The organism is Acinetobacter sp. YH16051 (assembly GCF_013417135.1).
GTDB lineage: Bacteria > Pseudomonadota > Gammaproteobacteria > Pseudomonadales > Moraxellaceae > Acinetobacter > Acinetobacter towneri.
Genome location: NZ_VPEN01000013.1, coordinates 1 through 53,695, shown reverse-complemented (window position 1 = coordinate 53,695; position 53,695 = coordinate 1). Strand labels below are relative to the sequence as shown.

58 protein-coding genes, 4 tRNA genes and 2 pseudogenes are annotated in these 53,695 nt (G+C 40.2%); 39 read left to right on the top strand and 25 right to left on the bottom strand.

The genetic code is table 11. From position 1 onward, the window contains the following. The 4 genes and pseudogenes from FTV41_RS10990 to FTV41_RS10975 all read left to right on the top strand — a co-directional run. Positions 1 to 254 (top strand): annotated as a pseudogene (locus FTV41_RS10990) (biotin synthase); the annotation flags it as partial. Between the two features lie 60 nt (positions 255 to 314). Then, on the top strand, positions 315 to 1,001 hold the full coding sequence (locus FTV41_RS10985; protein ID WP_004971520.1) for a class I SAM-dependent methyltransferase: 687 nt from the start codon (positions 315 to 317) through the stop codon (positions 999 to 1,001). An 82-nt stretch (positions 1,002 to 1,083) separates the two neighbouring features. After that, complete coding sequence (locus FTV41_RS10980) at positions 1,084 to 1,881, top strand: thioesterase family protein (RefSeq protein ID WP_104851802.1); 798 nt, start codon at positions 1,084 to 1,086, stop codon at positions 1,879 to 1,881. A gap of 104 nt (positions 1,882 to 1,985) precedes the next feature. Then, positions 1,986 to 2,762 (top strand): Rossmann-like and DUF2520 domain-containing protein, encoded by a 777-nt coding sequence (locus FTV41_RS10975; protein WP_179996552.1) that lies wholly within the window; start codon positions 1,986 to 1,988, stop codon positions 2,760 to 2,762. Between the two features lie 70 nt (positions 2,763 to 2,832). Here the strand turns inward: FTV41_RS10975 and trmB are convergent, their stop codons facing one another. Both trmB and FTV41_RS10965 read right to left on the bottom strand, forming a co-directional pair. Next, complete coding sequence (gene trmB, locus FTV41_RS10970; protein ID WP_004971514.1) at positions 2,833 to 3,549, bottom strand: tRNA (guanosine(46)-N7)-methyltransferase TrmB; 717 nt, start codon at positions 3,547 to 3,549, stop codon at positions 2,833 to 2,835. 185 nt (positions 3,550 to 3,734) lie between these two features. Continuing rightward, a complete protein-coding gene (locus FTV41_RS10965) occupies positions 3,735 to 5,186 on the bottom strand; it encodes a SulP family inorganic anion transporter (protein WP_179996551.1) in 1,452 nt (483 codons plus the stop codon). 218 nt (positions 5,187 to 5,404) lie between these two features. Here FTV41_RS10965 and FTV41_RS10960 point away from each other — a divergent pair, with 218 nt between their 5' ends. Then, a complete protein-coding gene (locus tag FTV41_RS10960; protein ID WP_131261343.1) occupies positions 5,405 to 6,016 on the top strand; it encodes a glutathione binding-like protein in 612 nt (203 codons plus the stop codon). 99 nt (positions 6,017 to 6,115) lie between these two features. On the opposite strand, the gene FTV41_RS10955 is transcribed toward FTV41_RS10960, so the two are convergent. The 5 genes from FTV41_RS10955 to FTV41_RS10935 all read right to left on the bottom strand — a co-directional run bounded on the left by FTV41_RS10955 (position 6,116) and on the right by FTV41_RS10935 (position 8,978). Then, a complete protein-coding gene (locus tag FTV41_RS10955; protein ID WP_004971502.1) occupies positions 6,116 to 6,898 on the bottom strand; it encodes a thiazole synthase in 783 nt (260 codons plus the stop codon). 13 nt (positions 6,899 to 6,911) lie between these two features. Then, positions 6,912 to 7,109 (bottom strand): sulfur carrier protein ThiS, encoded by a 198-nt coding sequence (gene thiS, locus FTV41_RS10950; protein ID WP_104851805.1) that lies wholly within the window; start codon positions 7,107 to 7,109, stop codon positions 6,912 to 6,914. Positions 7,110 to 7,151: 42 nt separating this feature from the next. Next, positions 7,152 to 7,517 carry a DUF423 domain-containing protein gene (locus tag FTV41_RS10945; RefSeq protein WP_179996550.1) on the bottom strand — a complete coding sequence of 122 codons (366 nt, stop codon included), beginning with the start codon at positions 7,515 to 7,517 and terminating at the stop codon, positions 7,152 to 7,154. Positions 7,518 to 7,688: 171 nt separating this feature from the next. Further along, positions 7,689 to 8,558 (bottom strand): RNA polymerase sigma factor RpoH, encoded by an 870-nt coding sequence (gene rpoH, locus FTV41_RS10940; RefSeq protein WP_004971496.1) that lies wholly within the window; start codon positions 8,556 to 8,558, stop codon positions 7,689 to 7,691. 162 nt (positions 8,559 to 8,720) lie between these two features. Further along, complete coding sequence (locus tag FTV41_RS10935) at positions 8,721 to 8,978, bottom strand: sulfurtransferase TusA family protein (RefSeq protein WP_179996549.1); 258 nt, start codon at positions 8,976 to 8,978, stop codon at positions 8,721 to 8,723. A 477-nt stretch (positions 8,979 to 9,455) separates the two neighbouring features. On the opposite strand from FTV41_RS10935, the gene FTV41_RS10930 reads away from it, so the two are divergent. Together FTV41_RS10930 and rhlB are read left to right on the top strand one after the other, a co-directional pair. Continuing rightward, positions 9,456 to 9,668 carry a cold-shock protein gene (locus FTV41_RS10930; protein ID WP_004648643.1) on the top strand — a complete coding sequence of 71 codons (213 nt, stop codon included), beginning with the start codon at positions 9,456 to 9,458 and terminating at the stop codon, positions 9,666 to 9,668. A 110-nt stretch (positions 9,669 to 9,778) separates the two neighbouring features. Continuing rightward, positions 9,779 to 10,930, top strand: coding sequence for an ATP-dependent RNA helicase RhlB (gene rhlB, locus FTV41_RS10925; RefSeq protein WP_004971493.1), 1,152 nt, complete (start codon positions 9,779 to 9,781; stop codon positions 10,928 to 10,930). Between the two features lie 108 nt (positions 10,931 to 11,038). Here rhlB and FTV41_RS10920 read toward each other — a convergent pair whose 3' ends face one another. Next, entirely contained in the window at positions 11,039 to 11,416 is a 378-nt protein-coding gene (locus FTV41_RS10920) for a hypothetical protein (protein ID WP_004971490.1), read from the bottom strand. Between the two features lie 380 nt (positions 11,417 to 11,796). Here FTV41_RS10920 and FTV41_RS10915 point away from each other — a divergent pair, with 380 nt between their 5' ends. The 14 genes from FTV41_RS10915 to FTV41_RS10850 all read left to right on the top strand — a co-directional run bounded on the left by FTV41_RS10915 (position 11,797) and on the right by FTV41_RS10850 (position 25,241). Beyond that, a complete protein-coding gene (locus FTV41_RS10915) occupies positions 11,797 to 12,372 on the top strand; it encodes a nitroreductase (protein ID WP_131261340.1) in 576 nt (191 codons plus the stop codon). A 26-nt stretch (positions 12,373 to 12,398) separates the two neighbouring features. Then, positions 12,399 to 13,472 carry an NAD(P)H-dependent glycerol-3-phosphate dehydrogenase gene (locus FTV41_RS10910; protein ID WP_004971486.1) on the top strand — a complete coding sequence of 358 codons (1,074 nt, stop codon included), beginning with the start codon at positions 12,399 to 12,401 and terminating at the stop codon, positions 13,470 to 13,472. A 154-nt stretch (positions 13,473 to 13,626) separates the two neighbouring features. Then, the gene (locus tag FTV41_RS10905; RefSeq protein WP_179989753.1) at positions 13,627 to 14,082 is read left to right on the top strand and encodes a histidine phosphatase family protein; all 456 of its coding nucleotides are present in this window, start codon (positions 13,627 to 13,629) and stop codon (positions 14,080 to 14,082) included. A 46-nt stretch (positions 14,083 to 14,128) separates the two neighbouring features. Next, positions 14,129 to 15,268, top strand: coding sequence for a type II secretion system protein GspL (gene gspL, locus FTV41_RS10900; RefSeq protein WP_179989334.1), 1,140 nt, complete (start codon positions 14,129 to 14,131; stop codon positions 15,266 to 15,268). Next, positions 15,268 to 15,747: a type II secretion system protein GspM gene (gspM, locus tag FTV41_RS10895; protein WP_096902527.1), complete on the top strand. Its 480-nt coding sequence runs from the start codon at positions 15,268 to 15,270 to the stop codon at positions 15,745 to 15,747. The genes gspL and gspM overlap by 1 nt, the downstream gene beginning before the upstream one ends. 111 nt (positions 15,748 to 15,858) lie before the next feature. After that, positions 15,859 to 16,860: a quinone-dependent dihydroorotate dehydrogenase gene (locus tag FTV41_RS10890; RefSeq protein ID WP_179989335.1), complete on the top strand. Its 1,002-nt coding sequence runs from the start codon at positions 15,859 to 15,861 to the stop codon at positions 16,858 to 16,860. A gap of 3 nt (positions 16,861 to 16,863) precedes the next feature. Continuing rightward, complete coding sequence (locus FTV41_RS10885) at positions 16,864 to 17,445, top strand: CvpA family protein (protein ID WP_004971476.1); 582 nt, start codon at positions 16,864 to 16,866, stop codon at positions 17,443 to 17,445. Between the two features lie 25 nt (positions 17,446 to 17,470). Then, entirely contained in the window at positions 17,471 to 19,009 is a 1,539-nt protein-coding gene (gene purF, locus FTV41_RS10880; protein WP_096902526.1) for an amidophosphoribosyltransferase, read from the top strand. A 95-nt stretch (positions 19,010 to 19,104) separates the two neighbouring features. Continuing rightward, positions 19,105 to 20,994: a M48 family metalloprotease gene (locus FTV41_RS10875; RefSeq protein WP_004971472.1), complete on the top strand. Its 1,890-nt coding sequence runs from the start codon at positions 19,105 to 19,107 to the stop codon at positions 20,992 to 20,994. 170 nt (positions 20,995 to 21,164) lie between these two features. Beyond that, positions 21,165 to 21,815 (top strand): hypothetical protein, encoded by a 651-nt coding sequence (locus FTV41_RS10870; protein ID WP_004971470.1) that lies wholly within the window; start codon positions 21,165 to 21,167, stop codon positions 21,813 to 21,815. Positions 21,816 to 21,878: 63 nt separating this feature from the next. Next, positions 21,879 to 22,853: a D-glycerate dehydrogenase gene (locus FTV41_RS10865; RefSeq protein WP_179989749.1), complete on the top strand. Its 975-nt coding sequence runs from the start codon at positions 21,879 to 21,881 to the stop codon at positions 22,851 to 22,853. A gap of 105 nt (positions 22,854 to 22,958) precedes the next feature. Then, on the top strand, positions 22,959 to 24,395 hold the full coding sequence (locus FTV41_RS10860; protein ID WP_179989747.1) for a M48 family metalloprotease: 1,437 nt from the start codon (positions 22,959 to 22,961) through the stop codon (positions 24,393 to 24,395). 48 nt (positions 24,396 to 24,443) lie between these two features. Continuing rightward, entirely contained in the window at positions 24,444 to 24,818 is a 375-nt protein-coding gene (locus FTV41_RS10855; RefSeq protein WP_096902524.1) for a GFA family protein, read from the top strand. Between the two features lie 60 nt (positions 24,819 to 24,878). Then, positions 24,879 to 25,241, top strand: coding sequence for a hypothetical protein (locus FTV41_RS10850; protein ID WP_004971462.1), 363 nt, complete (start codon positions 24,879 to 24,881; stop codon positions 25,239 to 25,241). Between the two features lie 153 nt (positions 25,242 to 25,394). On the opposite strand, the gene FTV41_RS10845 is transcribed toward FTV41_RS10850, so the two are convergent. Together FTV41_RS10845 and rpsU are read right to left on the bottom strand one after the other, a co-directional pair. Then, complete coding sequence (locus FTV41_RS10845) at positions 25,395 to 25,841, bottom strand: GatB/YqeY domain-containing protein (protein WP_154321276.1); 447 nt, start codon at positions 25,839 to 25,841, stop codon at positions 25,395 to 25,397. A 31-nt stretch (positions 25,842 to 25,872) separates the two neighbouring features. Beyond that, the gene (gene rpsU, locus FTV41_RS10840) at positions 25,873 to 26,088 is read right to left on the bottom strand and encodes a 30S ribosomal protein S21 (RefSeq protein ID WP_001136722.1); all 216 of its coding nucleotides are present in this window, start codon (positions 26,086 to 26,088) and stop codon (positions 25,873 to 25,875) included. 146 nt (positions 26,089 to 26,234) lie between these two features. Between rpsU and tsaD the strand changes: the two genes are divergently transcribed. Beyond that, positions 26,235 to 27,251 carry a tRNA (adenosine(37)-N6)-threonylcarbamoyltransferase complex transferase subunit TsaD gene (gene tsaD, locus FTV41_RS10835; protein ID WP_004971458.1) on the top strand — a complete coding sequence of 339 codons (1,017 nt, stop codon included), beginning with the start codon at positions 26,235 to 26,237 and terminating at the stop codon, positions 27,249 to 27,251. Positions 27,252 to 27,346: 95 nt separating this feature from the next. Here tsaD and FTV41_RS10830 read toward each other — a convergent pair whose 3' ends face one another. Further along, entirely contained in the window at positions 27,347 to 27,604 is a 258-nt protein-coding gene (locus FTV41_RS10830; RefSeq protein WP_131261333.1) for an EexN family lipoprotein, read from the bottom strand. 358 nt (positions 27,605 to 27,962) lie between these two features. Between FTV41_RS10830 and FTV41_RS10825 the strand changes: the two genes are divergently transcribed. Next, entirely contained in the window at positions 27,963 to 28,274 is a 312-nt protein-coding gene (locus FTV41_RS10825) for a hypothetical protein (RefSeq protein WP_104851815.1), read from the top strand. 76 nt (positions 28,275 to 28,350) lie between these two features. Here FTV41_RS10825 and FTV41_RS10820 read toward each other — a convergent pair whose 3' ends face one another. Continuing rightward, positions 28,351 to 29,223 carry an ATP-binding protein gene (locus FTV41_RS10820; protein ID WP_179996548.1) on the bottom strand — a complete coding sequence of 291 codons (873 nt, stop codon included), beginning with the start codon at positions 29,221 to 29,223 and terminating at the stop codon, positions 28,351 to 28,353. Positions 29,224 to 29,408: 185 nt separating this feature from the next. On the opposite strand from FTV41_RS10820, the gene FTV41_RS10815 reads away from it, so the two are divergent. The 5 genes from FTV41_RS10815 (at position 29,409) to FTV41_RS10795 (ending at position 32,209) form a co-directional block, all read left to right on the top strand. Further along, entirely contained in the window at positions 29,409 to 30,938 is a 1,530-nt protein-coding gene (locus FTV41_RS10815; protein WP_096902519.1) for a DUF3336 domain-containing protein, read from the top strand. Continuing rightward, entirely contained in the window at positions 30,928 to 31,779 is an 852-nt protein-coding gene (locus FTV41_RS10810) for a protein kinase (protein WP_179996547.1), read from the top strand. Before FTV41_RS10815 ends, FTV41_RS10810 begins: the two co-directional genes overlap by 11 nt. Before the next feature lie 117 nt (positions 31,780 to 31,896). Continuing rightward, positions 31,897 to 31,981, top strand: a tRNA-Leu gene (locus tag FTV41_RS10805). A 33-nt stretch (positions 31,982 to 32,014) separates the two neighbouring features. Beyond that, a tRNA-Trp gene (locus tag FTV41_RS10800) sits at positions 32,015 to 32,088 on the top strand. A 36-nt stretch (positions 32,089 to 32,124) separates the two neighbouring features. Then, positions 32,125 to 32,209 (top strand) — tRNA-Leu (locus FTV41_RS10795). Between the two features lie 244 nt (positions 32,210 to 32,453). Here the strand turns inward: FTV41_RS10795 and FTV41_RS10790 are convergent. Next, on the bottom strand, positions 32,454 to 32,657 hold the full coding sequence (locus FTV41_RS10790) for a hypothetical protein (protein ID WP_004971452.1): 204 nt from the start codon (positions 32,655 to 32,657) through the stop codon (positions 32,454 to 32,456). A gap of 418 nt (positions 32,658 to 33,075) precedes the next feature. Between FTV41_RS10790 and FTV41_RS10785 the strand changes: the two genes are divergently transcribed. Beyond that, on the top strand, positions 33,076 to 33,348 hold the full coding sequence (locus tag FTV41_RS10785) for a hypothetical protein (RefSeq protein ID WP_096902295.1): 273 nt from the start codon (positions 33,076 to 33,078) through the stop codon (positions 33,346 to 33,348). A gap of 41 nt (positions 33,349 to 33,389) precedes the next feature. On the opposite strand, the gene gloB is transcribed toward FTV41_RS10785, so the two are convergent. Together gloB and FTV41_RS10775 are read right to left on the bottom strand one after the other, a co-directional pair. Beyond that, complete coding sequence (gloB, locus tag FTV41_RS10780) at positions 33,390 to 34,121, bottom strand: hydroxyacylglutathione hydrolase (protein WP_179996546.1); 732 nt, start codon at positions 34,119 to 34,121, stop codon at positions 33,390 to 33,392. A gap of 192 nt (positions 34,122 to 34,313) precedes the next feature. Further along, complete coding sequence (locus FTV41_RS10775) at positions 34,314 to 35,549, bottom strand: pyridoxal phosphate-dependent aminotransferase (RefSeq protein WP_168419418.1); 1,236 nt, start codon at positions 35,547 to 35,549, stop codon at positions 34,314 to 34,316. Positions 35,550 to 35,702: 153 nt separating this feature from the next. On the opposite strand from FTV41_RS10775, the gene msrB reads away from it, so the two are divergent. Together msrB and FTV41_RS10765 are read left to right on the top strand one after the other, a co-directional pair. Beyond that, on the top strand, positions 35,703 to 36,122 hold the full coding sequence (gene msrB, locus FTV41_RS10770) for a peptide-methionine (R)-S-oxide reductase MsrB (protein ID WP_168419425.1): 420 nt from the start codon (positions 35,703 to 35,705) through the stop codon (positions 36,120 to 36,122). Next, the gene (locus FTV41_RS10765) at positions 36,119 to 36,598 is read left to right on the top strand and encodes a glutathione peroxidase (protein WP_179996545.1); all 480 of its coding nucleotides are present in this window, start codon (positions 36,119 to 36,121) and stop codon (positions 36,596 to 36,598) included. Before msrB ends, FTV41_RS10765 begins: the two co-directional genes overlap by 4 nt. 373 nt (positions 36,599 to 36,971) lie before the next feature. Here the strand turns inward: FTV41_RS10765 and dapC are convergent, their stop codons facing one another. The 5 genes from dapC to FTV41_RS10740 all read right to left on the bottom strand — a co-directional run bounded on the left by dapC (position 36,972) and on the right by FTV41_RS10740 (position 43,336). After that, entirely contained in the window at positions 36,972 to 38,141 is a 1,170-nt protein-coding gene (gene dapC / locus FTV41_RS10760) for a succinyldiaminopimelate transaminase (RefSeq protein WP_179996544.1), read from the bottom strand. Positions 38,142 to 38,161: 20 nt separating this feature from the next. Next, positions 38,162 to 40,828 (bottom strand): [protein-PII] uridylyltransferase, encoded by a 2,667-nt coding sequence (gene glnD, locus FTV41_RS10755; protein WP_004971443.1) that lies wholly within the window; start codon positions 40,826 to 40,828, stop codon positions 38,162 to 38,164. 27 nt (positions 40,829 to 40,855) lie between these two features. Then, positions 40,856 to 42,073: a formate-dependent phosphoribosylglycinamide formyltransferase gene (gene purT, locus FTV41_RS10750; RefSeq protein ID WP_179988445.1), complete on the bottom strand. Its 1,218-nt coding sequence runs from the start codon at positions 42,071 to 42,073 to the stop codon at positions 40,856 to 40,858. A 181-nt stretch (positions 42,074 to 42,254) separates the two neighbouring features. Further along, on the bottom strand, positions 42,255 to 42,602 hold the full coding sequence (gene ygaH / locus FTV41_RS10745) for an L-valine transporter subunit YgaH (RefSeq protein WP_179989735.1): 348 nt from the start codon (positions 42,600 to 42,602) through the stop codon (positions 42,255 to 42,257). Further along, on the bottom strand, positions 42,599 to 43,336 hold the full coding sequence (locus tag FTV41_RS10740) for an AzlC family ABC transporter permease (protein WP_171062558.1): 738 nt from the start codon (positions 43,334 to 43,336) through the stop codon (positions 42,599 to 42,601). Before FTV41_RS10740 ends, ygaH begins: the two co-directional genes overlap by 4 nt. Positions 43,337 to 43,455: 119 nt before the next feature. Between FTV41_RS10740 and FTV41_RS10735 the strand changes: the two genes are divergently transcribed. Next, the gene (locus tag FTV41_RS10735; RefSeq protein ID WP_026438320.1) at positions 43,456 to 43,947 is read left to right on the top strand and encodes a hypothetical protein; all 492 of its coding nucleotides are present in this window, start codon (positions 43,456 to 43,458) and stop codon (positions 43,945 to 43,947) included. A 127-nt stretch (positions 43,948 to 44,074) separates the two neighbouring features. Here FTV41_RS10735 and ychF read toward each other — a convergent pair whose 3' ends face one another. Further along, positions 44,075 to 45,166, bottom strand: a complete 1,092-nt coding sequence (gene ychF / locus FTV41_RS10730) for a redox-regulated ATPase YchF (protein ID WP_179996543.1) — start codon at positions 45,164 to 45,166, stop codon at positions 44,075 to 44,077. A gap of 268 nt (positions 45,167 to 45,434) precedes the next feature. Here ychF and FTV41_RS10725 point away from each other — a divergent pair, with 268 nt between their 5' ends. Then, positions 45,435 to 46,199: a glutathione S-transferase family protein gene (locus FTV41_RS10725; protein ID WP_096902290.1), complete on the top strand. Its 765-nt coding sequence runs from the start codon at positions 45,435 to 45,437 to the stop codon at positions 46,197 to 46,199. A 79-nt stretch (positions 46,200 to 46,278) separates the two neighbouring features. Here FTV41_RS10725 and FTV41_RS10720 read toward each other — a convergent pair whose 3' ends face one another. Next, complete coding sequence (locus FTV41_RS10720; RefSeq protein WP_218945175.1) at positions 46,279 to 47,337, bottom strand: hypothetical protein; 1,059 nt, start codon at positions 47,335 to 47,337, stop codon at positions 46,279 to 46,281. Between the two features lie 488 nt (positions 47,338 to 47,825). Between FTV41_RS10720 and FTV41_RS10715 the strand changes: the two genes are divergently transcribed. Next, a complete protein-coding gene (locus tag FTV41_RS10715; protein ID WP_168418614.1) occupies positions 47,826 to 48,296 on the top strand; it encodes an Lrp/AsnC family transcriptional regulator in 471 nt (156 codons plus the stop codon). A gap of 78 nt (positions 48,297 to 48,374) precedes the next feature. Here the strand turns inward: FTV41_RS10715 and FTV41_RS10710 are convergent, their stop codons facing one another. Further along, positions 48,375 to 49,124, bottom strand: a complete 750-nt coding sequence (locus FTV41_RS10710; protein ID WP_168418613.1) for a YebC/PmpR family DNA-binding transcriptional regulator — start codon at positions 49,122 to 49,124, stop codon at positions 48,375 to 48,377. A gap of 98 nt (positions 49,125 to 49,222) precedes the next feature. Beyond that, a pseudogene (locus FTV41_RS10705) lies at positions 49,223 to 49,802 on the bottom strand (1-acyl-sn-glycerol-3-phosphate acyltransferase). 306 nt (positions 49,803 to 50,108) lie between these two features. Between FTV41_RS10705 and FTV41_RS10700 the strand changes: the two are divergent. The 4 genes from FTV41_RS10700 to FTV41_RS10685 all read left to right on the top strand — a co-directional run bounded on the left by FTV41_RS10700 (position 50,109) and on the right by FTV41_RS10685 (position 52,585). Then, a complete protein-coding gene (locus tag FTV41_RS10700) occupies positions 50,109 to 50,252 on the top strand; it encodes a hypothetical protein (protein ID WP_154320842.1) in 144 nt (47 codons plus the stop codon). Between the two features lie 138 nt (positions 50,253 to 50,390). After that, positions 50,391 to 50,467: transfer RNA gene (locus tag FTV41_RS10695), tRNA-Ile, on the top strand. 193 nt (positions 50,468 to 50,660) lie between these two features. Next, entirely contained in the window at positions 50,661 to 51,860 is a 1,200-nt protein-coding gene (locus tag FTV41_RS10690) for a tyrosine-type recombinase/integrase (protein WP_179996542.1), read from the top strand. 476 nt (positions 51,861 to 52,336) lie between these two features. Continuing rightward, a complete protein-coding gene (locus tag FTV41_RS10685) occupies positions 52,337 to 52,585 on the top strand; it encodes an AlpA family transcriptional regulator (protein WP_179996541.1) in 249 nt (82 codons plus the stop codon). 197 nt (positions 52,586 to 52,782) lie between these two features. On the opposite strand, the gene FTV41_RS10680 is transcribed toward FTV41_RS10685, so the two are convergent. Continuing rightward, positions 52,783 to 53,109 (bottom strand): helix-turn-helix domain-containing protein, encoded by a 327-nt coding sequence (locus FTV41_RS10680; RefSeq protein WP_179996540.1) that lies wholly within the window; start codon positions 53,107 to 53,109, stop codon positions 52,783 to 52,785. A gap of 147 nt (positions 53,110 to 53,256) precedes the next feature. On the opposite strand from FTV41_RS10680, the gene FTV41_RS10675 reads away from it, so the two are divergent. Then, a complete protein-coding gene (locus FTV41_RS10675) occupies positions 53,257 to 53,613 on the top strand; it encodes a hypothetical protein (protein WP_179996539.1) in 357 nt (118 codons plus the stop codon). The last annotated feature ends 82 nt before the right edge of the window (positions 53,614 to 53,695 follow it).

Below are 53,695 nucleotides of genomic sequence, written 5' to 3'. Positions count from 1 at the left end.
TTGCAGTTGCACGTATTATCATGCCAAACAGCTATATTCGTTTATCTGCAGGGCGTGAATCATTATCTGATTCAGATCAGGCGTTGGCATTTATGGCAGGTGCGAACTCGTTATTCTCAGGTGAAAAGCTTTTGACCACACCAAACGCAGGCGAAGGCAAAGACAAACAATTGTTCCAAAAATTAGGCTTAGTGCCTGAACGTGCCAAGCCAACCGTTTCGGAATTGTCGGTAGATGCAATGGCTGTGGCTTAAGCAGATCTTGAAAAAGACTCAGATATTTAATGTCAGTAAATTAAAGAAGAATCATGTGATATGGCAAAAGATTTTCACAGTGCAACTGTGGTTGCAGGCTATGACAGTCATATTCGGAAACTCATTCCCGGATATGAATTGGTACATCAACACATCAATGCAATTTTAAGTAGTCATTTGCCCGAAACAGCACAAGTTTTAGTGGTGGGGTGTGGCACAGGCTATGAGTTGCAGTATTTACTGCAGCAACATCCACAGTGGCAATTTACGGCCATCGACCCATCTTTAAGCATGTTACAGCAGGCAGAAAAAAACATTCAGTCTGTGGCAGGGCATGAGCGAGTACGTTTTATACAGGCAGATACCCACCAATTTGCCCAACAAGCGCAGGTTGAAAATTTGCAGTTTGATGCGGCATTGGCGATTTTGGTGGCGCATTTTGTGCCAGTCGCAGAAAAAACATTATTTTTTCAAGATATTTACCAAACATTAAAACCTACAGCGATTTTATTAAGCTATGATCTGATGCAGCAGACTGAAAATATAGAACTGCGCTGGATGCAGAATTTGGCTTTGGATTGTGGTTTAACTACGACTCAAGCGGAAAAAATGCTTGCACGACTGGCCGATGATTTTCATTTAATTATGGCAGATGCGCAGGCAGCATTGCTTACTCAAGTGGGTTTTCGTCAGTGTAAAACATATTGTCAACTTATGAATTATTATGGTTTTTTTGCAGAGAAATAGTTGATAAATAACATTATTTAGTCAGTAATCTTTGTAGTAAAAGTATCCGCACAAGAAAAGTTAGATCAGGGAAAGAGAAAAAATGTCAGCATATTACACTTTACTCAAACGTGAACAACATGCCGATGGTGGCTGTACTGCGCACTATCGTTGCAACATTCATGCACAAGGCGCGTGGAATCCGCATGAACAACACATGGCACCTGCAACGGGTATTTTGTGTGCAGAACTTGAGCAATTTATGCCGCGTGATGATATGCGAATTGGTCGGGTCGGTTTAGATATTTTTGGCTTAATTGCCTTTGGTGAATTTAGTATCACCACCCGTATGATTCGACCGGGTAAAACCATTGAGCTGATTGAAGCGGAAATGTGTGCTGAAGGAAAAACCTGTATTGTGGCGCGTGCATGGAAAATGAAAACCTCAGATACACGCGCAATTGCAGGATTGGAAGATTTACCGATAGAAAACCCTGAATATTTGCCCGATTGGGATGGCATGCGTTGTTGGCCGGGCGGCTATATTCAAAGCATTGAAACCCGTGCGCATTTAGATCGTCGTGCAGGTAAGGGCATCGTTTGGTTAAGAAACCAATTGGATATGGTTGAAAATCAAAGCACATCTAGTTTTGTGCGTTTATTGGGGATGGTGGATACCGCCAATGGCGTAGTGCCACGTTTAGACCCGAATGCGGGTTGGGGTTTTCCAAATTTAGATTTGCAAATGCATTTACACCGTTTACCGCAAGGCGAATGGCTAGGCTTGGAAGTAACACAACAATATGGTGAAGATGGTATTGGCTTAACGAGTGCAGTTTTGCATGATACTCAAGGGCCATTTGGACGTAGTGAGCAGATTTTAACTTTGCGTCAATTCTAAATCTATTCAATATCAAACAAAAAACATCAGGACGAATTGCTTCGTCCTTTTTTTATTGGCATGCTGTGTGCAGATTATTTCATCTTATTTTATCTGAAAATATTATGCGTATTAGTTTGATTGGTGCAGGCCGTGTTGCACACCATTTGGCCTATGTTTTAAAAGCACAGCATCAAATTGTGCAAATTTATAGTCGCAGTTTGGACAAGGCACAGCACTTGGCTACGCAAGTTGGTGCAGCAGCAATTGCGCAAGTTTCTGAATTAAAGCCAGAAGTTGATTTGGTGATTATTGCTGTAAGTGATCAGGCCATTGCACAGGTGATTCAGGATATTCATCCTTATTTAAGCCATGCTTTGGTTGTGCACACTTCAGGCAGTACCAAGTTAGATGTTTTGCAACAACATCATGCGCGTTCTGGGGTATTTTATCCATTACAAACTTTTAGTTTGGAACGTGAAATTGATTGGTCACAAACGCCATTATTTATAGAAGCTGCATTTTCTGAAGATCAACAGGTTTTATTCAATTTGGCAAATAGCCTAAGCAGTTGTGTTTACGCTTATACTTCAGAACAGCGTTTGAGTTTACATTTAGCCGCCGTATTCGCCTGTAATTTTAGTAATTATTGTTATGACATGGCCAAACAGGTGGTTGATGCAAAACAAGTGGATTTCAGCTTGCTGTACCCCTTAATTTTGGAAACTGCGCACAAAGCTACACAAAATGAGCCTCGTCACATGCAAACAGGGCCTGCTATGCGTGGCGATCAAAATATTTTAAAGATGCATCAGGACTTGTTGGCAGCAGGGCAGCAACATGCACTTGCCGAAGTTTATGCGCTTATGAGCCACCAGATTTTAGAGCGGCATCAATCTTAGCCATTTGATGAGATAAAACGAGTTCACATAAAAAATGCTTCCCAGTGGAAGCATTCTTTTCTAGCAGAAATTAGTTAATTTTCTTGAAGATAAAATCATTAATCTTATGACCTGCTTCAATTCCGCGACGTTCAAACTTAGTTTGTGGACGCCATTCAGGACGAGGGTAGCTATTGCCTTTGCCCGCCAAGTTTTCTAAACGTGGACGGTTGTCTAATACATCTAGCATCCATTCTGCATATGGTTCCCAGTCGGTTGCTGCATGGAACGTACCGCCTAACACTAATTTTTGCTCTACCAACTCCATGCGTTCATGAGCAACAAAACGGCGTTTGAAGTGACGTTTTTTCTGCCATGGGTCTGGGAAATATAACTGTACCGTATCAATGCTATTGTCTGGCATTTCACGTAGCACTTGAATTGCATCGGCATCTAAGACACGTAAGTTGCTTAAACCTGCTGTACCTGCTTCATAAACGCACTGTGCAATCCCTGGAATATGGACTTCAATCCCGACAAAGTTACGTTCAGGATTGGCCTGCGCCATAAGTACCAAAGAACGCCCCATCCCAAAACCAATTTCTACTGTAAGCGGGCGTTCAGGGTGTTCAAAATGTTGACGTAAATCGCCAACAGGATATTCCAAAATTAAGTCGCCGTATTGTTCCAAGGCGCTACGTTGTGACGTATTCAATGGTGAAGAACGGCGCATGAACGTTACAATTTCACGATGCTCGTTGAGGTTGTCCAGCTCGACAACGTGCTGGTCTAATTGATCGTTCGACATAATTTTGGCAAATCTAATAAATTCGAATGCGGTATTTTAAGTCCTGAGCCATTGAAGTCAAATTTTTTCGCTGTTTTTCGCAGCGCCGTGCAAGATTGCGATACATCTGCATCTTTTGAGCATAAAAAATGCCGAATCATTAAGATTCAGCATTTAACATCATCAACGGTATTTTAATACAATAATTACGAATGGGTACTGTATTGATCAATTAAGGTATGACTGGCCTCATTCAATCCAATAATATGCACTTTAATTTGTTGGGCTTTAAATTTGTTCACCACGCTATTCAGCATATTTACAGAGGTAATATCCCAAATATGTGCATGCGTTAAGTCGATGGTGACATTGCTAATATCTTCTGAAAAATCAAAAAACTGATAAAACTTTTCTGAACTGCTAAAGAAAATTTGCCCTGAAATCACATATTGGCGGGTATGTTCGCCTAATAAAAATGAGCTGACTTTAACTTCACTTTCCAGTTTATTCACCAAAAATAAAGCAGAAAGCAGTACGCCAACAAAAACACCCAAAGCAAGGTTATGGGTAGCTAACACCACAATCACCACAGCTAACATGACTATATTGCTTTGTTTCGGATGCTTTTTAAAATTACGGATGGAATCCCAGTTAAAAGTCGTGAATGACACCATAATCATAATCGCAACCAAGGCTGCTATAGGAATATATGCCAACCAATCTTTGAGAAAAACCACCAAGCACAGCAAAAATACGCCTGCTGTAAGTGTAGATAGCCGTGTACGCGCCCCAGAACTGACGTTGATAATAGATTGCCCAATCATGGCACAGCCTGCCATACCGCCCATAAAGCCACTAACAATATTGGCATAACCCTGACCACGACATTCCTGATGCCGATCTGCTTCTGTGCCTGTGGCTTCATTGACAATCGTAGTGGTCATCATGGTTTCGAGTAAACCGACTGTGGCTAAGGTCATGGCATAAGGAAAAATAATAAATAAAGTTTCAAAATTCAGTGGAATGTCAGGCACTAGAAAAATAGGCAGCGTGTCGGGAAATTGTCCCAAATCGCTTACGGTACGCATATCTGCACCAAGTAATAAAGCAACCACACTCAGCACAATAATGCAGACCAAAGGCGAGGGAATGCTTTTACCAATTTTAGGAATGTATGGAAACAGATAGACTACCGCTAAACCTAATCCTACAAATAAATAGCCTAAGCTATCCATTTTCGATAATTCAGGCAGTTGCGCCACAAAAATTAAAATCGCCAAAGCATTTACAAAGCCATAAACCACCGATTGCGAAACAAAACGCATCAGTTTGGCAACTTTAAAATAACCTGCCACAACCTGAATCAGCCCTGTGAGTACTGTTGCAGCCAATAAATATTGCAAACCATGTTCTTTGACGAGGGTAATCATCAGTAATGCCATAGCGCCTGTCGCGGCAGAAATCATGGCAGTACGCCCACCAAAAAAAGCAATCGTGACCGCAATACAGAACGATGCATATAAGCCGACTTGCGGATCGACGCCTGCTATAGCCGAAAAGGCAATTGATTCAGGAATTAATGCCAAACCCACCACTAAACCTGCCAAAACATCGGTGCGGATATTGGAAAACCATTCTTCTTTTTTCAGGCTAATCACAATCTCAATTTCATGAAACTTTAAAGGGCTGTATGTTAAAACATCTAGAGATAAAAAAGCAGGCAAAACAGACTTGAAAAAGCCTGTCTTTTGCAGGATAGTCAAAGCGTAAGGGCTTTTTAAGACATTTACGCTTTTTTGCAATTTATAGGTTCAATCACTTGCAAGTTTGTGACAAGCGATTTACAACAGAGATAGTTATATAACAAGGATCAAATATGAAGCTTTATTATTCACCTGGCGCATGCTCTTTGGCAGCACATATTATTTTAAATGAAGTGAATGTCGATTTTGATATTGAGCGTGTAGATTTAAAAACCCATAAAACAGAAAAGGGTGCCGATTATTATGAAATTAACCCTAAAGGTTATGTACCTGCTTTAGAAATTAACCCAGGTTTAATTTTGACGGAAAACGTAGCGCTATTGCCATTTTTAGCGCAGCAAGACCCTAAACAGGATTTAATTCCGCCATCTGGTTTAGGTCGTGCTAAAGTATTGGAATGGTTGGGTTATTTAAACTCTGAATTACATGACGCTTACTCAGTATTTTTTGGCGCGCCTTTAGATGCAGAAGCCAAAGAAAAAGCCTATGCAGAAATTGATCGCTTGTTGACTTATATTGATCAAGCGATTGCATCATCAGACCATGAATATTTGGTGGATGATAACTTTGGTCCAGCCGATGCGTATTTGTTTGTTATCACTAATTGGTCAAACTATATTGAGCATGATTTAACTCCGTATAGCCATGTGGTTGAAATCCGTAATAAAGTTGCTGCGCGTCAGTCGGTACAAATTGCTATGCGTGATGAAGGCTTGATTCCTTAATCGGCTTTTACTTGCCAGAATCAGATAATAAAAAAGACGTTGAGTTAACACTTAACGTCTTTTTATTTGAGTTGTCGGACTTGGAAAAGACCCTAATGATTATTTAAAGAAATAACCCGTTTCAGGTGAGCTGGCATTCGCCATACGCTTACGTGGCATACGTCCTGCCAAATAAGCTTCACGTCCTGCTTCTACTGCTTTACGCATCGCAGATGCCATTAGCACTGGGTTTTGTGCTGCTGCAATTGCAGTATTCATCAGCACACCATCGCAACCTAATTCCATTGCAATCGCAGCATCACTGGCAGTACCCACACCTGCATCTACCAATACAGGTACTTTGGCATTTTCTTTAATAATCGAAATGGTATGCGGGTTAAGAATACCTAAGCCTGAACCAATTAAACTACCTAATGGCATAATTGCCACGCAGCCCATACTTTCCAATTCTTGCGCCACAATCGGGTCATCGGAAGTGTAGACCATGATCTCAAAACCATCGTCAATTAGCGTGCGCGCAGCTTTTAAAGTTTCGGTGATATTTGGGTAGAGGGTTTTTTCATCGCCCAAAACTTCTAGTTTGACGAGGTTGTGACCATCTAGCAATTCACGCGCCAACATGCAGGTGCGCACGGCACTGTTGGCATCAAAACAGCCTGCTGTATTTGGCAAAATGGTGTATTTTTCTGGTGGAATTACGGAAAGTAAGTTTGGCTGATCTGGATGTTGCCCAATGTTTACACGACGAATGGCAACCGTAACAATTTCTGCGCCACTGGCTTGAATCGCCAAATCTGTTTCGGTTAAATCTTTGTATTTGCCCGTACCCACCAATAAACGTGAATTAAAGGTACGTGAACCGATTTTAAAGGTATCTTGCATGGGTGCTCCGAGTTTAGCCGCCACCAACGGCATGAATAATTTCAATGCGGTCTTGATCGCAAATAGGGGTTTCGGCAAGTTTGCTTTTGGCAATAATTTTTTCGTTTTGCTCCACAGCAAAACGTTTGCCTTCTAAATCTAATGCCTGAATCAGTTGTAACAGGGTCGTGTGAGAGGTCTGTTGTGTTTCGCCATTCAGATAAATTTGCATGACCGTGAATCCATCTTCAAAATTACAAAATACAATTGAGCTTTATTTAGCATATTTCATGGCTTGCCACGCTAAGCTTAGCCAGCCCGCAATCATGAGCACACCACCAATTGGGGTAATCATGCCCAAGCCGCGTACAATGTCCAATGCCATGATATAAAGTGAACCGCAGAAAAATAAAATACCCAGTTGGATTAGAATAAAACTGGCTTTAATGGGAAGTTGTGGAATCACTTTAGCTAAGATGCCTAATGCCAAAAGTCCAAGAGCATGATAGAAAAAATAATCTGTTGCAGTTTGCCACCAACCCAATTGAACCTCAGTTGCACGGGCTTTTAAACCATGTGCACCAAATGCACCAAGTAATACCGCAACCGCTAAATTCAAGGCAGAAATTGCAATCCACATACGCAAATTGACCTATTTAATTTTGCGCTTAACCTTAGCACATTTTTAAGCTTGGGAAAATCTGAGAATTGCCTGCCCGTATGTGGGTTGTACAAATCCAAGACAATAAAAAAGGGCAGTTTGCCCAATTTTATTTTTCGATGTGTTTGTATTCATCTTGAGAGTGTCAGTTTAGTTTGATGACATTGCCACTTTAATTTTTTCCATGGCATTTTTTTCGAGCTGACGAATACGTTCTGCTGAAACATTATATTCTGCTGCCAATTCATGCAGGGTCGATTTATCATCATCTAACCAGCGACGCTGCAAAATGTTACGTGAACGATCATCCAACTGCTCCATGGCTTCATGTAGGGCAGAAGTGCTTTGTTCTTCGTAGTCTTCGTTTTCGACCAAACGTGCAGGGTCGTAACGGTTATCTTCCAAATACAATGCAGGTGCAACATAAGTTGAACCTTCATCGTCATCATCGCCCTGTGCTTCAAAAGCTGCGTCATAAGCGGTTAAACGACCTTCCATTTCCAAGACTTGTTCTGCAGTTACATTTAAGTCATTGGCAATAGATTGTGCTTCTTCAAGCGTCAGTTTTTTGCTAGATTTTTTGAGGCTACGCAAATTAAAGAACAATTTACGCTGTGCTTTGGTGGTGGCAATTTTAACAATACGCCAGTTACGAATAACATATTCGTGAATTTCAGCTTTAATCCAATGCACGGCAAATGACACCAAACGCACGCCCATATTCGGGTCAAAGCGTTTCACGGCTTTCATTAAGCCCAAGTTGCCTTCCTGAATTAAATCGCCCTGCGGTAAACCATAGCCCGCATAACTTCGTGCAATATGCACCACAAAACGTAAATGCGACATGACCAACATTTTGGCCGCGTCTAAATCTTGATCGTAATAATAACGCTCGGCTAACTCTTTTTCTTGTTCAGCCGTTAAAATAGGAATTTGGTTAACAGTACTAATATAAGCCCCGAGGTTTACCCCTGGTGCAGATAATGACAGGGGCATCAACTGATTGCTGCTGTCACTCATGAGATCTCCTTATAGGATTGGGTAGGTAAAATAACCGATGTCTTTATCTTAATGCCAATATTCTACTTAAATAAGTAAAATTGGTGTAGATATGTAAATCTTTATAGCAATAAGCGGCGAATATTAAGTCATTAAAACAAATGAACAATCAAATAGATGCACTTATTGCGATGATTTTGGCTTGGCAACATCAATCACATAATGAAACTCTGTTGCCGAAATCTGGCTTGCTTCACAGCTGTATTGATGTAACTGACAATAACGCGCCACATCTTGCTGGCTGTGCGGATCAGATGACTTCAATAAAAACCGTGCAGAATCTGAATGTTTAAGGGCACGTTTCAGCATCAATAAAGGCATAGGACAAGGTTGTCCCATGGCATCAATCACTATGATAGGTTGTTCAGCATCACACAGCATTGAAGTAAAAATTCGCCTTAAAAAACAGAATGATCATACTAGCAAATTCGCTCACAAATCCCAAATAAATTTCATCTGAAGCATCGGGGCTATTCATTGCGCGGCTTACTGCGCATAAGGGCAAGAGAATTGGCTTATTTTGCGAGATATTTGCAATAAAATTTATAGATCAAAATTGTGCTAAGTCACTTAACAGAAATAAAAATTTTCTATTTGTTCAACTCGTTTCAAACTGAACAAGATAAATCAAAAAAAATCTATTAATTGTCATAAAGCCGTGTTAAGCTCGATGCGTATTTAGGATTTTAGATAGACAATCGTTGTTTGTCGCCCTATTACAAATGGATGTAACCGGGATTTTGTTAATAGTTATACAGAATGATTACAAGCTTAGAAATAAAAATATTTTTAAACTTTGTTTGCTCTGCTGTTTGCAACACCGGGTGGTCCTTCTTTTTAATCAATGAGGATTAACTTATGACAGCTCGTGAACAAGGCGTAGTTAAATGGTTCAACGACACTAAAGGCTTTGGCTTTATCCAACGCAATGGCGGCGACGATGTATTCGTTCACTTCCGTGCGATCCAAGGTGACGGCCACCGTTCACTTCGTGACGGCCAACGTGTTGAATTCAGCGTAGTAAAAGGCCAAAAAGGCTTCCAAGCTGAAGAAGTACAGCCATTAGACTAATCACTCGATTATTCTAAAAAAACGCTCCAATCCTGATTGGGGCGTTTTTTATTTGTATTTCTGTTTATAATAGGTCAGTTTTTTGTCTGTATAAGTTCGAGCACATATTTATGTCATCTGGTTTTGAAACCTTAAATTTACATCCGCAATTGAAACAGGCTATTGATGCTTTGGGTTTCAAGGAAATGACGCCAATTCAGCAAAAGGTTTTAAAATTTACTTTGGCTGGACATGATGCCATTGGTCGTGCGCAAACAGGTACAGGAAAAACTGCTGCCTTTTTAATTAGTGTGATCAACGATTTATTGAATAACCCAATTCAAGGACAGCGTTATCGTGGTGAACCACGTGCATTGGTTTTAGCGCCTACGCGTGAATTGGCTTTGCAAATCGAAAGTGATGCAAAAGACTTAACCAAATTTACCGACTTAAATGTGGTGACTTTGTTGGGTGGTGTAGACTTTGATAAGCAAAAGTCACAACTCAATAAAAACTTTGTCGATATTATTGTTGCGACACCAGGGCGCTTGATTGATTTTGTAGAACAAAAAGAAGTTTGGCTAGATCAGATTGAGTTTTTAGTGATTGATGAAGCAGACCGCTTGCTGGATATGGGCTTTATTCCATCGGTAAAACGTATTGTGCGTTATTCACCGCGTAAGGAACAGCGTCAGACGTTAATGTTCTCGGCAACTTTTAGTTATGATGTGTTGAACTTGGCTCAACAGTGGTTATTTGAACCTGTTACAGTCGAAATTGAACCTGAAAAGAAAACCAATGCCGATGTTGAGCAACGGGTATATATGGTTGCCAAAACCGATAAATACAAATTGCTTGAAGAAATTTTACGTGATGAGCCGATTGAAAAAGTCATGATTTTTGCCAATCGGCGTGATCAGGTGCGTAAGCTTTATGATCATTTAAAGCGTGATGGCTATAAAGTGGTGATGTTGTCAGGTGAAATTGCCCAAGACAAACGCTTAAAAATGCTGGATCAGTTTAAAAATGGCAAACATAACATCATGATTGCAACAGACGTTGCAGGGCGTGGTATTCATGTCGATGGTGTTTCGCATGTGGTGAATTTCACTTTGCCTGAACAGTCAGATGATTATGTGCACCGTATTGGTCGTACAGGTCGTGCAGGTACACGTGGTGTGAGTATTAGCTTCTTGTCGGAAGATGATGCGTTCTATTTACCAGAAATTGAAAAAGCCATTGGTCAAAAATTGCCATTAACACGTTTAGATGGTTATTGCTAATTACTCATTTAAGCTATTTTTTAGTTTAAATCCTGCTGTTCTTAGTTTAAAAGTCGCTCTCAGTGGAGCGACTTTTTTTATTTGCTTCTTATGTCGTGCTGTAATAATTTACTTTGCCTGACATCTAAAGGTCAGCACAGTTTGATAATCATCATCACGGGCAATATCAGTATTACGTCCCGCAATTGTACCTAAAACAGTTGCTGCCGCCTGAATCATTTGTCCCGTTTGCTCATCGACTACACCTTTGAGTGCGCCGTTATAAGATGTTTTTTCATCAACCAAGACTGGAGCGGCACGAGTACCACAGGTTTTATTGGCAGCTGTAATTGCATTATTTTTGGCAATAATATTACTTTTACCTAAACCTGTGACTTCATATAGGTTGTTTTCTTTTTGAATGGCAAGAGAATTATTTGGCGTGGTGGCACATGCGGTTAAAAGTGCAAAAACGGCAAGGCTAGAAAAGGCGACTATTTTTTTCATATCTACCTCGGGGCTAAAACGCTGTAGCGCGTATTGTTTGTTGATGATATTTCAATTCAAATGTGTAGAGATTGAAAATAACAATTTGATCTAGTTGAACATAATCTGGATGGTTTTAGATGTAGACACTGTATAGGCTGTGTTGATAATTCGTCATTCATTTATACACATCAAACCCAATCCATAATGTATTTTCATGCTCTTAAACTATAGATGAATGCGTCAAAGCATCATTGTTTAGATGTGCTGAGCAGGTTCATCTTAAAAGTGCAGACATATAGACCCTAATCAGAATCTTGCAAATAAGCATACGGAAATAGCGCAATTTTTTGAGTTTATGCTAATCTTAACCGAGCTTTTTGAAATAGTTATATAAGTCAATGACGGATACAGCGGTAGAAATCGTTCATCAAAATATTCATCAACGTCAGTCTACGGGGCAGTTAGTTGAACCTGCACCAAATACTGAGCAGCTAGAAATGGCTTTTCAGGCAGCTTTAACCGCACCAGATCATCATCGTTTAAAACCTACGCGCTTTGTGGTGATTACTGCCGAGCAACGTGCAGCATTTGGTGAGTTACTTTCTCAAGCCTTGGCAGACATGGGCGAAACCGATGCGGTTCAGTTGGAGCGAGTGAAACAGCATCCATTTCGTGCGCCACTTTTAGTGTTGGCGTTAACGCAATTTCAGGATCATCCAAAAGTGCCACGTTTTGAGCAGACTTTAAGTACAGGCGCTGCGGTACAGAACTTTTTACTGTCTTTGCAGGCGCAGGGCTTTGCCAGTATGTGGCGTAGTGGGGCAGTCGTTGAGTCGAACTTGCTGAAACAAGCTTTAAACTTAAATGCAGATGATTTAATTTCAGGCATTATTTATGTGGGAACAGCGGCTAAAGCCATTCCTGCACGCGCTGAGTTGAATACGCAAGCTTATGTTCGTTATTGGAACGCATAAGTCTTTATTTTTAGGATATAACAATAATGTCAGAGTTAAATTTTGCCGATTTGGTTGAACCTGTTGCAATAGATCGAAAAACTGCGTTACGCATTACAGTGCTAGGTGGTGGCAGTTTTGGTACAGCAATGGCCAATACAGCAGTGCGTAATGGCTGCGACACGATGATTTGGATTCGTGATGAAGCGACTGCCAAAGAAATTAATGAAACGCATATTAATCGACGTTATTTGCCAGATTTTCAGTTGGAGCAGGGTTTAAGAGCCGTTTCAGATTTGGAAACTGCAGTTCGTGACCGTGACATTATTTTAGTGGCTATTCCAAGTCATTCTTTCCGTGATGTGTTGCGCCAAATTAAACCTTTTATTAGCGCACAAGCAGTGGTGTCTTTAACCAAGGGTATTGAAGCCAAAACCTTTAGTTTTATGAGCGATATTATCCGTGAAGAATTGCCAGAAGTGCCGTATGGTGTATTGTCTGGCCCGAACCTTGCCAAAGAAATTGTGGCGGGGCAGCCTGCAGGTACGGTTATTGCCAGTCATTCTGAATTGGTGCGTTATGCAGTGCAGCAAGCTTTACACAGTGCATTATTCCGTGTTTTTGCCAGCGATGATGTGAATGGTGTGGAATTAGGCGGTGCGCTAAAAAATATTTATGCTGTGGCAATGGGCATGGCAGCCGCTTATAACGTGGGTGAAAATACTAAGAGTATGATTTTAACCCGCGCTTTGGCAGAAATGAGTCGTTTTGCGGTTAAGCTTGGTGCAAATCCATTGACCTTCTTAGGGTTGTCTGGTGTCGGTGACTTATTTGCAACGTGTAGCAGTCCATTGAGTCGTAACTATCAAGTGGGTTATGCATTGGGCAAAGGCAAAACTTTGGAACAAGCCACAGAAGAATTGGGGCAAACAGCCGAAGGGATTAATACCATCGTGCAAGTGCGGGCGCGCTCGAATGAATTAGATGTGTATATGCCAATCACTTGTGCGCTTTATGAAGTGATTTTTGAAGGTGCGCCGCCTATGAATATTGCACTGTCTTTAATGAAAAATGGACATCGCAGTGATGTGGAATTTGTCTTGCCGCATCATCAAGTTTAGTTTTACATCCATAAAACTGCGCCACAGTAGGTAAAAACTTGCGTGGAATATGACAGTTTGGTGAACTGAATTGTCATATTCTCAGGTTATACTGAGCGCATAATTTGAGTTAAATTGACACAACTTAATGTGTATCATCCTATAAGGAAATTCTATGCAACTGACTCTTGTTCGTCATGGTGAAGCCGCTCCTGCGATTATGGGCAATGATCATCAGCGTCCATTGACTGAGCGTGGTCATATACAAGCACAAGAAACGGCAGATTATGTAAAAAATATCATTCAGCCCGATGTGTTTGTAGTCAGTCCTTTACTGCGTGCACAAGAAACTTTGGCACATTTGCAGCAATATTTTAAAGATGTGCCTGTGGTGGTCTGCAATACCATTAAACCTGAAGATGATGCAAAAGTTGCTGTGGAATGGTTGTCACAATTGCCGTATGAGTCAATTGCAGTGGTGTGTCACATGAATGTAGTGGCGCACATGGCAGAGATTTTGACTTCAGAATCATTCCATCCCTATCATTTGGCAGAAGCACGGATTTATGAGCAGGCAGTAATTGCTGCGGGGCTTTCAACCCAAATCAAAAGTTTTATTCCAAACGCATAAAATAAATGTATAAAGTTAAATATAATTCAACGGTAGAACGATAATAATGCTGTATTTATGGATGCCAGAAGCCAATGGGGTTTGGCAATGGTCAAATGGGGAATACTGGACAGAGGCAGATAGTCTTGATGCCTTGATTCAGGCATTGCAGGCTTTTCAAGGAAAAGATGCTGTGGTGTTTTTCCCAAGCCGTGATGTGCAAATCATGCAACAAACTTTGCCTAAAGCTCAATATAAACAATTGGGTACCGATGGCGTGAAGTATTTATTAGAAGAATATACCGTATTGCCAATTGATGCGATGCAGGTGGTTCATCATTTTCAGCCACCTGAGCAAATAACCGTGCTGGGAGTTGCCAAGCATAGTATTGAAACCTATTTGCATGTATTAAGTTTGTTGCCAGTTAAAATCAGTGCATTGTTACCTGATTTTTTAATTTTGCCGCAACCTGAACCAGGGCAAACGGTGATTGGAAATATTTGCGGACGCTTGTTGGTACGTGAAAGTGAATTTTTAGGTTATTCAGTTGATGATCTGGCACTTTATCTAGATTATCAAACTGCAGAACGAAACTATAAAATCACCAACTTTAGTGCAGAACAAATGCAAAGTATTGAAGCATTTGCAACACAAGAACAATTAGAAAGCTTTCATTATGTAGTACCTGCATTAGTGAAAGCCAAACAGCATCCATTCAATATGCTGCCAAAATCCAAGCAAGACACGGGTGTTTCAGGTTATTGGAAAGCCTGTGCAGCAGTATTTCTTGGGATTTTAATTGTACAGTTTAGCTATGATGCACTGCGTTGGAGCAAACTTAAAAAAGTAGCAGATCAAACAGCGGTTCAAGCCATAGAACAATATCAATATTGGTTTGGTGCAAATAGTCGTATTACCGAACAAAATATTCAAAGCCAGTTTGAAAGTCAGGTACGCATGAGTAAAAATGCAGATACTCAAGCGCTGCAATTGCTCAGTCGTGTTGGCCCTGTGTTGATGCAAAATCAAATTGTGGCCAATCGTGTGAGTTTTGATGCCAATATGTTGAACATGGAATTGAATGCCAACTCGGCAGCGACCTTACAAGCGCTCACTCAGCAATTGAATCAGCAGGGTTTTAAGGTCGAGCTGGGTAATATTCAGCCGAGCGCGTCAGGTGCAGTAGGATTGGTGAAAATACAATAATGAAAGCCATGGAAAAAATGTCAACTTGGTTCGATCAACGTATTGAACTGATACAAGATTATCTAGATCGTTTAAATACACGTGAACGTGTTTTGGTGGTATTTACCACAATCTTTGTGATCGTTGCTGCTGTGGGTTCTGCGTTGTGGTATATGCATGCCGCAGCCGAAAAACAGCAAAAACGGGTAAATGACCTTAAAGATTTGGTGGTGGTGATGCAAAGTCATGCAGTCACCATGAAACCTGCCAATGATGCACAACTCAGTGCAGCCGATAAAATTCAGCGTGTGGCTCAGCAACAGGGTTTATCGGTTGCTTCGCAGCAAAGTGGTGACAAGATGCTACTGGTGGCGAGTCATGCCAATTATGCTGTGTTGGCAAATTTTTTAACCCAATTGGCGCAAATGGGTTTAAGTATCGAAAAAATGGAATTAATTTCTGAAGCAGGGCAGATTAAATTAACAGCGACAGTCCAGTAAAGGTTAAAAATAAAGTCCGAAACTCGGAAAATAAACCCATGTCAAGCATAGCGTTTTGACTGGGCTAAGCCTATAATATGGCGACTTAGAAAGCAGTAGACTTTTGCAGATATGTTGTATTCTCTAGCCCGCCCGTTGTTATTTTCTTTAGCACCAGAGCGTGCACATGAGCTGACACTATCACTATTGAAATCGAGCCATAAAATGGGCTTGATGCGTCAAAAGACTGTAGCGAAACCTGTGACGTGTATGGGAATTGAATTCCCTAATCCAGTAGGTTTGGCAGCAGGTCTAGACAAAAATGGTGCGTATATTGATGCCTTGGCTGGTTTAGGCTTTGGGTTTATTGAAATTGGTACCATTACGCCACGTCCTCAAGTGGGCAATCCGCATCCACGTTTATTCCGCATTCCGCAGGCCAAAGCCATTATTAACCGTATGGGTTTTAATAATGATGGGGTCGATCAGCTGATTGAAAACGTCAAAGCGGCAAAATTTAAAGGCATTTTGGGGATTAATATTGGTAAAAATGCCGATACGCCAGTTGAAAATGCAGTAGATGATTATCTGATTTGTTTAGAAAAAGTCTATAACTATGCCTCTTATATCACCGTAAACATTTCATCACCGAATACCAAAAACTTGCGCAGTTTGCAAAGTGGTGATGCGCTGACTGAGTTATTGCAAACCCTCAAACAGCGTCAGTTGGAGTTAGCCGAAGAACATCAACATTATGTGCCGTTGGTATTAAAAGTTGCTCCAGATCTAGACCCTGAAGATATTCAGTTTATTGCCAAACAATTATTGCAATTCAAAATTGATGGCCTGATTGTGACCAATACCACTTTGTCGCGTGAAGGCGTAGAAAACTTGCCGCATGGCGATGAAGCTGGTGGTTTATCGGGCGCGCCTGTGTTTGAAAAAAGTACTGCATGTTTGGCAGCATTTTCAGCAGCACTGAAAGGTGAAATTCCTTTAATTGGTGTCGGTGGCATTTTGTCGGGCGAACAAGCGGTTGCCAAAAAAAATGCAGGTGCAAGCTTGGTTCAGGTGTATAGTGGTTTAATCTATGCAGGTCCTGAGTTGGTTCAAGATTGTGTGAACGCCTTATAACTTATGAATACCATTGATATCGTTATTCTGATTCTCTTGCTTATTGGAGGGTTGAACGGTTTGCGACAAGGATTTATTAAAGCCTTTGCGAACTTGGTAGGATGGATTTTTGCCCTAATTGTTGCGGCAAAATATGCAGTTGTCCTAGCACCTTCGATGACAGCACTCAGTAGCGATCCTGTGGTACAAAAAATTGCAGCCTTTGCATTTATTGTCTTGGTAATTGTGGTACTGACCTGGATTGTAACCGCTGTTCTAAATGGTGTTTTAAAGAGCTTGAAGCTTGGCCCATTAAATCGTTTGGCAGGCGGTGCATTTGGTACCTTGAAAGGCTTACTCATTGTCCTTATTACCATTCAAGGCATTGGTCCTTGGGTCGAAAGCTCGCCTTATTGGAAACAGTCTAAATTTGTACAAACTTTATTGCCGTATGCACCGTGGGCAACAGAACTGTCCAAAGACGCTGCCAATGAGGCTTTACAGCACATCAAGTCGAAAGATGCCGCGCCATCTTCCGACATCGCATCTGACGCAAAAGAAAATCGCTCTGGCGCAGATGGCTCAACGAATAATCCTTTTTATTAATCCCTAGCTGGTCTGCGAGGTTGCTATGTGTGGAGTTGTTGGTATAGCTGGTAAATCACCTGTTAACCAAATGTTGTTTGATGCATTAACGATGTTACAACATCGTGGACAGGATGCAGCTGGGATCGTAACTTGCCACAATGGGCGTTTGTTCTTGCGTAAAGATAACGGTATGGTGCGTGATGTATTCCATACGCGTCACATGCGTGCGTTGCAAGGTAATTATGGTATTGGGCATGTGCGTTATCCAACTGCAGGTTCATCAAGCAGTGCTGAAGCGCAGCCATTTTATGTGAACTCGCCGTACGGGATTACTTTGGCACACAATGGTAATTTGACCAATGCCGAAGAAATTCACGAAGATCTGTTTAAAACAGATTTACGTCACATGAACACCGATTCTGACTCAGAAGTGTTATTGAACGTATTTGCACATGAATTGCAAAAACGTGGCAAATTAAACCCAACTTCAGAAGATATTTTTCATGTGATCAGCCGTGTGCATGAGCGTTGTAAGGGTGCTTATGGCGTTGTTGCTATGATTACAGGTCAAGGATTGGTTGGCTTCCGTGATCCAAATGGTATCCGTCCATTGATTTACGGTTCACGTGAAACTGAACAGGGCATGGAATATATTATTGCATCAGAATCAGTTGCAATTACCGCACTTGGCTTTAAAGTTGAGCGTGATATTGCGCCAGGCGAAGCGATTTTTATTAATGATGCAGGTGAATTGTTTACCCAGCAATGTGCAGCTAAACCTGAATATCGCCCATGTATTTTTGAATATGTATATTTTGCTCGTCCAGATGCGACCATTGATGGTATTTCAGTGTACAAAGCGCGTTTGAAAATGGGCGAAAAACTGGCGCATAAAATTACCCAAGAGTGGGGCGAGCAGCACGATATTGATGTCGTTATTCCAATTCCAGATACATCGCGTACTTCAGCTTTAGAATTGGCAAATACTTTAGGGGTTAAATTCCGTGAAGGTTTTATGAAAAACCGTTATATCGGACGTACCTTTATTATGCCAGGTCAGCAATTGCGTAAAAAATCAGTACGCCAAAAACTGAACCCTGTAGAGCTTGAGTTTAAAGGCAAAAATGTACTGTTGGTGGATGACTCGATTGTCCGTGGTACGACCTGTAACGAAATTATTCAAATGGCACGTGATGCTGGGGCGAAAAAAGTATTCTTTGCTTCTGCAGCGCCAATGGTGAAATATCCAAACGTGTATGGTATTGATATGCCAGCCAAAGATGAATTAATCGCGTCTAACCGTAATGTCGAAGAAATTCGTGAAATTATTGGTGCAGACCGTTTAATTTTCCAAGATTTAGAAGATTTAAAACAAGCCGTTCGTACCCATAAAGTACCGCATTTAACTGAATTCGATTGTTCAGTATTTGATGGTGTGTATGTGGCTGGCGGAATTGACGAAGCTTATCTGAATGATCTTGAGCAAAAGCGTAACGACTTGGCTAAAAAAGGCAAAGATGGTTATATTGATGTCAATATTGATGCCGCGTCAGTAGACTTAACTGGTGTAAAAGAGAGTTAATTTTTTTCTGATCAGCTCAGTGAGAAAAGCGGGAAATTCCCGCTTTTTTCATTTATGATGGTGGCTCAAATACAATGTAATTCAGGATGTTTACATTGAGGTCTGTGAGTAGTTACTTGATTAAAAACAAAAATATGATTTGGTCTGCAATTTTATGTTTGGTTGCAGTCGCTTTGACCCTGTTTATCTTAAACACAGTTTTGGGTCTGTTGGTCTATTATGTCGATTCAAGCCAATCCATCTATTGGCACAGTCTAAGCCCATACTGGATTACGGTCTTGGTGCTGATTATGACAGTATCCGTCATTTTGGAATTTTACGTTTTTCGCTCAGGTGGTCATTCTTTGGCAAAACAATTGGGTGCGCGTCGTTTAACCCAGTTCGAAAGTACCCCAGAAGAAAGTACCGCACTTAAACTGACCGAACAATTGGCCGATACCTTTCAAATCCCAGCGCCTACTGTATATGTATTGCCCGATGAAATTGGGGTAAATGCCCTCACTGCAGGCTTTAGTCATAAAGATATTGTGATTATTTTGACTTGGGGTGCTTTGCAAAACTTGGATGAGCAAGAGCTTTATGGACTACTCAGCCATGAGTTTAACCATATTTTAAGTGGTGAAACCATTGATAATACCAAGCTTAAAATCCTCTACAGTAGCCTAACCACGTTTAGTAAGTGGGGCAGTAGCATCGCCAAACTTGGCTTTGGACAACATCGTGATGCACCGCCACATAAGTTAGCGACTTTTTTTGTTGCTGTAGGTGGTGGTATCTGGTTGTTTGGTAGCTTGGGCGTGTTGATTACCCGCTTAATTAAATATATTAGTCTAAGCGGACGTACCTTTAAAAATGATTTAAAAACCAAACGTTTGATTCAAAATAATGCCAATATTCAAACTTTGCTGCGAATTTATGTGCATCATGCAGGGTCGCAAATTCATAGTGAATATTCAGAATCTATTTCCCACATGTGCTTTGCTAACTCGCTCAGTCCGCAAAGCTGGATGAATATTCATCCAAGTATTGAAGCCCGTATTTTTGAGCTTGATCCAACCTTGGTGCAAGACTTACAACTCGAAAATTTGAAGCGTTTACGCAATCAGCCTTTGTTTAGCCTATTTCGCTCGTTAGAAGAAATGAATGCTGAATATTATGCGCCGTGGAGCTCGCCGCAACCTTTGCCTTTGCTGCGCTTGTCGCCGATTAGCTTTGCAATTAATGATGCAATTAAGCCACTCAAGCCTGAAATTCGCAATAACATGCCGCGTCCAGAGCTAATTCAGCGTGCCTTACAAACGGCAACGGGTTCGCGTGAGGTGATTGTCGCTATTTTGATGATTCGCCAATATCGTGAATTTATTCCTGCTGAAGCAGAAGTGAGTCGTGCAATTGTAGATGCTTTATTACATTTGGATGGGCGAGTACATATCTCGATTTTCCATGAAGCGTGTAAAAATATTGGTGGTATGCCGCTGAGTATCGCACGGCAGTTTCTAACCAAATTGGCAAAAATCATTCAGGAAGATGGCGAGATTGGTTTGTTGGATGCCTTGCTGCTTGAACGTATTAAGTTTGAATTGAACTTGCTGCCTTTACATACACCTGCAGCGTTACACGAAGTTAAACCGCAAATTGTACGTTTAATCGATGCTTTATTGCATGTGCAGCAAATTAATAGTGTTAATCAGTTAGATGTACGTGAACGTATTTTAGAACGTGTTTTAACTGCAGATGAATTGATTGATTATGAAGAAATTTCAGATGAACCGATTGATTTATCAGAAATTTTAAATGATATGGCAGGTTTGCTGCTGCGTGATCGACTGATGGTGTTAGGCATTGCTGAAATTTGTTTGTGGAATGACCGTATTATCACCCAAGATGAATTGGATGTTTTGGAGTTGCTCTATTGGCGTTTAGGTTTTAAAACCGAAGAAATTGTCGAGCAAATGCAAAAACAAAACAGTTTGATGATTGTGTGACACTGATTGACTAGGTGTGTTTAAAGCAGATTTTGAAAAAATACGAATAGGTCAGATTGGGTGAAAGAAAGCACAGCATTGTGCAGCCTTTCTAGGTAGAATAGGTGCTATCTTGCATGTTGTTCTGTGATAAATACGTGCAGCGAAAAATTAGATGGGTGATGATAAACATGATGGGGCATCAGCGTGACATTTTAGCCAGTTTGGGAATCGATATTTGGGTTTCCAGAATGGCTGTGTCTCAAACTTTGCCACAATCATCGGTTTGGCGCGACCAAGCTGCACCTGAAATACACAGCGAAATTATTGTTCCTGCTGCAGTACCTCAACAATTAAAACAACAACAGCCGATTATTCACGAAAAGCCTAAGCAAGAACCATCTCCGCAACATACGACAGTTGAAGCGGCCGCGCCAGAAGTTGTTCCTGAAGCGCGTGTCATGCTGCAAATTGAAGCATTTAGTATTGAAGCTTTGCAGTTGCCACATTGTGTCATTTTGGTAGAAAGCACTACCTTGAGTCAGGAACAGCAACAATTGTGGCGTAATATTCAACATGCGCTACAGGCCGAATATCACGTATTGCAATGGCCTTTTGCTTTAGAAGTATTACAAGACGGCATCGGGGTAGAAAATTATGTGCAAGGTTTTGTTGATGTCTTGAGCACAGATAAAAACATGCTGATTTTAGGTCAATTACCACATTTTAAATCTGAACAATGTTTGCATTTAGCCAGCTTGCAAGAGATGTTAGATCAACCGCTGTTGAAAAAAAGTCTGTGGGATGCGATACAAATCACATCGTTACAGCCTAAAGCCTAAGTCAATTCAGATATTTAAAACTCTACATATACAAGCAATTGTAGACACGAAACAGGGATAATCATGCGTAAAAAAGTGGTAGTGTTTAGTCAAATTGATGCAGAAATTTTAAGTAAGCTAGAGCAAGATTATCAGGTGGTGCAGGTCAGCCCGAAGTTGGGTGACGTGAATCAACAGTTGCTTGAGCATGTGCAAGATGCGGATGGCATGATTGGTGCAGGGCGCTTGCTTAATCAAAGCAACTTGCATACTGCGACTAAACTCAAAGTGATTTCGAGTGTAAGTGTCGGTTACGACAACTATGATGTAGATTATTTAACCCAACAAAAGATTAGTCTTTGCCATACACCGCATGTCTTGACTGAAACCACAGCAGATTTAGCCTTTACTTTATTGATGAGTGCAGCACGACAAGTGCCATATTTAGATCGGTGGACTAAACAAGGGCAATGGAAACGTACCGTGGGTGCAGCACAGTTTGGACAGGATATTTATGGTAAAACCATTGGTATTGTAGGTTTGGGGCATATTGGTGCGGCTATCGCACGGCGTGCATTTCATGGTTTTAATATGAATGTGGTGTACCACAATCGTCGTGAAAAAATGGAAGTGGCGAAGGCATTTAATGCAGAATATTTAAGTCTGGATGAATTGCTGCAACAGTCTGATTTTGTGGTACTGGCAGTCGATTTAAATGCAGACTCTAAAGCCTTAATTGGTCAGCGTGAACTTGATTTAATGCCGTCTCATGCAATTTTGGTCAATATTTCGCGTGGTTCGGTCATTGATGAGCAGGCACTTATTCAGACCTTACAAGCAGGCAAAATTTTTGCCGCAGCTTTGGATGTCTATGACAAAGAACCACTGCAAGAATCACCATTATTTGAGTTAGATAATGTCGTGACTTTGCCACATATTGGTTCGGCAACCGCAGCAACTCGAAAAAAAATGGCAAATTTGGCCTATAAAAATTTGGTTGATGCGTTGGAAGGGCGTTGTCCGCAATATGTGGTCAATCCTGCATGCTATACGCTTTAAAGTTAAAGATGATTTGGTAAAAATTGATAACACATCATTGCAAATGCGTTCATTTTTCAATGTTATAGTGAATCATTATGCAAGATATGTATTTGAGATCATCCATTGAAACGTCTATTACTGATTTGCGGTTTGAGTTTTGCCAGTATTGCGACAACCCAAAGTGCCAATTTAACCACCACACCACAATTTAATGTGCCTGAAATAGGTAGTGGTGTGGGATTAATTGATCAGCAAAAAGAACGCAGTATTGGTGAAAAAGTCTATCGGGAAGTGCAGCGTAAAATGCCTGTCACGCAAAACCCGTGGTTGGAAGATCAATTAATCAATACATTTTCGCATCTACTCAGCCAAACTCAGTTGGGGCAACCCATTGGGCTACTCATTATCAATGATCCACAAATTAATGCTTTTGCTGTGCCAGGCGGTTTATTTGCGCTAAACACAGGTCTCATTAATTCTGCCCGCAATATGGATGAAGTTGCGGGTGTGATGGCGCATGAAATTGCCCATGTGTCGCAACGTCATTACAGCCGATCCCAAGAGGCATTTAAAGGACAGGGTTTGTTGGCACTGGCTGGGGTTGTGGTTGGTGCATTGGTTGCCTCACAAGCCGATGGTGATGCAGGCGCAGCGGTGATGATGGGTTCTCAAGCCGCTTTAATGGATCAGCAATTGACTTATAGCCGTAATCAGGAACGTGAAGCAGACCGTATTGGCATGCAATATATGTATAGCGCAGGCTATAACCCACAAAGCATGGCAGACTTTTTTGAGGTGATGCACCGTACTACGAGTCGAGTGAGCTTCTTACCTGACTTTTGGTTTACCCATCCCTTAACCACAGAGCGGATGAGTGAGGCGCGTTTACGTGCCAATCAATTGCCACCAGTGCCAACCTCGCTGCGTGATGAAGACTTTGAGATTTTAAAGTTATATAGTTTGGTGGTTTCGCAGCAGGCGACAGAACAGCAGCTTAAAGCATTTGCAACCCGTAACCATTTTGCGGCGAATTTGGCTTTGGCTTATTTTTATAGCCAGCAAGGCGATTTTGTTTTGGCGCAACAAAGTATAGATCAGGCCAAAAGTCACAATCGTTTACATAATTTATTGACACTTATTCAAACTGACATTTATTTAGGGCAAAATAAAATTGATTTAGCGCTCAAAACAATTGGTTCACCTGCGCGAATTATGCCTGAAAATCGTGCGCTGAATTATAAATGGGCCGAGGTTTTGATTCGTCAAAATCAAACTACGCAAGCAGAAAGTATTTTGAAGGATTTCTTGCAAAAAAATCCACGTGATTTATCGGCATGGAATTTAATGCAGCAAGCGGCAAATGTAGACCGAAGCTCTGCATTACGCACGGTAAATGTGTTACGGTATCGTGCAGAAGTACAGTATTGGTCAGGTTGGGAAGAAGAGGCAATTAAATCATTACTGCACGCGCAGCGTTTAGCCAAAGACAATCAGGCGATGTCGGCAAATATAAAAAACCGTGTGACTGAAATGCAAAGAGAACGACAGTTAAAAATATAAGTCGGGCGTACATACGGTGGCATAACAATAAAGAAAGGGAGTTTAAGAATGATTGAGGGACAATGTTTATGTGGTGCGGTGTATTACCGTTACCATGCCGAAATTGAAAAAACAATATTATGTTTTTGCCAGCATTGCCGTCGTGCGCAAGGCGGTATTATGGGATGGAATAGTCCAGTGGCACGCGAACATTTTGAAGTGGTGCGTGGCTTAAAATATCTAAAAGAATATTTTCATAGTCCCAATAAAGCACGGGTATTTTGTCAGGAGTGTGGCAGCCCGATTTATTCTTATCGGCTAGATTTACCCGATATTATTCGCTTACGCTTAGGGACAGTGACTCAAGGCAAAGTTCCCGAACCATGTGAGCAAGCATTTGCGCAATACAAACCCAACTTTTTGGCAATTGAGTCGTGTGAATAGTTATTCACCGAATATACAATGCTAAAATAGAACTTGAGTTGAAACGACCCTGACTTGAAAATGAAAAAATATATTTATTTATGCCTTACTTTGGGGATGACCTTGCAAAATGTCTATGCTGCGAGTGCAGAGCAGTATGTGTTGGCTGTTGAAGAAATTAATGCGCAATATAAACAAGATACCCGACAGTTTTTACGAGGCTTAAACCCACAACAGCAGGGTTTTAATCCGCAGCAACAGCAGCAGTTTTGCGGCATTGTTAGTCGTTATGTTGATCGTTTATATCAGGCAGCAGATGAAAACCGTGCCTATTTGGATCGTCGTTATCAGAATATTAATAAACAGGACGTGATTCAGCAGGTCAGCACATCTAAAGAAATGCAATTACTGAAAAAATATCAAGTGAACTGCGATTTAAAGTAAAAAGTTAAAGCAGAAGTGTCTAAGGGTGAATAGATAATCTATCTCATCCTAGGTTTAGCATTTTACTTAATAGCATTAGATAGAAAGATTAAAGCGGGCTTAATCTGACATTTAAATCAGTGTTCGGAGAAGCACAAATTTGGGGTGAGCTAATTAGCTTAATTTGGCTTTAATTTTGGCAGATACTTGAGCAGGATCGGCGCGCCCGGCTATGAGCGGACGCAGAGAGTTCATCACCTTACCCATATCTTTCATGCTAGTAGCTTGTTGCGCTTCAATGGTTTGCGCAATCATGGAATCAAGTTCTTCCTCAGTCATAGCTTCTGGTAGAAACTGAGATAACACCTCAATTTCGGCTTGTTCCTTACTAGCTAAATCTTCTCGGCCAGCGCCTTCAAAGGCTTTAACCGATTCTTTACGTTGTTTAATTTGCTTTTCAATGACCGCAAGAACCTGAGCATCGTCAAGCTCTTTGCGCTCATCGACTTCGATTTGCTTAATTGCCGCCTGTAAACTACGAATTACCGTTAACTTATGCATTTCTTTGGCGCGCATTGTCGCTTTCAAAACGTCAGTAATTTGGTTTTTCAAAGTCGTCATCATTTAATCCAGACAGGCAATCACAAATTAATTAGTAAAGGCGAGTAGTACGTACTGATTCACGCGCCAATTTCTTTTGGTAGCGTTTAACAGCAGCAGCTTTTTTGCGCTTACGTTCTTGAGTTGGTTTTTCGTAGAATTCACGCTTACGTACGTCAGCTAAAACACCTGCTTTTTCGCAAGAACGTTTGAAACGACGGATAGCTACGTCTACTGGTTCGCCTTCTTTCAATTTAACTTGTGGCATGAAGAATCCTCATTAAGTTATGGATAAGATCTGGGCGAAATTGCCCACGATCACAAGTGAAGGTCAGTATTTTACTCATTTACATCTCATATCACAAGTCTATAATAGGTTTCGCAATAGAATTGATACAGGTTATAGGCAATTTAATGATCGTTTTAGGCTTAGAAACATCTTGTGATGAAACAGGACTTGCACTGTATGACAGCGAGTTAGGTTTGCGCGGGCAAGTACTGTATAGCCAAATTAAATTGCATGCAGAGTATGGTGGTGTGGTACCCGAACTGGCTTCACGTGACCATGTGCGCAAACTTATTCCTTTAATCAATCAATTGCTTGAGCAGAGCCAAGTCAAAAAATCTGAAATTGATGCAGTGGCTTATACCCGTGGGCCGGGGCTAATGGGTGCACTCATGACAGGCGCATTATTTGGACGAACTTTAGCTTTTGCCTTAAATAAACCTGCAATTGGGGTGCATCACATGGAAGGGCACATGCTTGCACCATTATTGTCTGCGACACCGCCAGAATTTCCGTTTGTCGCTTTATTGGTTTCGGGTGGACATACACAGCTCATGGCAGCTTATGGCATTGGCCAATATGAATTGTTAGGCGAGTCGATTGATGATGCTGCAGGCGAGGCTTTTGACAAAGTTGCCAAAATGATGGGTTTACCGTATCCGGGTGGGCCAAATATCGCCAAACTAGCTGAACAAGGCGATGCCAAAGCTTTTGAATTTCCACGTCCAATGTTGCACCAAGGCTTAGAATTTTCATTTAGCGGTTTAAAAACTGCGGTTTCAGTACAAATGAAAAAGTTAGGTGATGAAAACCGTGATGCCGATATTGCGGCAAGTTTCCAAGAAGCGATTGTTGATACTTTGGTGAAAAAATCGGTAAAAGCTTTAAAACAAACAGGTTTAAAACGCTTGGTGATCGCGGGTGGGGTGAGTGCAAATACTCGGTTACGTGAGCGTTTAGAAGCAGATTTAGCTAAAATTCGTGCAACGGTTTATTATGCAGAACCTGCATTGTGCACCGACAATGGTGCAATGATTGCTTTTGCGGGCTATCAGCGTTTAAAAGCAGGGCAGCAAGATGGTTTATCGGTTACGACTACACCACGTTGGCCGATGACGGAGCTTACCAATCCAACTGCGGGTTAAGTTGTTCGTAGCATAAAATCAATCAGAGGCAATAATCTGCCTCTGACTTTATATGCTAAATTTTTACATTAATATTAGAAACGAATACTTAAAACTTAGCGAATTGCGTCCATTAAACCTTTGGTAAGATCTTTCATCATGCCTTGCATCACAGCATTCCCCGCATTGTTGCAGTTTTCTAATTTTTTACCTTCTAGTGATTTACCTTGATTGGCTATTTCTTCGCACTTCTGCAAAACTTTTTTAGCCTCATCTAAGTTCTCGGCATAATACTCTTGCGTTTTCACTTGTGTACATGCTGTAAGCGTTGTGATTAAACTTACCGTTATTAACAAATTTTTAAACTTAAACATTATTTTTTAACCGTTGTTTGTTTTAAAGAGATTACATCTTAAGCGAATAATGGGTTCAGAAAATAATACAATGGACTAAAGTTGATCTTGTTAACTAAAATTAAATAATTGTAATATAAGTATTTTTTAATAATTTTTCTGAAATTTTATAGTCATATTCTGTCCCAAACTTTATTTCACGTATTGGTTTCAAATAGAACTTCTTTATTTTTTTTGTGCACTCATCCTACAATTTATAGAAATCCATAAAGTAGCTGACAGCAGTATTTAAATCTGTGAATCCTGTCCAATTGTTGTGTTTTCAACTTTAAACTATGATTTTTGGTAGATATTTAATATAAAACCAATTGAGATAAACATGCGATTTAAAAATACATTTTGCATTATTTGTGTGATGGGGATGATGGTATTGACCGCTTGCGAAGGGGCTGAGTCAATACAGCAAAATATAAATAGTACAGAAAATCAGCCGAGTTCAGTGACAGCCCAACAGGTCGAAGTACCGACTCGTTTGACTACTGTAGCAACTCATCCTTCGGCTATCACACCTGAAGCGACAGTACCGCAAGAAGTATATGTAGGAGAGCCGACTGTGGCAGAAATGCAGGCGCATGGCGAAGAATTTTATAAAGACACATTGGCACGGATTGCTGCAGAACAAGGTCAGTAGTCGCTCAGTCATTTAGCGCGTTTAAATAGAGTGGGTTGCTGACTATCTTCTATATGCAAACAACCCATTAAAATATTTAAAGTGCTTTAAGTTGCTGCAAGCCAATCCAGTGTTTAGAAAATTGATAGGCAGCACGCCCTGAACGCTGTCCACGTGCCTGACACCATCTTAATGCTTCTGCACGTACTTCGGCAGTCATTGGCATTTCGGCTTTGTGTAAATAATGCTCCACAATTTCTAAATATAGATTTTGATCCATTGGATAAAACGACAGCCATAGACCAAAGCGATCAGACAGTGAAATTTTCTCTTCAATTGCTTCTTGAGGATGCAACTCAGTATATTGCGGTACATCTACACGAGTGACAGGTGTATTTTCATGCATAAATTCAGGTAATAGATGACGTCTGTTACTGGTTGCATAAATAATAAAATTACTGGAACCTGATTGTAATGAACCATCTAAAACACTTTTTAAACTACGATAATTTTCATCTTCTGCGTTAAAAGCTAAATCATCACAGTAGACAATAAATTTTTCAGGACGATGCTGAATGATTTTTTGAATTTCTGGCAATTCAGACAAATCATCGCGTTCAATTTCAATTAAACGTAATCCTTGATTGGCATACTCGGTCAATAGGGCACGTACAATAGATGATTTTCCCGTACCGCGTGAGCCTGTAAGTAACACATCATTGGCAGGTAAGCCATTTAAAAACTGCAAGGTGTTTTGAATGACTTTTTCTTTTTGCTTTTCGATGCCTTTTAAATCATCTAAATCAATTTTTCTTGGTTGTTGAATCGCTATCAATTGTCGATCTTGCCATTTGAATGCGATGGCGGAAAAGTCGGTTTCTTGTTTTAAAGCAGGTAAACTTTGCTGTAGTTGTTGGAGTACATGAGAAAGTGATAATAAGATGTTGTCGGGTAAATCTAGGTTTGCCATGATAATTCAGCTTAAAAAATGCAGATCAGATTGCTACACTTTAAGACTAGCGCAATTGACCTAGATTTGACAATCAAAGTGTGAATCGAGTCATTGACGCGTATTACAATTTTTTAGATATTGTTGTGTATAGTAGGCATAGGCAAGCGTAGTGCTGCGAATAAACCAACGGATTGAGGAATGCTATGTTATTTAAAGATTTCACCGAAGATGTTAATCCGCATCAAGCCTATCGCATAAAAAAACTCAAGCGCCAAATTCAAAATGCCGAATCGTATGAAGAATGGAAAAGTATTGCCATTCGTATAGATGAAGAAACTGGTGCGCAAGAATGGAAATATGACAACAGTTCGCCATATTTTGATGCGGAAATTATCTCGCATCGTTTAAATTTATTACGCCGTTATCGCACCACCGAACGCAGTCACGATTTAATTTATATTTTGCGTGAAGGTTTAACTTTTGACATCGCCAATATTGCCCATCCGATGTTGTTTACTGCAACCTATGTGGGTACTAAAAAAATTATTGAAGATTATGTGGATGAAGTCAGTAAAAGTTTGGCTTTTGTCGCTTCAGATGAATGTCAGGCTTTAACCAAAGTAGAAAAAATAGAGTTTTTTCAGCAATGCCAAACTGCATACGGACAACCTGCCTTGATGTTCTCTGGTGGGGCAACGCTAGGTTTGTTTCATACAGGTGTTTGTAAGGCCTTACTTGAACAGGATTTAATGCCTAAAGTGCTGTCGGGTTCGAGCGCGGGTGCAATAATGACTGCAATGCTAGGCATCGCAAAACCTGAAGAAGTACAGCATATTTTGGGTGGTGAGTCATTTTTCCACGAAGCATTTCAGTTTAGACAAATGCGCGAAATTCTTAAAGGCAATGGTGGAATTGCCGATGTGCATTATTTAAAAAAATTCCTGATCAAAAACTTGGGCGATACCACGTTTGAAGAAGCTTTTCAAAAATCAGGTTTGCATATTAATGTGGCGGTTGCGCCTTATGATGCATCGCAAGACTCACGCATTATGAACAGCTTCACTGCGCCAGATTTGTTGGTTTGGAGTGCGGTGTTGGCCTCGTGTGCTGTGCCAATTTTATTTCCACCAGTACGTTTAACCAACAAGCGTTATGATGGCGAACACACTCCATATATGGGTAAAACCCGTTGGGTGGATGGCAGTGTGCGTAGCGATTTCCCACAGGAAAAAATGGCACGTTTGTATAATATTAACTACACCATCGCCAGTCAGGTCAATCCGCATGTAGTGCCTTTTATGCAGGATGATATTAAGCGTTATCGTAAAGATATGCTGAGTTGGCCAGAACGGATTATTCGTCGTCAGGGCAAAGTCATTAGTCGTGGGGTAATGGATTTTGTACGTGAGCGCGCAGGAGCTGTACCGCCAGTGCGTCGTTTGCTAGATCATGGCTATGGCATTGTCGATCAACGCTATTATGGTGATGTGAATATTGTAGGAAGCTATAACCTGCGTCATTACAGCTATATGTTGCAAAACCCGAAACCACATTTATTTAAAATTTTACAGCGTGAAGGCGAGCGTGCGACTTGGCCGAAAATTTCATCGATTGAAACGCATGCACGTGTCGGTAAAACTTTGCAACATTGCTTAGAATTATTAAATGCACCTCAAATAGAGGTATCCACCGAAGTCGCAGCAGAAATGCGCACTGGCGCAAGTGTTGTTTAATGTTTTAAATTTGGATGTTCAACAGCTAGATACTGCGCAGTTCGAGTTGCGCAGTAAAGCGCAAAGTTTGCAACATGGTCGGCATATTTATCGTTTTGAACATCAAGGGCAGTTTTATTGGCTGAAAGTCCAACAACAGGGAGTTTATGCGACAGTAGAGCAGGGCTTTGCACAAGAATGGAACTTTTATAAACAGTACGCGCAATCATCACATTTATCTTTTTTATTGCCATGTGAATTGATGGATGCTGCACCCATTCATATTCAGCCGCAGGGTAATTCACATGACATTTCATCGCATTATTCACAGGTCTATTCACGTGCTTTAATTCTGTCTGAGGCGCAAGCTATTTTTGCGATGGGTAATCTACCTGAATATACAGAAGCGATTAAACACATATTTTTGCGTGTCTTTGAAGCAGTGGATGCATTGCATCAATTGGGTTGGATTCATGCCGACTTAAAAGCTGAACATATTGTGCAGTTAGATGGGCAAATCAAACTGTTAGATTTTGAGCAAGCACAGCAAGTTGCAGATATTCAATGTCAGGGGATGACCGCCACACCACGTTATATGGCGCCAGAATTATTTCACGGACAGCCTAAAACTGCACAAAGTGATATTTATGCGTTAGGCATTATTTTTTATGAGTGGTTAACGCAACAACGCTTACAGGCAAAGAGTTACCACGATTGGGCATATTTGCACTGTCAAAGATTGCATATTCAACTTCCCATACATCTACAAGCATTTTTACCACTGCTGAATCACATGTTGGCAAAGTCTTATTCGCAGCGTGCAACGAGTATTGCAGAGTTGAAATTATGGCTTAGTGGCTGAATATGCTTAAGAAAAAATCAAAAAATAGTTTTTTGTTTTTTATTTAAACAGTCATTGTGCTTTTTTATAAAAAAGGCTTGTCATCAGGAAGTGATCTCTATAATATACACAGCCATCGGGGACGTGGCGAAATTGGTAGACGCACTGGATTTAGGTTCCAGCGCCGCGAGGTGTGAGAGTTCGAGTCTCTCCGTCCCCACCACTTAAATATCAAGTCAGCTTGATTTTAAGTTACAGAGGATTGGTGTAATGGTAGCATGACGGTCTCCAAAACCGTTCGTCAAGGTTCGAATCCTTGATCCTCTGCCAAATTAAAATCCAACAACTCAGTTGGTACCCGATGTTGGGGACGTGGCGAAATTGGTAGACGCACTGGATTTAGGTTCCAGCGCCGCGAGGTGTGAGAGTTCGAGTCTCTCCGTCCCCACCATACATTAAAGAGCAAGGCAATGACCTTGCTTTTTTATTGCCTGTTATTTTAGCTTTAAATCATTGCATCTCTTTGACAAGGCTTAGATGTATTTTAAGATTTAAAGTTCAGTATAAAAAAAAGCCCATAAACAGGTTATGGGCAAGATCATCTTTAAGTGTTGATGAAATACGATTTGAATTTTTATTTTTGCATCCTATCAAGTTCAACCGTTATCGCATACTTATCTATATTGTATAAGTACTTATGCTTTTAAATGGTCTTCAAATTCCTCGCCTAATTTCATTGCTAAAGCATTACCAGAAAGCTCGCAAGTGACCAAACCATATTCTTTTTGAAAGCTAAATGTGAAACCGTGACCATCCGCCAAATTTTTGACTGAATAACCTAATTTTTCTAACCAAATACGAAACGCAATTAAATTTTTTGCTTTAACAACTTTTTTCACGAGAGAACTCCTATCCATTTATTTAATTATTAATAGGGATATTTCTTGAATTTTTAAAGGGCAGAAATGTATTTCTTTGACATTTTTTTCACTGATTTTTAGAAATCTAAAGTCCTTTTAAGCAATTAGAATATTTTAAAAGAATTATTTATTTGTAAATTATTGATATTTATTATTTTAACTGAGGTGGCGTAATTAATTTTAAGGTCTTAGATATATTGCCAAAAGATGACTTAGAAATATTTTGTTAATGATTTTTAGTTTTAGGCTGTATTTATTTTCAGCATTAACACATAAAGATTATCCATTTTTTATGCCAAGCTTTAATTTAATGCAATGGATATTAGTATGGAGCATGTCGGTACCTAATAGACATTAGCTTATACTATGGTTGAGTTTGAAGATTTGGGAAATAGACATGACCGCACAAACAATTCAACAGCAGGTGGAGTGCATGGTGAAGCAGATGCAAAATCAAGGACTAGAGCCTGTTGCTGTGATGCTCGGGCATGAAGATTGGTTACTGTTTTCCTCACAATCCAAAGTGGATTATACGCCTTTTGGCAGCGCACGCCGTTATCAGCCTGCATTGTCCAATTTGCTGTTGGTGCGGGTCGATGAAATGAATGCTGTACGTGTGGTGACGCAAACTCAATTAGATGAGTTTGCTGCCAGTAATCAGATTTTATAATCCGAGAGAAATATCAGATGCTTTATGATCAAAGCATCAATTTAAAAGTTGTCTTTGAGTTCACGTAATTTCTGAAATTCTTCGACACTTTCGGCTCTTAAAAATGGATTGGTTTCTAGTTCTAGTTCGATGCTGCTTGGCAAAGTGGGTTTATTAAGCATGCGTAAACTTTCAATTTGTTGATAACGCTCTTGAATGGCAGCATTGTCGGGTTCTACATGCAGTGCAAATTGTGCATTCGCCAATGTATATTCATGGGTGCAATATACTCGGGTACGCGGAGGCAGCGCTGCCAAGCGGTTTAAAGATTGATACATTTGCAAATATGTACCTTCAAAAACACGCCCACAGCCCATCGCAAATAAAGTGTCGCCACAGAACAATACATCCAACGCATCTATAAAATACACAATATGCCCCAAGGTATGTCCCGGAACGGCAATAACATCGACCTGTAAATCATGAAAATTGATATGGTCTTGGTTTTGTAAAGGATGCGTGATAAACGGAATTTTGCTCAATTCTTCACGTGGGCCATAAACTGGCAAGTTGCGTTCTGCAATGAGTTCAGGTACACCACCAATATGGTCTTGATGCCAATGTGTCAGCCAAATTTGGGCAATCTCTAAGCCATGGCTTTGGCAAAAATCTTCAACAGGTTTGGCATCGGTAGGATCGACTACTACCACTTGTTTACTGTCACGATGTTCAAGCAACCAAATATAATTTTGTGAAGGTTTTTGCGCATCAATAAGATGAACTTGGTAGTGCATGCTCAATTCCTGAAACTTTATTGCTTGTTGCTATTACAGCATGCTTTCGCTAGGGAGTAAAAGCTTAGCTTTTATGTTGGCAGCAAGCCATATTTGTTTCATTCTGATTGTGAATCAGGTCGTAATACTCATTTAAGAACATAAAAAATGCCGTGATCAACACGGCATTCCTAAACAGTTGTTTCAGCGAACTTAGCGAATTTTTGCCAAGAAACGGCCTAAACGCGTCATGGCTTCACGTAATTCATTTTCTGCAGGTAAGAACACAACACGGAAATGGTCTGGTGTAGGCCAGTTAAAACCTGTACCTTGCACTAACAGTACTTTTTCGGCTTTAAGTAAATCCAACATTAATTTTTCGTCATCTTCAATTGGATAGACGTTTGGATCTAATCTTGGGAAGCAGTACATCGCACCTTCAGGTTTCACACATGACACTCCTGGAATTTCATTTAGCATTTCCCAAGCAATGTTGCGCTGTTCATATAAACGACCACCTGGACGGATCAAGTCATTGATAGATTGATAACCACCCAATGCTGTTTGAATCGCATATTGTGCCTGATGGTTGGCACACAGACGCATGGAAGCAAGCATGTCCAAACCTTCAATATAGTCTGCGGCGCGAGATTTATTGCCTGTAATGGCCATCCAGCCTGATCGGAAGCCTGCAATACGATATGACTTAGACAAACCATTGAATGAAATACAGAGCTGATCACCTGCCAATGCAGCTACAGCAACGTGCTCAATACCGTCATAAATGATTTTGTCGTAAATTTCATCGGCAAATAAAATCAGGTCATATTTTTTAGCCAGTGCAACAATTTGTTCTAAAACATGACGTGGATACACCGCACCTGTAGGGTTATTCGGGTTAATGATGACAATACCACGTGTATTTGGCGTGATTTTGCTTTCCATGTCGGCAATGTCTGGGTACCAGTGGTTTTCTTCATCACATTTATAGTGAATAGCTGTACCACCCGACAAATTCACCGCGGCTGTCCATAATGGATAGTCAGGCATTGGCACCAGCATTTCATCGCCATCGTCCAATAAACCTTGCATCGCCATAACAATCAGTTCAGACACACCATTGCCGATATACACGTCATTCACGTGCATATCAAAAATGCCTTTTTGCTGATAGTACTGACAAATGGCCTTACGCGCAGGAAAAATCCCTTTAGAGTCGGTATAACCAATTGCATTGGGTAAGTTCAATGCAACATCATTAATAATTTCCTGTGGAGCTTCAAAACCGAATGGGGCGGGGTTGCCAATATTCAGTTTAATAATTTTATGACCGGCCTCTTCCATTTCATTGGCCGCTCGTAACACAGGTCCGCGAATGTCGTAGCATACATGCTCGAGTTTTGATGATTTTTTTATTTCGCGTGGAGTCGTGTTACCAAGTACGGACATAGTTCCATCCAATGATTTTAAGATAAACAAAATATAGATTACTGAAATATCACAATCTATGCTGAAATTTAGCTAGATATTTTGCAAGCTCTAGCGTAAATATGGAAGTACTGAAGCATGACACTGAATGTCAAAGATTTAAAGGAGTTAGTGATGGGAAAACTCAATAAAACAGACCGAGAATGGCAAAGAGAGTTATCACCAGAGGAGTTTCGGATTACACGACAAAAAGGGACAGAGCCTGCGTTCACGGGGAAATATTGGAATACTAAACAAGAGGGTGTGTATAGCTGCCGTTGTTGTGGAACAGCGTTATTCTCATCTGAAACAAAATATGACAGTGGCAGTGGTTGGCCTAGTTTCTATCGTCCAATTCAGCCTGGAGTAGTTGAAGAGCACCATGACAGTTCACATGGTATGCAACGTACAGAGATTGTTTGTCATCATTGTGACGCACATTTAGGGCATGTTTTTGACGATGGGCCACAACCGACAGGATTGCGTTATTGCGTCAACTCAGCTTCATTAGAACTTAAAACACAAGAAAAAAATGATGAGGGAAATTATCCATGACTAGCATTTATCAGTTTGAAGCTGAATTATTAGACGGAGAAAATAAAGCTTTTAGTGATTATGAAGGCAAGGTGCTATTGATTGTGAATACAGCCAGCAAATGTGGTTTTACCCCACAATTTGCGGGTTTGGAAAAATTGTATCAACAATATAAAGACCGTGGTCTTGAGGTATTAGGTTTTCCATGCAATCAATTTGGCGGGCAAGACCCTGGCTCCAATGAGCAAATAGGGAGTTTTTGTCAAAAAAACTATGGGGTCAGTTTTCCCATGTTTAGTAAAATTGATGTGAAAGGCCCAGAAGCACATGCAATTTTCCGTTATTTAACCAATAACAGTAAGGGGATTTTAGGCAATGGAATTAAATGGAACTTTACCAAGTTTTTAATTGGCAAAGATGGCAAAGTCTTAAACCGTTTTGCTCCGACAACTAAACCTGAAGATTTGCAGACGGAAATTGAAAAGGCTTTACGATAAAGGCTTGCGCTTGTGCAAATAATTTAGGGTCTGTTGACACTTCGTCTATATTTGCGACAACGCATATTTTTTAGCTGATATAAGGCATGAGACAGGAAATTTAGTCATTCTAAATAACTGACTCATAACGCAATAGCAGCAAAAAAATATGCTTGTCCCCTTGCGCAGCAAACAAAGCAGTGCTTTGTTATTGCTCATGTGGCTAAAACTTTCTCAGATTGCGTCATGAAACTTGGCAATAGTCTCGCTATTACTTGCGTTTCATGCCTGATCTGCTCAGTTTTAGCCTACAGCGCAAGCCATTTATGAAATGTCAACAGACCCTGATTAAGGCGATCAGATGATCGCCTTAAATTTAGTTGAAATCATTAACTTATAAAATCGCTTTAAGACGTTGAATTACTTGTTCACATTGTGCCAAATCTGCAACCAAAGCCAAGCGAACATGGTTTTCACCTGGGTTACCTTGTGCGGTTTCACGAGATAAATATCGCCCTGGTAGCACTTTAATATGGGCTTTTTCCATCAATATTTTGGCAAAATTTTCATCATGGTCGACTTTGAGCCAGTAATAAAAACCTGCATCTGGTTTTTTTAATGGCAGTAAATGCCCAAGTTCCGTTTGGAATAATTCAAACTTGGCGCGATATTGTTGACGATTATCTTCAACGTGCTGTTCATCATCCCAAGCTGCAATAGATGCCAATTGATGTTGTACAGGCATTGCCGCACCATGATAGGTACGATATTGCAAATAAGGTTTTAATAAGTTGGCATCGCCCGCAACAAAGCCTGAACGCATGCCGGGTAAGTTTGAGCGTTTAGACAAAGAATGGAATACGATGCAGTTTTTGTAGTCATCGCGTCCAAGTTCGGCACAGACTTCCAGTAAACCTGTAGGAGCTTGGTCAAACCATAATTCCGAATAACATTCATCAGATGCAATGACAAAATTATATTGATCTGACAAAGCTATTAGCTTTTTAAATTGTTCTTTTGAAAGGACAGCACCCGTTGGATTTCCTGGTGTACAGACAAATAATAAAGCGGTTTTTTCCCAGACTTCTGCAGGTACGGCATCAAAATCACCCAAGTAATTATTGTCTTCGGTGCAATTGATGAAATAAGGTTGGGCACCTGCCAATAAAGTTGCCCCTTCATAAATTTGATAAAACGGATTGGGCATCACTACATAGGGTGCATCTTCACGTCGAATCAATGCTTGTACGAAGGAAAAAATCGCTTCACGTGTACCTGAAACGGGGAGAACTTGAGTGTCTGGGTTAACTTGTTTTAAATGAAAGCGTTGTGTCAGCCAATGGGCAATGCTGTGACGTAATTCAGGCAGACCTTTGCTGTTCGGATAAGTTGATAAATGCTGAAAATTATCAATAATGGCTTGTTTGACAAATTCAGGTGCAGGATGTTTAGGTTCGCCAATAGACAGTGGAATTAACGGCAAATTTGCAGGTTGTACGTCCTGAAATAGTTTGTTTAGCTTTTCAAAAGGGTAAGGATGTAATAAGGACAAACTTGAGTTCATGGATGTTCCGTAAATTGAAGTTAATGTTGACCACAGACCTGATTAGAGGCCTCATCTAAAGCAGCTTTGAGCTGGATGGCAAAGGTATCTGCTTCAGACTTTGTCATTGGGTTGCCATCTTTTTTGGTGACGAAGAAAATATCTTCGGCACGTTCGCCCAGGGTGGCAATTTTGGCGGAGTGAATATCTAAGCCTTGCATCATAAACAAGCCGCCAATTTTGGCGAGTAACCCGGGATGATCTAGTGTGGCAATTTCGACCATGTTTTGATTCAGCGCTGCATTGAAAGTCACTTCTACTGTATTTTCAATGTCAAAATGACGTAATTGACGCGGAATGCGGCGTTGCATCAAACCCGGATATTTATCTGACTGGCTCAAGGCATTCACTAAAGCCTCAATCACCATTTCTTCACGTTCAGGGTCTGTTAAGAGTGTGCCAAAACGGTCTAAGACCACGTAAGTATCCAAACTAAAGGCTTTGGTCGCAGTAATAATTCGTGCATCCTGAACGTCAAGGTTCATGCGGTCTAAAATAGCGACAGTTGTGGCAAATAGGTTAGGTTGGTCTTGCGTGTAAATAAAGATTTGTACTGCGTCTTGTGCTGATTTTCGGTGCGCGCGCATGAGCACTAATGGTGCAGGATTATCGCCATGCTCCAAAATCGCGCGGGTATGCCATGCAATTTCATCGGCAGATTCTTTAATAAAGTATTCATCGCCCAGTTCTTGCCAGACTTTTTCAACAGCACTGAGTTCAAAATCTTTAACCAGTAACTCGCTTGCCGCAAATTTGGTGTCTTCAATCAGCATTTGATAATCGACGGGACGCCCAAGTCCTGAGCGAATGACATCACGCGCTTGCGTATAAAGTTGGCGCATTAAGGATGCACGCCATGAGTTCCAGAGTGTTGGATTAGTCGCATTAATATCAGCAACCGTTAAGGTATAGAGATAATCTAAATGCTCCATATCTCCCATTTTTTCGGCAAATTCCTTGACCACATCGGGGTCAGAAATATCTTTTTTCTGTGCTGTGACTGACATCAACAAGTGATTTTTGACTAACCATGCCACAAGGTTACATTCACGTTCAGTAAATCCGTGTTTACGGCAAAACTCAATCGCATCTACCGCACCAAGTTCACTGTGATCACCACGACGACCTTTAGCAATATCATGGAAAATCGCAGCCAAATAAATAATGTCACGACGGGCTAAACGCTGAAATACCGAACTGACCACAGGAAAATCTTTCGCGAATTCAGGTTCTTTGAAGCGGCTTAAATTGCGGAGTAATAGTAAAATGTGCGCATCGACTGTATAAATATGGAATAAGTCGTATTGCATTAAACCTGTAATTTGACCAAAAGCGGGGATGTAATTGCCCAATACACCTAAGCGTTTCATAGTCACCAAGGTATTATACAAGCGGTGCGGTGAGCGCAAAATTGCCATAAACAGCGCTTGATGCGTTGGATCATCACGGAAACTTTGGTCAATACGCTTGGCTGCAAGTGTCAGCAGGCGCAGTGTTCGTGCGCGAATTCCTTCAATTTCAGGACGATTGGCCAATAAATAGAAAATTTCTAAAATTGCGCTTGGTTTTTCTGAGAAAATTTTGTGGTGCTGCACGGCAAGTTTGCCATCGACCAGTTTAAAATTTTCATTAATTTCTTCAATGTTACGTTCATAATTAGGCAAACGCGGGGTAATGACCGACTCATTAAAATAGGCCAGCAACATTTCATTTAAAGTGGAAACTTGCTGTGCAGAGCGATAATAACGCTTCATAAATTGTTCAATCGGGTAATTTTGCGGTTTACCTTCTTCTCGAACATAGCCAAAAGTTGCTGCAATATCTCGTTGATAATCAAACAATAAACGGTTTTCATCACGTTTGGTTAAACGATGGAGATGATGACGGATTTCCCATAAAAAGCTTTCGGCTTCTTCAAGTACACCCAATTCAAATTCTGAAATAAAACCTAAATGCACCAAGTCGTAAATACGATTGACGCGAAAATGGCGTTTGGCAATCCAGCCAATTTGGTTGATGTCACGAATACCGCCCGGAGCATTTTTAATATCAGGTTCTAAATTACTTTCGGTGTCATTGTGCTGCGCGTAACGCTTGCTTTGCTCCTCCATTTTGGCATCAAAAAAGGTTTTATCTGTCCAAGTTTGCGAAACAATACGACGCGGCCATTTGGCAAGCTGCTGATTTCCTGTAATTAAACGCGCTTCAATCAAGGCAGTTGCAACAGTTAAATCACTGGTTGCCTGAATCACACAGTCTTGAATAGTCCGCACGCTGGTGGCAGGTTTGAAGTTGCCAACATCCCATAAAGACGAAATAAAGGTCGAAATAAGTTGTTCTTGTTCTGATGTGATTGCATCTTCCGACAACACCATAATATCGACATCGGAATAGGGCAGCATTTCTTTACGCCCATAGCCGCCCACTGCAAATAGGCTCAAATCGGTTTTGTCTAATTCAGCATGTTGCCATAAGAAAGTGAGCGCTTCATCAATCAGGTTAGAACGCGCCAAAATCACTTCACGAATGGATTGTCCATTTTCAAAACATTGTTGTAGCTGATTTTCGACATCGGTGCGCCATTGGTTAATGGCCTGAATGTCATGGTTGCTTTTTACATAATTCAGCAAGGGTAATGTAATGATCATGGACAATTCCGTTATGCAATGACGAGCTTAATTTTGATTTTCGTTTAAATGTACGCGAACAGTGTCCGCAGTCTGCTGAGCTAGCTCACGCGCTTGCTCTGTGGTTTCTGCTCGTGCAGTGGCAACGCCCATACGACGACGCTCAAAACCTTCAGGTTTGCCAAATAAACGTAAATCTGTATCGGGATGTGCTAATGCAAGATTCAGGCCAGAAAATGAAAGATTCGTTGCATCGACACCTGCATAAATCACCGCACTGGCTGCAACGCTATGGCGTGTGGTATTGACAGGTAAGCCTAAAATCGCGCGGGCATGTAATTCAAATTCACTTTGGAATTGTGAAGCCAATGTCACCAAACCTGTGTCGTGTGGACGTGGAGAGACTTCACTGAACCAGACTTTATCGCCTTTCACAAACAGCTCTACACCAAAAATACCGCAACCACCTAAGGCAGTAGTCACTTTGTGTGCAATTCGTTTGGCTTCAGTCAAGGCAGCATCACTCATGGCTTGAGGTTGCCAGCTTTCTACATAGTCGCCTGCATCTTGACGGTGACCAATTGGGTCGCAATATGAAGTTTCGATCGCACCAGTTTCTGGGTTTTTAGCACGTACGGTTAATAAGGTAATTTCAAAATCGAAGTCAATTTGTGATTCAACAATCACAGTGCCTTGATTGACGCGCCCGCCAGTCTGGGCATATTCCCAAGCTGCATCAACTTCATCAAAGCAGGTGACACGCGATTGTCCCTTGCCTGAAGATGACATCACAGGCTTCACAAAGTTTGGATAACCAATGTCATCACATGCAGCGCGGAAAGATTCGAGAGAATTGGCAAAGCGATAAGCGGATGTCGGCAAACCTAATTCTTCTGCAGCCAAACGACGAATGCCTTCACGGTTCATGGTCAAATTTACCGCTTTGGCAGATGGAATCACTGTTGCAATATTTTGCGCTTCAATTTCAAGTAAAACTGATGTCGCAATGGCCTCAATTTCAGGCACAATTAAATTGGGTTGAATTTTTTCAATCAGTTGTTTTAATTCTGTGGCATCTGCCATGTTTAAAGTATAAGCATAATGTGCGACTTGCATGGCTGGCGCATGGTCGTAGCGATCGGCGGCATGTACTTCTACGCCTAAGCGTTGCAGTGAAATTACCACCTCTTTACCGAGTTCCCCTGAACCCAATAGCAAAACTTTAAAAGCAGAAGATTGAAGGGGAGTACCAATGGTCACGCTCATGTGAATCGTCCTTGCTAAAGTGGGCTTTTAGCATAGCAGAACTGTTCCATGAGTTAAGCCCTGTTTGCAACAAAATCATGATTTTGTCATCTACTTATATTGCATTCAGTGCTTTATAGTAATTAGGGCTGAATCCTGAAATAGCTCATTTGGACGATTCAACCTCTAAATTTCAGCAACATTAGAACGAAAATGGCACATAAGTATAAATTAAACCATAGGTGATGGCTGCAGTAAGCGTGGCAGGGACGATTTTCTTAAACTTAAAATACAAACCTGTGAGTACTAAAAAGCCAATTAACATCGCAAAACTTTTATTGGGTGTTTCAAGCAAAGGTGGCAAGGTTGCAACCACAAGCATAGAGCTAATTGCAGCAATACCAATACTGCCTAAAGCGATTTTAAGCCATAAAGCACCACGTTGTTGCGAGCCTTGTTGAAACTTCTGAATCACAAAGAATGGCCCAAAACGTGAGGCGAAGTTTGCGATACCGACTATAATACCGACCAAAATAATTTCTAAACTCATGATTTTGCTCCTGTATGTTCAGGGTCGGGTTGTTTTAAAACATAGTGTTTAAATAATCCCGCCAAAATACCTGAAGAAATCCCAATAAAAATTGCAGCAGATAAGTCAATAAAATAACAAGCTACGGCAGATACTAGAATGGTGATTCCCACGACAAAGGTGTGTTTCTTTTCAAATGCTGCCAATAAGAAGCTAAGGAATAAAGCGGGCAGTAAAAAGTCGAGCGCCGCTTGCAAAAACTGTGGCATTTTAGTGACTTGATCGGCAAATAATCCGCCTAACAAAGAGCCTAATGCCCAAGACAACCAACTAAATAAACTCAGTCCAAGCATCCATGATTCAGACCATTCCTGACGGCGCTGTGACAGTTTAATCATGCCTGAGGCAAAAACTTCATCGGTCAGACCCCATGACCAAATTGCAGTTTTTTTTAGGTTTAAACGATCTTGAATCAGGTTTTGTAAGGCCGGGCCGTAAAGTAAATGTCGAATATCCAAGGCGATTACCGTTAATGCGGTCATCCAGATTGAAGTTCCACTGCCCAATAAGGCAACGACTAAAAATTGACTCGCCCCTGCATACATCGAGCAAGATAAAAATAAGGCTTCCCATGCGCTAAAGCCGAATTGAGTTGCAGAAACACCAAAAGCAAAAGAAACAGGCAGATAGGTGAAAATAATCGCCTGACTATCTTTTGCACCTTGCCAAAAACTTGCTGCGGGCGCAGTTTGAATATTGTGTACGGACACGACACACCTTGTGGGAGAAAGTTGAACGATGGGTCAAATGAAGATTGTGTATTATACTTGAATTCATTAGCATGATGCCGAATTGTTTGTATGGGCGAACCGATATGTTGAAATTGAAAACACCTGTAATCCTGCTTGCTTCAATGTTATGCAGTAGCCTGTTATTGCAAGCGTGTAGCAATGACAACAACCCGCAAAAAACAGTAGAAATTAAGCCTGCGCCAAAACTCACCAATGATGCGACTGTGTATGCGCAAGCCGCGTGGGAATTAATGAATGAAGTTGAGCCGTACGTGTATCGTAAACAGCGTAACTTAATTGAAGATAAAGTCCGCAAACCTGCCCGTAAATTAAGTACCGACTGGCGTATTAATGTCAAAATGACCGACTCTGTAACGGAAGGGAAATATGCGCTGTGTCGTAAGGCCTTGACCAGTTTGGAAATTTGGGCACGTGCGACGATTGACAGTTCAAGCAGTCTTGCACAAAAACAAGCCGATTATGAACGTGATAAAAAACAATGTGCCGATGCTTTGGCGCATCCTGAATTGGGTAATACCGACCCGAAACAAAAGGGCAATGTGGTGCAGTCTTAGTTGAGATTATTTTGCATTGATGTGATGCAGAATCGCCTATAAAAAAACCTCGATGCTTACATCGAGGTTTTTTTATTGAATCAATGCTCGGCTGTAAGCATTGTTCTAAAACTAAACATAAAAACAATTAAACATTAAAACGGAAGTGTAAAACATCACCGTCTTGTACGATATAAGTTTTACCTTCCAAGCGCCATTTACCTGCTTCTTTTGCACCTGCTTCGCCGTTGTATTGTACGAAATCCTCATAAGCAATACATTCTGCGCGGATAAAGCCTTTTTCAAAGTCAGTGTGAATTACGCCTGCTGCTTGTGGTGCAGTTGCACCTACTTTCACTGTCCACGCGCGGACTTCTTGTACGCCTGCAGTAAAGTAAGTTTGCAGACCTAACAGCGCATAACCTGCACGAATCACTACGTTCAGCCCTGGTTCTTTCATACCAAGAGCTTCTAGGAATTCTGCACGGTCTTCATCTTCAAGTAATGAAATTTCGGCTTCAATTTGGTTGCATAAAGGCACCACAATCGCATTTTCTTCTGCAGCAAGTTTTTTGACTGCATCTAAGTGCGGGTTATTTTCAAAGCCATCTTCTGCCACGTTCGCAATATACATGGTTGGTTTTAAGGTTAATAAACCAAAACCACGAACCAATTTGCGTTCATCGTCATCTAAATTGGCTGCACGTGCAGGCTTGCCATCATCCAGTAAAGGTTGGATTTTTTCTAAAACAGCTTTGGTCGCTACGGCTTCTTTATCGCCACCTTTGGCAGATTTTGCTAAGCGTGTAATGGCTTTGCTCACCGTTTCTAAATCGGCCAACGCAAGTTCGGTATTGATGGTTGCAATGTCATCTAATGGGTCAATCTTACCATTTACGTGAATGACGTTTTCATCTTCAAAGCAACGAACTACATGCGCAATCGCATCAGTTTCACGAATGTTGGCAAGGAATTGGTTACCTAAACCTTCACCTTTAGATGCACCTGCAACCAAACCTGCAATATCCACAAATTCCATCGTGGTGGGTAATACACGTTGCGGATTTACGATTTCCGCCAATTTGTCCAAACGTGAATCTGGCACAGGTACAATGCCTGTATTTGGCTCAATGGTACAGAACGGGAAGTTTTCCGCTGCAATTGCAGCTTTGGTTAAAGCATTAAAAAGCGTAGATTTACCAACGTTTGGCAGGCCCACAATACCACAATTAAAACCCATGAATAACTCACAACGTGTTATTTAAAAATTAGGCACGATTTTACATGAAAGGGCAGATAAAGTCAGGTCATCGGACAGATGTTTCTCCAATCTAGCGTGCTTGATGCTGTACGTTGAATTTCTTTTCGGAATTGATTTTGAATTGCTGACTGTTTCGCCTGAATTTTGAATAAAAAGTACATTGTAATTATAAGAGGCTATGACTAAAGTATGACAAGCACAGTATTGATACTGCTTTGGATATCAAAATTTTAAATATGGAGATTTTATGCGCATCTTATACCAGTTTCCTTTGTCTCATTTTTGTGAGAAAGCTCGCTGGTTATTGGATCATAAAGAGTTAGATTATGATGCGCAAAACTTAATTCCAGGCGTGCATCGCGCTTTTGCCCAATTAAAAACAGGGCAAAATAAATTACCTATTTTACGTGATCAAGACCGCTGGATAGCAGATTCGACTCAAATTGCTTTATATCTAGATGATATTTACCCCGAACATGCCTTGTTACGCAGTGATGCCGAACAATATAAACATGCGTTGGCCATAAATACTTTGGCTGATGAATTGGGGCAGCATGTGCGTCGATGGGGGTTGGCGCATGCATTATCTGAAAGTGAAGAACCTTTGGAAATTTTAATTGGCGAAAAAGGCTATTTGCGTCAATTTTCTAAATATTCCAAGCCAATTATTAAAGCCTTGGTGTCTAAGGGCTATCAGCTCGATCAAGATAAAGTTGCAGAATCCAAACAGCGGATGGATGAATTAATTGTCATTTTAAATCAGCATTTGATTGATAATTACGGGCGTTATTTTGTGGGTGAGCGTTTAGGTTTAGCCGATATTTCAGTGTGTTCGATGCTTGCACCTATTTTGGAAATTTCTGGAACGCCGTGGGAAAAAGAACATGATGAAGTGATTTCTGAAGAATTTAAAGATTATAAAAAATATTTGCTGGATTTACCTTTAGGGCAATATGTTTCTCGTATTTATCAAACTGAGCGTAATGCACGTGTAGATTGGCGCGGTATTTAAATGTTATCGCCTCAGATAAAATACGCGCAATCTGCGCGTATTTTTTGGATACTGATGTATAAAAACCTAAAACCAAGGATTAGAACAAAGAATTTAAGTTATTCAAATCAAAAGTCTGTACCAAATTTGGCAGGGTAGCTAAATCAAATTGAGTGTCTGATGTGCCACCAGTTAAATTGCCAAATGCATCGCCTAATGCAGGGACTAAGCTATCAATATTGATCTCTGAACTGGTTGTAGATGACGCACCTTGCAGTAAGTCGCTGATGTTAAAATCTGAACCAGAAATTAAGTTGTCAAAACCATCACTCAAGCCATCTAAGCTGAAACCACCAGTTGTATCTCCAGTCAGATTATTTAATAAACCACCTAGATCAAAGTCACTTGCAAGCTGACCTTCAGGATTAAGCAACGCAAGAATTGGTTCTAGAGCAGCGATATCTAGACCACCTAAATCACCACCGATGTTACCGCCAATTAAGCCGCTTGCCAGTTGCGCAATTTGTGCAATATCAAGATCGCCATTGCCTTGCATTAAACCGCCTACTAATTCAGCAATGACCGCGATATCCATACCGCCTAAACCGCCACCGATATTGCTGCCAATCAAGCCGCTTACCAGTTGAGCAATTTGCGCAATATCAAGATCGCCATTGCCTTGGATTAAACCGCCTACAAGTTCAGCAATCACTGCGATATCCATGCCGTCTAAATTGCCAGTATTGCCGCCAATTAAACCACCAACCAGTTGTGTGATTGCAGCCATATCGAGGTCACTATTGCCCGAAATCAAACCGCTGACCAATTGAGTAATTTGAGCAATGTCAAGATTACCTGTATTGCCACAGATTAATCCATTCACTAATTGGGTGAGTTTCGTAATATCTAAATCACCTGCATTGCTGCCAATCATGCCGCTGAGTAAGTTGGTGATGGAAGCGATATCGAAACTACCACTATTGGATTGTGTCAGTTTGCTAATTAAACTGGTGATATCTAAGTTGGTATTCGAGCTTGAAAATTGGCTGATTAGATTGGTTAGGCTAGAACTATCTAAGCTGCTGCCAGAGAGTAAACTTTTTAATAAAGAATCTAGGGTAGGTGTGGTCGAGGTCGAACTAGTCAGGCTGCCAAGCAAACCAGAAAAGGTATTGCTTAAAGAGCCACCACTTAAGAGTCCATCGAATAAAGAGCTGGTCTGAGTTTCAACGGTAAATACAGAGCTAATTTTATTTTCAGCAAGCTTAGAGATTTAAAAGCCATGACGACTCCTTGTATTTTTATTGGTTTTGTTGTGCTGCATTGTGCTTATTGTCGAGCGCATCTGTTTTAATACATTTCTATACACTTGTAAAAGATAGACGGTCGGGATTGTGAAAATGTATGAGTAGATTCGTTGTTTTGTTGAGTTTTTTAAATTTAAAAATTTGAAAATCAATAAATTAGAAAGCTGTTCCGTTTGTCTGTTAAGTTGTTCAAAACGATAAGCGGTGATCTGTTGAATCATAAACATTTTGCTTTAATAATGGAAAATAATTTTCGATAAAGATGCTTAGTCTGCAAAATAATTTAAGTATAATGGCAGCATGAGTTTAAATTTTATCAGATTAGATTGAGTGCTTGAAAATGGAACTAGATCGTTTCGATAAGCATATTTTAGAAATTTTAAGCAATGAAGATGTGAACCTCAATGAACTTTCTGAGCGTGTGAATATGTCGGTCAGTTCGGTACATCGTCGTATTAAAAGTCTGATTGACCAAAACATTATTTCAGGTTTAAAGCGTGAAATTAATTATCAGAAATTAGGCTTTAGTTTACACGTACTGTTGCAGGTGTCTTTAAGCAAGCACGATACTGACATTTTTGCTAAATTTTTAGATGAATTGGAAAGTATTCCTGAAGTGATTCGTGCATTTTTAGTGACAGGGCAGACTGCAGATTTTATTGTAGAAGTGGTGGCGCGAGATATGGAAAATTACAGTGAAATTTTATTAAAAAAAATTGGTAAAATTGAGCATGTCGCAGGCTTACATTCTAGTTTTGTGATTAAAGAATATGATGTTTTAAACTGTCATGGCTTATTAAATAAAGTTTGATTTCACATAAAAACTTAGGCATAAAAAAACGCACATATATGTGCGTTTTTCTATGCAGTGGTTCAATATTATTAATACTTAAGCATCTAATTGAGCCAAAACTTCATCAGAGAATTCTACGTTGGTATATACGTTTTGAACGTCATCCAAATCTTCAAGCATATCTATCATTTTCATGATTTTTTTCGCTTGGTCGATATCGGTAATATCTGCTTTGGTTGATGGGCTCATCACCACTTCTGCATTATCTGACTTTAAACCTGCCGCAGTTAATGCATCTTGAACTTCACCAAACGCTTCAGGGGTGGTAATAACCAAAATACCATCTTCAGACACTTCAATATCTTCTGCACCAGCTTCTAAAGCCACTTCCATGACTTGGTCTTCTAAAGATGCATCTTCAAATGAAATTTCGCCACGTTTTGTGAACAAGAAGGCCACTGAACCATTGGTTCCTAAGTTACCATCAGTTTTAGAAAAACAGTGACGTACATCTGGCACAGTACGGTTCAAGTTATCAGTCATGGTTTCAACGATAACCGCAACACCACCAACGCCATAGCCTTCATAAGTGACCTCTTTTAAGTCATCGTTATCTTCACCACCAGCACCACGTTGAATAGCACGGTTAATTACGTCACGTGTCATGTTTACAGACAGCGCTTTTTCTACGACTGCACGTAGACGAGGGTTGCTTGCAGCATCAGCGCCGCCAAGCTTTGCTGCTGTTGTTAATTCACGAATAAATTTGGTAAACAACTTACCACGACTCGCATCTTGTTTGGCTTTACGATGCTTAATGTTGGCCCACTTGGAATGACCCGCCATGCGAAATTGCTCCTTACAGATTGGCAGTATGCCTATCAAAATTGCGCTCATTCTACCATAAGCCCTTTTTTTAGATAAAGAGTAGGGCTTTAGGTTTTTTAAGCGTTTGTTTGAGCGTTTTTAGGCTCAGGAATGACAATATCCAAGCCGACATGTTCTTTGTAAAGACGTTGGATGAGCGCCATATCGTGATCTAGTTCTGTCGGATAGATTTTACCAAAAATCCCGCCTTGTTTGGTTTGTGAATTGGCATACATTAAAACAATAGGCACTTGAGCCGCTTTGGCGATATGCCAGAAACCTGTACGGATCGGTTTACGTGTTTCGCCTGTTTTGGCGCGAGTCGCTTCGGGGGGCAATGACCAGATTGAAATGCTCATTTTGCTCGAACAATTCCACCATTTGCGACACAATATCTTTGTTAGATTTACGGTCTACTGGAATACCGCCGACTTTTTCTAAAATAGGTTTAAGTGGCCCTTTAAAAAGCTCTTTTTTGATTAAAGTATGAATTTTAATATCATAAATTTGGAACAGAGCAAGCGAGAGGATTGCATCCATCATTGAGGTGTGTTCAAAACCGACGATCACTTGTTTATTTTCGAGGATGTTGGGTTCTACCTGATATTGCCATCCTGCAAGTTTGAATGCGGACTCGCCTATAAATTTTTTCAACATAGATTTAACAGCTGATGAATCTGGAAATGCATAATTTCTGCTTGTTTTATATAAGAGTCAACAGAAAATTGTTTGAAATATAGCAATCTCAAGTGATGCAGTTGATATAGCGTTATATCTTTTATTGGTTTTAACTCTAAATACTTTGTTTTTAATATTAAAAATATATGAATTGAGAGAAATTAAGTCTTAAATTGAGCAAAAATGCACTATTCAAATGATTTGTAAATCATTAGACTTTGGTCGTAATTAGCTATGATTCTATTCATCATTTCACTATTCCACGCATCATGGAAGGATACTAAAGTGGCTTATTTGACGACTTTTCTTGTGGCATTGACTGTGTTGTTATTGGTCTTGGTATGGTCAATGTTTGAGTTGTTTTTAGAAGTGCGTAAAGAGAAGCGTTTAAAGTTGCATCGGGCAATGTTTCGGAAAGTGAAGGTGTAGTTTTTATATTTCAATAATAATCAAATTCGTCTGCTGACTATCTATACAGCAATTTCTGAAAATGGCTTGTGTTTTTAAAAAATCTTCGCTAGTATTCTTTGCGCTTGAACTTGTTGAAATATAACAAATTCAATTATAGGGCCTATAGCTCAGTCGGTTAGAGCAGCGGACTCATAATCCGTTGGTCGACAGTTCAAGTCTGTCTGGGCCCACCAAATTCATATGTTTATATTGTAAAATACATACTTAAACCCTTAATTCTAATAGAGTTAAGGGTTTTTTTATGTCTTAGGAATACTCAGGTGTACTCGTATAAAAACACCCTATTTGTATCCTGGCTTGTATCCTGTATAAAAAATAGAACTCAGGATACAGGAGCCTAGTTTAATCTAGGAAAATCAAAATTTTATGGCTAAATCTAAATTACTTACAGATACACAATATGCAGCATTAAAAGCACAAGAATCTGAGTACAGAGTTTCAGATATTTCAGGTCTGTATTTAAAAGTTGGTGTAACAGGCAAAAAGTCATGGCAGTTAAGATTTAAGAGTACGGTTGGTAAGTGGACATGGCTTGGGTTGGGAAGCTACCCAGCAATCTCAGTCAAAGAAGCACGCTCGTTGGCTATTAAGTATCAAAATGGTGAACTCATTTTAAAAACTAAAAATGAGAAATTATTGGAAGCTAAACAACAAGAGAACCTATTGTTTGGTAATTTACTGATTAAATGGATGAATACGAAAAAAGGTGTATGGACTGATAAAACCTATAAGAAAGAGTATCAGTCGATAGAAAAGCATATATTGCCAGTATTTGGTCACCGTTTATTTAAAGAAATTTCCGCATCTGAATGGAAAGAATTTTTCAGAGAAAAACAATTAAATGAAGGGATATTCAATAGACTTGAAAAATTAATTTCGTATTGTCGTAATGCTTATGATTATGCAATTGATGATAATTTAATTAGCTATAACCCTCTCGCAAGAGTACGAAAAGGGCTAGTAAATCATACTTCAGGCTCAATGAAACATGTCGTAATGGATGAACTTCCCGATCTTGTTAATGCAATCCGTAATTATCGCTCTGAAACTACTAGCATTGGACTCGAATTGCTCTTGGTGTTGTTTCCTAGACCTGGTGAGTTGAGAGCTGCACGTTGGGATCAATTTAATTTTGAAACAAGAGTATGGCTTAGACCTGCTGATCTGATGAAAAGAAGAGTAGCTCATGCGATACCGTTACCGAAGCAAGCAATTAAATTATTGCTTCGATTAAAAGAGATTTCAGGGGATGGCAATGAATATTTGTTTCCATCAAGAAGTAATTCAAATGAAAAATTTATATCTGACGTGACCTTCAATTCAGCATTGAAACGAATGGGGTATACTGGGAAGCAGAATCCTCATGGATTTCGCCACATTGCGAGTACTTTTTTAAATGATATTTTTAGCGATAAAGAACAAGTGATTGAATCAGCATTGTCTCATCAAAAAGCAGGTGTGAAAGGTGCATATGATAAAGGTGCTCACTTAAGAGAAAGGGTGGATGTTATGCAATTTTGGGCTGACCACTTGGATTCGATCTGCGGAGTAAGAATGTTTGATTAAAGTGTTCTTGTTATAATTTTAAAAGCTGAAATTTTATTTTCGGCTTTTTTTTTGCGAAACGGGATTATTGAAGATGTAATTTTTCTAATATGTGTAGATTAATGGGTTTTAACTGTTTTAATAAATTGATGAAAACTTTACTAAACCCTCATAGTCAAATAAATCCGACTTTAATGAAACTCCGTGAAGAAAATGTGTGGCGATGTTCAAGTAGCATATTGTGCAAAATTTTACAGATTAATCGTCAGCAACTTATCAAAATTCAAAATGCTGTTCCTAACTTTCCAAAACCCATGAGAGATCGAGATACTCGACAAGCAGTGATGTATTTTGATGTTGATGAGATTTTCAATTGGTACATGAATGAATTTCATTCTGATTTTTGAACTAAATTTAACGAATTGACACTATTGGAAAAATATTTTTTTTAGTCTGATATGATTTTTTCTTTTTTTGAAAAAATATTTATGTTGGAAATGAAAACACCACAATCAACTATGATTCAGGAAAATAAAGCGTTAGCTTTAAAGTTTAATGATGTAGCAAAAAAATTAGGCTTGTCGAGGACGGGACTAAACTTTTTGATCGCAAAGAATCCCGATTTTCCACGACCTTTTAAGCTTGCAGATGGTGAAAAAGCGCATAACTACTTTGATTATACGGAGGTGTTAAATTGGTATGAAATACAGAAAAATAATAGGTCTTCTGTTAGTAGGAAAAAATAAATTGGCTTATATGGGAACGTTTGGATAAAGGAGAAAGGCTCAAGGGGTAATTTTATAAAACCATGATGTAAATTTACTTTTAATAAAATATTTCACGAGGAAAAAGCTATTTTGAACGCTCTCGAAAAAAACCACGTTAGGTGGTTTTTTAATTTTTAGGTCTTTTTCTTGTCTGATTCATATATGCATGGTTGTCTCTAGTCAGAGCCTAAAGAAATAATAAATTTCTCAATCATTTTGCGTTCCAACTCTGGTAATTCCTGTAAAGCATTAGTAATAGGATCAATCCCTGAGGTACTCATTTTTTCACGGCGTCCCAAGATGTAATCGGCTGATACATTAAGTACGACAATGAGTTTATAAAAATTCTCTAATGAGGGTTTACGTGAGCCCGACTCAAAATGCGCAATAGAGGTTACGGGTATTCCCGTTTTTTCAGCAAGTTCTTGCTGTGTCAGCTTTCGTATCTTTCTGACTTCTTTCAATCGAATCTTAAATTCATTCGAGTCTAATTCAAGTGTCATTATTACCGCCAAATAGACAATAAAAACTTGACGTTTTGGTCATGTTTTTATATTAATATAGACATAGTTTAGATGCTTACTTGTAAAACGAGAAGCAACTAAATCATTACTTGATAAAAATCTAAATCAATTGAAGGCCAAACGATCATGATGGATTATTCTTCGAGTCGAATTTTGACATCGATGCATCCTAGTATTCGCCATCTCAATATTCGCAATGTAGCTAAAATTGTAGCCTCAAAAATTATTTGTAATACGCAATTACAGTTGCAATATAATCCTGACTTTTGTCGGCAACTGGGCGTATCAACTTATCTCAACACGCACATAGGATTAGCTTATTTCATTGATGATCGCTATTTTGACCATTATGGTTTACAACCAGAAAGCTTAATAAATTTTTCAGATGTCTATGCTCAATTGTTGCATGACTTTTATGAGTTTTCAGGTTATCAGCCAGATGAACCGTACCGGGTTTGTCGGAGACTTTTTTATTTAAGTTAGGCCACCTGACCTAACGGGTTAATCTTATCATAGTACATTGCTTCAAACTCAAAAGGCGATACATAACCCAGTGCACTGTGTA

What these genes read in the sequence shown, in the direction of transcription:
- FTV41_RS10985 (WP_004971520.1), top strand. Translation starts at nt 315, where the DNA reads ATGGCAAAAGATTTTCACAGTGCAACTGTGGTTGCAGGCTATGACAGT.
- FTV41_RS10980 (WP_104851802.1), top strand. Translation starts at nt 1,084, where the DNA reads ATGTCAGCATATTACACTTTACTCAAACGTGAACAACATGCCGATGGT.
- FTV41_RS10975 (WP_179996552.1), top strand. Translation starts at nt 1,986, where the DNA reads ATGCGTATTAGTTTGATTGGTGCAGGCCGTGTTGCACACCATTTGGCC.
- trmB (WP_004971514.1), bottom strand. Translation starts at nt 3,549, where the DNA reads ATGTCGAACGATCAATTAGACCAGCACGTTGTCGAGCTGGACAACCTC.
- FTV41_RS10960 (WP_131261343.1), top strand. Translation starts at nt 5,405, where the DNA reads ATGAAGCTTTATTATTCACCTGGCGCATGCTCTTTGGCAGCACATATT.
- FTV41_RS10955 (WP_004971502.1), bottom strand. Translation starts at nt 6,898, where the DNA reads ATGCAAGATACCTTTAAAATCGGTTCACGTACCTTTAATTCACGTTTA.
- thiS (WP_104851805.1), bottom strand. Translation starts at nt 7,109, where the DNA reads ATGCAAATTTATCTGAATGGCGAAACACAACAGACCTCTCACACGACC.
- FTV41_RS10945 (WP_179996550.1), bottom strand. Translation starts at nt 7,517, where the DNA reads ATGTGGATTGCAATTTCTGCCTTGAATTTAGCGGTTGCGGTATTACTT.
- rpoH (WP_004971496.1), bottom strand. Translation starts at nt 8,558, where the DNA reads ATGAGTGACAGCAGCAATCAGTTGATGCCCCTGTCATTATCTGCACCA.
- FTV41_RS10935 (WP_179996549.1), bottom strand. Translation starts at nt 8,978, where the DNA reads ATGCTGTGTGATGCTGAACAACCTATCATAGTGATTGATGCCATGGGA.
- FTV41_RS10930 (WP_004648643.1), top strand. Translation starts at nt 9,456, where the DNA reads ATGACAGCTCGTGAACAAGGCGTAGTTAAATGGTTCAACGACACTAAA.
- rhlB (WP_004971493.1), top strand. Translation starts at nt 9,779, where the DNA reads ATGTCATCTGGTTTTGAAACCTTAAATTTACATCCGCAATTGAAACAG.
- FTV41_RS10920 (WP_004971490.1), bottom strand. Translation starts at nt 11,416, where the DNA reads ATGAAAAAAATAGTCGCCTTTTCTAGCCTTGCCGTTTTTGCACTTTTA.
- FTV41_RS10915 (WP_131261340.1), top strand. Translation starts at nt 11,797, where the DNA reads ATGACGGATACAGCGGTAGAAATCGTTCATCAAAATATTCATCAACGT.
- FTV41_RS10910 (WP_004971486.1), top strand. Translation starts at nt 12,399, where the DNA reads ATGTCAGAGTTAAATTTTGCCGATTTGGTTGAACCTGTTGCAATAGAT.
- FTV41_RS10905 (WP_179989753.1), top strand. Translation starts at nt 13,627, where the DNA reads ATGCAACTGACTCTTGTTCGTCATGGTGAAGCCGCTCCTGCGATTATG.
- gspL (WP_179989334.1), top strand. Translation starts at nt 14,129, where the DNA reads ATGCTGTATTTATGGATGCCAGAAGCCAATGGGGTTTGGCAATGGTCA.
- gspM (WP_096902527.1), top strand. Translation starts at nt 15,268, where the DNA reads ATGAAAGCCATGGAAAAAATGTCAACTTGGTTCGATCAACGTATTGAA.
- FTV41_RS10890 (WP_179989335.1), top strand. Translation starts at nt 15,859, where the DNA reads ATGTTGTATTCTCTAGCCCGCCCGTTGTTATTTTCTTTAGCACCAGAG.
- FTV41_RS10885 (WP_004971476.1), top strand. Translation starts at nt 16,864, where the DNA reads ATGAATACCATTGATATCGTTATTCTGATTCTCTTGCTTATTGGAGGG.
- purF (WP_096902526.1), top strand. Translation starts at nt 17,471, where the DNA reads ATGTGTGGAGTTGTTGGTATAGCTGGTAAATCACCTGTTAACCAAATG.
- FTV41_RS10870 (WP_004971470.1), top strand. Translation starts at nt 21,165, where the DNA reads ATGATGGGGCATCAGCGTGACATTTTAGCCAGTTTGGGAATCGATATT.
- FTV41_RS10865 (WP_179989749.1), top strand. Translation starts at nt 21,879, where the DNA reads ATGCGTAAAAAAGTGGTAGTGTTTAGTCAAATTGATGCAGAAATTTTA.
- FTV41_RS10855 (WP_096902524.1), top strand. Translation starts at nt 24,444, where the DNA reads ATGATTGAGGGACAATGTTTATGTGGTGCGGTGTATTACCGTTACCAT.
- FTV41_RS10850 (WP_004971462.1), top strand. Translation starts at nt 24,879, where the DNA reads ATGAAAAAATATATTTATTTATGCCTTACTTTGGGGATGACCTTGCAA.
- FTV41_RS10845 (WP_154321276.1), bottom strand. Translation starts at nt 25,841, where the DNA reads ATGACGACTTTGAAAAACCAAATTACTGACGTTTTGAAAGCGACAATG.
- rpsU (WP_001136722.1), bottom strand. Translation starts at nt 26,088, where the DNA reads ATGCCACAAGTTAAATTGAAAGAAGGCGAACCAGTAGACGTAGCTATC.
- tsaD (WP_004971458.1), top strand. Translation starts at nt 26,235, where the DNA reads ATGATCGTTTTAGGCTTAGAAACATCTTGTGATGAAACAGGACTTGCA.
- FTV41_RS10830 (WP_131261333.1), bottom strand. Translation starts at nt 27,604, where the DNA reads ATGTTTAAGTTTAAAAATTTGTTAATAACGGTAAGTTTAATCACAACG.
- FTV41_RS10825 (WP_104851815.1), top strand. Translation starts at nt 27,963, where the DNA reads ATGCGATTTAAAAATACATTTTGCATTATTTGTGTGATGGGGATGATG.
- FTV41_RS10820 (WP_179996548.1), bottom strand. Translation starts at nt 29,223, where the DNA reads ATGGCAAACCTAGATTTACCCGACAACATCTTATTATCACTTTCTCAT.
- FTV41_RS10815 (WP_096902519.1), top strand. Translation starts at nt 29,409, where the DNA reads ATGTTATTTAAAGATTTCACCGAAGATGTTAATCCGCATCAAGCCTAT.
- FTV41_RS10785 (WP_096902295.1), top strand. Translation starts at nt 33,076, where the DNA reads ATGACCGCACAAACAATTCAACAGCAGGTGGAGTGCATGGTGAAGCAG.
- gloB (WP_179996546.1), bottom strand. Translation starts at nt 34,121, where the DNA reads ATGCACTACCAAGTTCATCTTATTGATGCGCAAAAACCTTCACAAAAT.
- FTV41_RS10775 (WP_168419418.1), bottom strand. Translation starts at nt 35,549, where the DNA reads ATGTCCGTACTTGGTAACACGACTCCACGCGAAATAAAAAAATCATCA.
- msrB (WP_168419425.1), top strand. Translation starts at nt 35,703, where the DNA reads ATGGGAAAACTCAATAAAACAGACCGAGAATGGCAAAGAGAGTTATCA.
- FTV41_RS10765 (WP_179996545.1), top strand. Translation starts at nt 36,119, where the DNA reads ATGACTAGCATTTATCAGTTTGAAGCTGAATTATTAGACGGAGAAAAT.
- dapC (WP_179996544.1), bottom strand. Translation starts at nt 38,141, where the DNA reads ATGAACTCAAGTTTGTCCTTATTACATCCTTACCCTTTTGAAAAGCTA.
- glnD (WP_004971443.1), bottom strand. Translation starts at nt 40,828, where the DNA reads ATGATCATTACATTACCCTTGCTGAATTATGTAAAAAGCAACCATGAC.
- purT (WP_179988445.1), bottom strand. Translation starts at nt 42,073, where the DNA reads ATGAGCGTGACCATTGGTACTCCCCTTCAATCTTCTGCTTTTAAAGTT.
- ygaH (WP_179989735.1), bottom strand. Translation starts at nt 42,602, where the DNA reads ATGAGTTTAGAAATTATTTTGGTCGGTATTATAGTCGGTATCGCAAAC.
- FTV41_RS10735 (WP_026438320.1), top strand. Translation starts at nt 43,456, where the DNA reads ATGTTGAAATTGAAAACACCTGTAATCCTGCTTGCTTCAATGTTATGC.
- ychF (WP_179996543.1), bottom strand. Translation starts at nt 45,166, where the DNA reads ATGGGTTTTAATTGTGGTATTGTGGGCCTGCCAAACGTTGGTAAATCT.
- FTV41_RS10725 (WP_096902290.1), top strand. Translation starts at nt 45,435, where the DNA reads ATGCGCATCTTATACCAGTTTCCTTTGTCTCATTTTTGTGAGAAAGCT.
- FTV41_RS10715 (WP_168418614.1), top strand. Translation starts at nt 47,826, where the DNA reads ATGGAACTAGATCGTTTCGATAAGCATATTTTAGAAATTTTAAGCAAT.
- FTV41_RS10710 (WP_168418613.1), bottom strand. Translation starts at nt 49,124, where the DNA reads ATGGCGGGTCATTCCAAGTGGGCCAACATTAAGCATCGTAAAGCCAAA.
- FTV41_RS10690 (WP_179996542.1), top strand. Translation starts at nt 50,661, where the DNA reads ATGGCTAAATCTAAATTACTTACAGATACACAATATGCAGCATTAAAA.
- FTV41_RS10685 (WP_179996541.1), top strand. Translation starts at nt 52,337, where the DNA reads ATGAAAACACCACAATCAACTATGATTCAGGAAAATAAAGCGTTAGCT.
- FTV41_RS10680 (WP_179996540.1), bottom strand. Translation starts at nt 53,109, where the DNA reads ATGACACTTGAATTAGACTCGAATGAATTTAAGATTCGATTGAAAGAA.
- FTV41_RS10675 (WP_179996539.1), top strand. Translation starts at nt 53,257, where the DNA reads ATGATGGATTATTCTTCGAGTCGAATTTTGACATCGATGCATCCTAGT.